Here is a 57,671-nt window from a genome sequence, read left to right as displayed (position 1 = left end):
CATAGAGCGGGTTGTTCATTTTAACCCAGCCACAACGTTTTGGCATAGACTTCTCCTATTTCACCAACATCTTAAGAGCCGACTTGATATAGTTCTCTGCTGTATCGGTCGTCCCTTCGAAGAATTTCTTGATTTTCTTGAGTTCCGTTGCCTTGTAGCCCAAAGCCAACATGGCTTCCATAGCTTCTTCAAGGGCTTGGTTTTCTTCTGCAACTTTGGCTTTGGACTGAGCCGGTGCATCTTCTAGATCAAGATTGATCTTACCTTCCAGGTCCAACACCATCTGTTGGGCAGTTTTCTTGCCGATCTTCGGAAACTTGGTCAAGTAGGTGATGTTCTTGCTTTCGATGGCTTGGACAAGGCCTGCATTGTCATCCGCAGCAATGATGGCTAGAGCTGAGACTGGGCCGATTCCAGAGACTGAGATCAAGTTCAGAAAGAGCTTTTTCTCTTCTTCTGTCACAAAGCCATAGAGAAGGTGAGCGTCTTCACGGACCACTTGGTGCAGATAGACTTGCACCTCTTGATTCATTTTGCCAGAGTAGGCATAGGGATTGGCCACATGCAAGAGATAGCCGATCCCAGCTGTTTCCACCACGATGTATTTGGCGGTGATTTTCGTTAAGATTCCTTTAATGTATTCGTACATAATCTTCCTTTATTGTTTGTTTAATACTTGCCCAATTCCCGTAAACTGGTGTGATTTTCCTGAATGCGTCGGAACATCTTTTCCATATCTGACTTGGTAAAGTTAACCAAAACCGGACGGCCATGAGGGCAGTTATAAGGGTTGTCGCATTGGGATAGTTGGTAGATCAGATCACGCGCGGAGTAATCGTCCAGGGTGTGGTTGGCCTTGATGGAGCGTTTGCAGGACATCATGATGGCCAACTCAGCCCGGTATTTCTTGATGGACACTTCCTTGGTCAAGAGGAGCATGTCACACATCTCATAGATGCCCGACTCGATCTCTTCTTCCTTCATCCAGATAGGGTGCTCCCGCAAGATCAACTGGTTGACCCCGTACTCTTCTAGATAGACGCCCACTTCCTCTAAGAGGTGTTTGCGCTGTTGCAGGCGGATCAGATCATCTGCAGGGAACTCAAAGATATAAGGCACCAGCAGTTGTTGCTGACTACTGTCCACATCCCCGATGCTCTCCCGGTATTCTTCGTATTTGACCCGTTCTTGGGCCGCATGTTGGTCGATGATATAGAGGCCCCCATTGCCTTGGGCAAAGAGATAGGTTCCATGCATCTGACCAAAATATTCCAACTCTGGGAAGGTCGAATGTTCTTCCCCGTCCAACTTGTCATAAGCCTTGTCTAGACTAGCTAGATCCAACTCTGGGTGATCCAGTTCATCATAAACCACAACCTTTCTTTCCGCAAACTTGATCACGCTTGTCGGTTTTTCTGCCGGTTTTTCTTGGCTTGTAGAATCTGTAGCCACCTCATCTGTTAGAGGCAGTTGAGGATCTGCCACCTCTGGACGAAGCTTGAAATCTTGACTCTCTCGGTCATAATAGAGGCGGTTTTCTTTTAAAGGCAAGGTTGTCTGTACCGGCTTTTCTGTTCGGCGAATGGTCGACTTGGCTAGATTTTCTAGAGCATCCGGAATTAGGTCCTGCTCTTTCAGAGCATTCGCAATGGCTTGGGAGATCAAGGCCATCAGTTCTCGTTCTTTGGAGATACGAACCTCTTGCTTGGTCGGGTGAACATTGACATCCGCTAAGTAAGGGTCGATCTGGATATGAATGATCGCGAGCGGGAAGCGACCCACCATGAGTTTACTGCCGTAACCGTCTAAAATAGCCCGATTGAGCAAGAAATTCTTGATGTAACGGCCGTTGATAAAGAGACTGATGTAATTGCGATTGGCACGAGTCAATTCAGGCAAAGACACAAAGCCCGTCACTTCAAAATCTAGGTCGCGATTTTCAATGGCCACCATCTTCTTGGCAGAAGCTAGACCATAGACGCCCGCAATCGCTTGCCGAAGATTGCCAGTCCCTGCTGTTTTAGTCATTTCTTTTCCATCATTGATTAAGGTGAAAGCAATCTCTGGATGGGCCAAGCTCAAGCGATTGAGAATATCCACGATATGGGATAGCTCTGCCTGCTGGCTCTTTAAATACTTGAGACGAGCAGGGGTATTAAAAAAGAGATCTTCTACTGTAATCTTGGTCCCGACAGGGCTGGTCGCTGGCCCCAATTCCTCAATTTCGCCACCCTTTGCGACCAATTTGGTCCCGTGGGCAGCTCCTTCTTGAGCCGTTAGAAGGGTTAGAATACTAACAGAAGCAATGGAAGGCATGGCCTCACCACGAAAACCAAGGGTTCGAATGCGAAAAAGATCCGCTTGATTCTTGATCTTACTGGTCGCATGTCGACGAAGAGCCAGAGCGACCTCATCATGCGCAATTCCTTCCCCATTGTCTGTGATCCGAATCGACTTCAATCCTGCTTCTTCGATTTCAACGACGATCTGGCTAGCTCCAGCATCGATCGAGTTTTCAACCAATTCCTTGACCACACTAGCAGGTCGTTCAATTACTTCACCTGCCGCAATCTGGTTGGCTAGGACTTCTGGCAATTCAATAATCTGTGACATAGCTGCTCCTTTACCTTTTTTCACCGATACATGTAGCTCTATTATACCACAGATCCACAGGACTCCCTTTCTTAAAAAATGGAGGTTGGCCCCATCTTCTTCCCTAAAAACCGCATAGGCAAAGAAAATGACCACATAAACAAATCCCCTTGTCTTCCCTTTGGAAAAAGTGTTTAATAGTAGTGTAAAGAAGGAGCCGGGCTAGCAGGCTAACCGACTTTACCTAAGGAGGGAGAAAATATCTTATGAAAGTAGAAGTACACATTGATTCCCACTTCCAAGAAGAAGCGGTGACGATTACGGCACCTACACTATCTGCGCGTGTAGAGAAAATCCGTGACTTTGTGGAAGAATTGGATCAAAAAGGGCGCTTACGTGCCAAAAAGGATGGGGAGGCTTACCTGATCGAAAGCCAGCTATTCCAACGTTTTTACATAGAAAATCGGCAAGTGATTGGTGAGACCATGTCAGATCAGTTTATTCTAACTGGACCACTCTATCAGCTATCCGAAGACTTACCGACCTTCTTTCTCAAAATTTCCCAATCTGAAATTATTAATACCAAAGAAATCGATCACCTGCATTTTACCGGTAGCGGATCGGTTCAAATCTATCTCAAAAACGGGAATCTGACCTACTCCTCCCGTCGTTATTTAAAAGCTATTAAGGAGAAATTATCATGCTAAAACAATCATTTTCTGACGCCCTGAAAGGGATTCTCATCGGGCTCATCCTATCCATCTTCTTTTCCTACCGCTTCTCACCAGAGTTGTACCTTCCCTTAAGTCCTAATTCTGCTGTTGGCCGCTGGATGTTCTTGCATCATGTTCACGGCTCACTGGTCATGCTTTATTGCGTCCTCGTCTGGGGTGCGATTGGGGTCCTCTTTAGCTTGGGAAGTCTCCTCTTTCAAAAAGACTGGAGCCTCTTGCGTGCCTCTCTGAGCCACTATTTGCTCATGTTACTTGGTTTTATTCCTCTAGCTACCTTGGCCGGCTGGTTCCCAGCACGACTAGGATTTTACCTCTCGCTCATTGTCGAATTCACCCTCGTTTATGTGATCATCTGGTTGGTCTCCCATCATTTTTACAAAAAACAAGTCCAAGAAATCAATCAAAGCATTACTAACCACTAAGCAAAAAGACCCCTAGTGCTACAAGGATCTGAAAGTGGATATAAGCTGTTCTTTTATACAAATCTAATAAATCCTATAAAAATGATACTTGTTATAGTTATTCAATCATCTACTGAAACTTTCCGATGTGAGAAAAGTGCCTGAAACAATTGTGTTTCAGGCACTCGGGAGTTTTGAGACCTCAGGCTCAAAACTAAGTCATGGAACTTCGTAGAAGTTCGCTGACGTCCGGACTCACCTAAGGAAAGTTTCTAAGATGACTTTGTCTTCAATCTGAGATCCTCGCCGTCACGAGGATCTTTTTTTACAATTTCTTTTTCAATTCGGCGACTGCCATCATGACTTCCATGGGAGTCATATTGTAGAGATCCAGATTCTTCAATTCTGTGATCACTGTATTTTCTGTCACTTCCTCAAAGAGGGACATTTGTTCAGCAACCTGTGAAGGTACTTCCTTTTTAGGAGTTGCATCCTCAAGCGGTACTTGCTGGGCTTGTCCTTCGAGCTTGGTCAAAATCGCATCTGCCCGCTTCAACAACTCTTCTGGCAAACCAGCGATCTTTGCTACATGAATCCCATAGGACTTATCCGCTGGGCCGGGTTCAATCTTGTGCAAGAAGGTCACCTGACCATCTCGCTCTATGGTCGCAACATGGACATTTTCCAAGCGGGACAGGCTCTCTGAGAGAGCTGTCAACTCATGGTAATGGGTTGCAAACAAGGTCTTAGCACCGGTACGATCGTGGATGTATTCGATAATGGACTGGGCAAGAGCCATTCCATCATAGGTTGCCGTTCCCCGTCCCAACTCATCAAATAAAATCAAGGACTGGGGCGTTGCCTTGCGAATAGCGTGATTGGCCTCCATCATCTCTACCATAAAGGTAGACTGACCCGATACCAGATCATCCGCAGCTCCGATTCGGGTATAAATGGCATCAAAGATTGGCAACTCAGCCTTTTGCGCTGGAACATAGGAGCCAATTTGGGCAAGAATCACAATGATCGCCAATTGGCGCATATAGGTAGATTTCCCGCTCATATTTGGACCAGTAATCAGCTGAATGTCCCGTTCTTCATCCATAAAGATGCTATTAGGAATATAGGACTGGGCCCCCATCACTTTTTCAACAACCGGATGACGACCTTTGTCGATCGCGATCCGTCTTTCGTCATGGAAGAGCGGACGAATCAATTGTTGCGACTCAGCAACACTGGCTAAACTTTGTAAAACATCAACCGTCGCAATCGCTTGAGCCAACTCTTGCAGGCGCTGGATATACTTGCCAACTTCTTCACGAATCCGCATAAAAATCGTATATTCAAGATTAGCAGACTTCTCACGCGCCTCAAGCATATCTCCTTCGATGCGTGCCAATTCTTCCGTACCAAAGCGTTCTGAATTTTTCAAGGTCGCCTTGCGGAAAAAATGAGCAGGAACGTGGCTCAATTGAGAATTGGTGACATGGAAATAGTAGCCATCCTTCTTGTTGTAATCGATTTTTAAGCCTGTAATACCGCTGGCTTCGCGCTCCTTGGCTTCAATCTCTGCTATCCAACCAGTACCATCCCGAAGAACGACACGGTACTGATCCAATTGCTCGTCAAAACCTGTTCGGATGATATTTCCCTCTGTAATAACAGCAGACGCTTCCGGAGCAATAGCTGATGTAATCAAGCGGTGCAATTCAGGAAGTTCATCCAAGCGTGCAATCAAGACATCCAAGACAGGATCCCCAATACCCAGTAAGATCGACTTGATCGTTGGTACATGACTCAGGGTGTCTCCTAGCTGCAAGAGATCCTTGGGATTGATCTTGCCAAAGGAAACCCGGCTCGCTAAGCGTTCAATATCATAGACCCCTTTGAGGCTGTCGGTCAGGTCGCTTCGTTCAAAGAAATGATCCATAAAGACCTGAATGACATCTTGACGCTCTTGGATCCGTTTCAAATCGACCAAGGGTTTCTGAATCCAGGACCGCAACAAACGGCCTCCCATGGCTGTCCTGGTTTCATCTAAATACCAATACAAGCTACCATGTTTCTTCCCAGTCCGAGCATTCTCCGTCAAATCAAGACTAGCCTTGGTCGCAAAGTCCATCTGCAAGAAATCACAAATCTCATAATGATGAGCTTTCTTAAGGTGGCTCAATTCCCGCATTTGTGTCTGGTGGACATACTGAAGAAGTTTTCCTGCCGTTTTCTTTTCTAACTCACTCAGATGATCTCCTAAGAGTTGGACATCGTCAAACACCATCTCTACATGTGACAGCAAGAGATTCATCTGGCTTACAAAAACACGCTCTTCCTGTTCTGGTAACTCATAACCCAGGACCACCTCACGCGCCCGTAAATTGCGGATTTCTCCACAAACCATAGTGAAGTCATTAAGGGTGGTCACCTGAAATTCCCCTGTTACTAGATCCATATAGGCTAGTCCATAATTAGTCCCTGATTGATCCAGAGCCACCAGAAAGTTATTCTCGCTATCTGGTTTGGTAGAATCCACCACTGTCCCAGGGGTAATCACCTGTACCACTTCCCGCTTGACAACTCCCTTGGCTTCTTTGGGGTCTTCCATTTGTTCGGCAATCGCGACCTTATAGCCCTGTTCGATGAGAACATCAATATACTGCTGGGCCGAGTGGTAGGGAACACCGGCCATGGGGATCGGATGCTCTGCATTTTTATTCCGTGAGGTTAAAGAAATCTCTAAAATTTGGGCCGCATTTACTGCATCTTCATAAAATAATTCGTAAAAATCTCCCATGCGAAACAGCAAAAAAGCATCTGGATAGTCTTTTTTGATATCTAGATACTGTTGCATACCAGGGGATATTTTTTCTACTGTCATACTTTGTTATTCCTTACTGTTGCATTTCCTGATACAAGCTATAGATAAAAACAGGAGTAGATAGCTCCGACCAATGCTAGCCTCTATCTTCCTCCTATTTCATTTGAAAATGAGCTTGATTAATGCATCATTCCTGAAATTTCACCTTGAATCTCAATGGCTGCTTCTTGATCGCGGCAGATAATCAATAGTGTGTTGGCACCCGCTACTGTCCCTAGGATACGCTCATCTGTCATTTCATCCACGCCATTGGCCAATAGAGCTGCTTCTCCGAGCTCTGTTCTTAGTACCAGTGTGAATTCGGCCCGAGAGATGGATTTGGCATGAGTAGCTAACATAATATAAATTTCTGCTACCTCTGGTTCATTTGGCAAAATATAATACAATTGATCTTTTCGTTTCACCTTCACAAGACCAAGATCTCGTAAATCTCGTGAGAGTGTCGTTTGCGTTACTGCAATCCCTTTTGCCTCCAAACGATCCTGAATCTCTTTTTGAGTTGACAATTTTTCATTTCGAATCATCTGTTGAATCAAAAGGTGACGTTCTGTCTTTTTCATTGGACCTCCACTTTTGAATAAATATACTCTAAATTATACCAAAAAAATTGAAATTTAGCTTAAATTTGTGTTAAAATAATAGTTAAAAGGACTAAGGAGAAACTATGAACAATAAAGAACTAATTGCTAGTGAATTGGCCAAAGTGATTGACTCTCTTGATCAAGACGCTATTTTGAATTTACTTGAGCAACCAAAATCTTCAGATCTTGGTGACATTGCCTTTCCAGCCTTCTCACTTGCTAAAGTGGAACGTAAGGCTCCTCAAGCTATTGCTACAGAAATTGCTGAAAAGATCGACCAAAGCGCCTTTGAAAAGGTCGTTGCAACTGGACCTTATGTCAACTTTTTCTTAGACAAATCTAAGATATCTGACCACGTCATCAAATCCGTCATTACAGCCGGTGCAGACTATGGGCAACAAGACGAAGGGCATGGTCAAAACGTTACCATCGACCTTTCTAGTCCAAACATTGCCAAACCTTTCTCTGTTGGGCACTTACGCTCAACCGTTATCGGGGACGCCCTTTCAAACCTCTATCGCAAAATGGGCTACAAAACGATTAAAATCAACCACTTGGGAGACTGGGGTAAACAGTTCGGTCTCTTGATGGTGGCCTATAAAAAGTGGGGAAGCAAAGAAGCTGTTGAAGCCAATCCGATTAATGAATTATTAAAACTTTACGTTCGTATCAACGCCGAAATTGAACAGGATCCAGAACTGGACGAAGAAGGGCGTAAATGGTTCAAAAAATTGGAAGATGGCGATCCCGAAGCGACTCAATTATGGCAATGGTTCCGCGATGAGAGCTTAGAGGAATTCAACCGCATTTACAAACTGCTTGATGTAGAATTTGACAGTCTCAACGGAGAAGCCTTTTACAACGACAAGATGGATGAAGGGGTTCAAATCCTGGAAGACAAAGGTCTGTTAAAAGAATCTAAAGGAGCTAGCATCGTAGACCTTGACGACGTCAACCTGCCACCAGCTATGATCAAAAAATCAGACGGTGCCACTCTTTATATCACTCGTGATATCGCAACAGCTATGTACCGTGCACGGACTTACAACTTTGTCAAGAACATCTACGCCGTTGGGCAAGAACAGTCTAACCACTTCCGTCAGTTGAAAGCTGTGTTGAAGAAAATGGGATTTGACTGGAGCGATGATATGGTGCACGTTGACTTTGGTTTGGTGACAAAGAACCGCCAAAAACTGTCTACTCGTAAAGGAAATATCATCCTGCTTGAACCAACTCTTCAAGAAGCCATCTCTCGTGCCAAAGCGCAAATCGAAGAAAAAAATCCTGAACTTGAAAACAAGGAAGAAGTGGCACATGCAGTCGGTGTTGGTGCAGTTAAATTCTACGACTTGAAGACAGACCGTCGAAACGGATATGACTTTGACCTTGAAGCCATGGTATCCTTTGAAGGGGAAACTGGCCCTTACGTTCAATATGCTTATGCACGGATCCAATCCATCCTTCGCAAAGCCAACTTCACACCATCTGCGGATGCAACATACAGCTTGAACGATCCGGAAAGTTGGGAAATCATTAAGCTTCTCCAGGACTTCTCTCGTATTGTCAAACGGGCTGCTGAAAACTACGATCCATCTTTGATTGCCAAATATGCGATCAGCTTGGCACAAGCCTTCAACAAATACTATGCCCACACTCGTATCTTGGACGAAAGCCCTGAACGCGAAAGCCGTCTAGCCCTCAGCTACTCTACAGCTGTCGTATTAAAAGAAGCCCTTCGCCTACTCGGTGTACAAGCACCAGAGAAGATGTAAGGCGCAACAAGGATCCGGAAAACACCTCCCACCTCCTTGACAATCGTCCTTTGTTCATCAACGACTGAAACAACCCGTCAATTTTAAAAAGGAGACCTCGCGTCTCCTTTTTCTCTTTGAATATAAAGAAAAATCACTGATTCCTCAGCGATTTAGAATGTAGAAAACTTATTTTATCAAGTAAAATAAATTAAGTGCTTCTGCGGAGAATAAAATGAGATCGAATTTTTAGAATGAACCAAGTAAATACCAAAACTTCCCGCTGTGAGAAAAGTGCCTGAAACAATACAGGTTCAGGCACTCGGAATTTTTGAGAGTAAAACAGTTTGGGGAACTGTTTTAGCCTGAGCCCAGAAATTAAAGAGCGAAGGGGCTCAAAACGAATTGAACACGGGCTGCGGATCGTGTCAAAAAGATAAGTTCTCCTAGAATTGAGAGATTCTGCGTCCAACTTCCTATTTTGACTTTATCCGCAGACGCCCTCTGTATCTTGATTTAGTCATGGAACTTCATAGAAGTTCGCTGACGTCCGTACTCACCTAAGGAAAGTTTTTAATATGGCTTTTTCTTCAATCCAAATCGCTGGCCCCTCAGCGATTTTTTTCATTTACAACTGATAAAGTTCTTCCACAATTGCAGCTACTTTTTTGATATCTCCCAACATGCCTCGCATTTCAAAATCTGCCAACACTGGAAAACCAAAACGTTGACTATATTGCTTGGCAGTTAGACAATACTGATTGTTGAAATTCCGATTTCCTGAGCCTACAACGCCCAAACACTTGCTGGCATTGTTCCCATAGGCAATGAAATCTGCGACATCTGTCGTCAAAATCTCCACGTCTCCATTGTCTACACCATTTCCCCCTTCCAAATAAGTCGGTAAAAAGGTGATAAAAGGATTGGTCATTTCAAAGAAAGGGTGCCCCTCTTTGACCAGATCTTTCACATGAACCGTCTCGATTTCAAGACCTGGATGCGCTTCAAGCAAATAGTCGCTTAACCGCCGAACAAAACTCTCTGTATTTCCACTCAGGCTAATATAAACAAAGGATACTTTCATCTTTTTCTCCAATCAAGAAGCTCTCTTAACATTTAAGAGAGCTTCATTCACACTCATTGATTATTTATCTAGAACTTCAACACCTTGAAGTTTTCGAAGACGCAAGGTTTTATACAAAATAATTCCCAAAAATAGAGCTGCTAGTGCTGTCAAGAGCAACAAAGCTAATACTGAGGAGGATTGATAGCGTTGGCGAAGAGTTTCGTTTGAAAAAACGGAAAACAAGGAACTCAATACAAAATAATTATAGCAAGAGAAGATATAGCTAATCACGATTTGTCCAATAAAGGCATAGTGAGCTTTCAACAAATCTCTCTTCACAAATAGGAAATAGATGATCGCAAGTAAGGCAATCGTTATTAAAGAGACCATCAAAAAGGCGAAGGGAGATTGATTGACTTGAACAGATTTTTCCATGTAGGTTACGTAGTCTGCCTTATCTTGAGCAGTTGTTAAGCCCATTTGTTTGGCAAAATCATCTGATAACTCAAAGGCCTTAGAAGAGATAAAGGTTGACGCCAGCGAATTAAAGGTACCAACTGTAGAGAAAAACAGAAGGACATACAAGTAGATCGGATTTTTTTTCATACAAACTCCTTTTTATTTCTTAACCTCTATTATAACACGATACAAACAGAAAGGCAAGCACCTCAAAACCATGGAAGTACTTGCCTTATTACTGATTTGTTCAAATGAAATTCATTTGGAAATAGTGTGCACAAAAGATGAAAAAACGACATGCTAACTGTTTTATTCGGATTATTTAGAGATATAACGGAGTCCTATAACTTTCATTCGAACACCAACAGTATACCGTTATTGCTGACGGTTTTGTAGAAAATTTCTATTCTGCTTTGTTTTCACACCATTTGGTTGAATAAATCTATTTCTTCATCGGAAGCAAAACTATTCGGTCCTTTTTCTTCACCATTTGGTCGTTCTCTATCCATTGAAAAAGTCAGAAGGAGCTGCCTTCTGACTTTCTTTATTTAGATGGACGAAGGAAAGGGATATGAATTAATCCTCTTTTTTCTTGCGAGCAAGGCCCAATCCAAGCAATCCAGCCATCGCACCTGCAAGAACAGCTGCAATTGAGTTTTCTGTACCTGTATTTGGAAGCGCAGGTGTTTGTGGGTTCCCAGGTTGTACAGGCTGTTCCGGAACTTCAGGAGTTGGTTCGCTTGGAACCTCTGGAGTTGGTGGAACAATTGGGGTTGGTGGGTTGTATGGAGTTGGTGGAACTGGCGTTGGTGGGGTTGGAATAGCTGTTTCCGTTACTACTTTATTCTTATGCCATTTCACTTCAGCTTCCGGTTTCACCGGTTTCGTGTTTGGAACGACTTCAGGAGTTGGTGGGGTTGGTTTGGTTGGTGGAGTTGGAGCGGTTGGTTCCTTCACATCAACCGTAATGACAGTATAGTTAGGTTCGGTAGGAGCTGTAGGAGCTGTTGGCGGAGTTGGTTCCGTCGGCTCTGCTGGTAGATTTTCAACTATAATCGTTGGTGGAATTGGAGCCTTTGGTTCGGTTGGTTTTGTTGGCTCTTTCGGTTCTTCACCTGGCTCTTTCGGAAGACCTACATTTGAGTTGATCGCAAACCAGTAAACCGTTGGCTGACCAGCTGCATTGGCACCATTAGCGGTAAAGACTAAGTGACCATCTGTCATCTTCAAACCTGCTCCACCGTAATAGAGATATTTAGAAGATGGATTATCCCAACCTTCAAGAGTTGAAGAGGTTTCCCCGTTAAAGACGGAACCATGTTCAATATATTGGTTATCTTTGAAGGAAGTTACTTCTTTAGTAGCCGCATCATAAGAAACGCTTGAGTTTGGAATTGGAATAAATTTATTACTTCCAACATTTACAGATTCTTGGTGTTTTACTGTTTCGAATTTCTTCTTAGGTGTGAACGTAATTTGACCAGTCGTTGCATCTACTTTGTATGATCCGAGAACGTCATCCTTACCTTCAAAGGTGAATTCTTCCGTTCCAATAGAATGAACACTTCCTGAACCTGAAGCATTCACAGTTAAGGCATCTGTTACTTCTTCCTTCTCAGGAGTTGTACCTGGTGCCCATTTACCTGCCTCGACTTCTACATAACCATAGGTCTGTGTCACGATTTTAAGAGGATTGTTCGCCGAAATGGAAACAGTAGCAGTCCCAAAGTCTGCTTTTCCTGTTTTAACCTTCACTTCATTGTTTTCAATGCTCATTGATGAACCATCTGCATACGGGTCCCATGTCCCCCGTACAGTGTTGCCATTCACATCCTTGGCTTCTACTGTGATCGCACGAGGTTTGTCTCCACTATCTACATAGGAAGCACCTGTCCAGTGGTTAAGGGAGTTCAAAGCGACAATGGCATTGCGTTTTGTCAAATCAAATTTATTGCCATTACCATCATAAAATTCAATATCGACAGCAACTTTAACAGGTTTATCTTGGTCTGTTGAAGCACCAACTGTAAGGGTTACTGTTGGATCTGCGCTGACTGCTGCAATCCCTTTGCCATTGTTTGATGGAAGACTTAAAATCTCATAACGGTAAATCACACGTTTGATTGGATACATATCCGCATCTTCACGCATGCTAGACTGGTTCAAGTTGTCATAGGTCACAACAAATTTGTCGCCCTCTTTCACTTGAATGTATTCCGTCTCATTATTCGCCCAAGGACTGGTTGCTACAATATCTATAGCTTCCAATTTATTGGAATCATATTGTTGCACATTGCTAGTATTCAAACGAGCTTGGGCATCACGAGTAAGGTAGGTGCTGATCCCATCAATGACATGCGTTGCTCCGCCTTCACGTTGGAAGGTCAAATCTTGGACAGTTGACACATTTTTAATATCTGCATACGCATTGTCTGTCATATATTTATCGTATGCTTCTTTAGCATCCGTATATTGTTTTTTGGCAATTTCGTATTCAGCTAATTTCTTTTGATAAGCAATATAGTCATTTTCATACTGTGTTTTTTCAGCATTGTATGTTGCAAGATCCGCTTCGTATCGAGCCTTTGCGGCATCTTCTTCTGCTTTCTTAGCCAGCAACTGATCATAAGCTACTTTGTCTTTATCATATTGGGCTTTCTTAGCTTGGTATTTTTGTAAATCTTTGTCGTATTGCGCTTTAGCTGCATTATAAACAGCCATTTCTGCATCATATTTAGCTTTTGCTTCTGCATTGGCCTTATCCGCTGCTGCTTTTTCAGCTACTTTAACATCATATTCTGCTTTTTTCGTGTTGTATTCAGCTAAGGTTGCTTTATAAGCTTCTTGTTGCGTATTGTAGTCTTCTACTTGCTTCTTATAAGTTGCTTCCGCATCTGCATTTCTCTTTTCCATCAAGGTGATTTCTTGAGATTTTGCTTCATACTCTGCTTTTGCCTTCTTGTAGTTTTCAACGGCTGTATTGATTTTAGCTGTTTGAACTTTATTATCCACTTCTGCTGCTGCAATCGATGGTTGGATTTTTTCAGCCTCTTCTGTTACTGTCGCACCTTCTGTCTTTGCAGTTGCTTTTGCTTTTTCAAGTTCTGGTGACTCTACATAAGTAGTTGTAACGGTTTTGTTCCCTTCTGTCACAGTTGTAGATGTTAATTGAGAGGTTGCATGATCAGTTGCAGTAGCAGCCGTTGTAGCTTCTGCTGCAGGCGTAGTGACTTCATCAGCCTTGACCTCAGCTCCATAGGCATTGACAGTTACCAATCCGGCAACAGCCAATGAAACAACACCGACTGATAACTTACGGATGGAAAATGTTTCTTGCTTGGAAGAATGCTCTCGATAGCTCTTCATATTTTAGTAGTCTCCTTATTGTTTTAATCAAAAAAACTCACTGTAGGGGCAAAAAAATGCTACTACCAGTTAATCATATTCTATCACAATTGACTTTTTTCATAGAATTGTCGAGTTTGTAATTTTTTATTCCTTTAATTAAACACTATTTAATTTTACAGGCAGTTGCGATTTCCTCTTTTGGTTGCTTGCATTTAGTAGGATCAATTATTGAAATTTTCAAGAGTTTTCAACGATTTTCAATGTATGTTTTCTTAATGAACAGGGAAATTTTACCCATTCAAGAAGGCAATTTTTTAATACTTACAAGTTATACTCTTAGTATATACTAAATAGTTATGTAAAATTTTCCCCGATTTTTCACGAAAGTACAAAATAATGATATTGCTTGTCGGATTTTTAAATGGTTCCCTGTTTCCTATGGTAAATTCTTCAATCAGACAACTAGATCGTCATAGACCTCCAATTTCAGTATAGAAAAAGGGAGCAAGAGCTAACAAATGCCATTCGACATTTGTTAGCTCCCACTCCCACGAGGCTAATGAGAAACTGCCCCTTGGTACAGGTAAAAAGCCTAGTTCAAGTGCCAGATATCTTCGTTGTACTGAGCGATGGTACGGTCAGATGAGAAGAATCCTGCTTTGGCAATGTTCACAATGACTTTGTCCAACCATGCATCACGATCTTCGTAGTCTGCCAACATTTTTTCTTTCACTTTGATGTAGTCTTCCAAGTCAAGGAGAGTCATGAACCAGTCTTTGTTAATCAATTCATTGTGAAGACGATTCAAACGCTCTTCATTACCAACTGCAAGAACAGCATCGCTGACGATAAAGTCTACTAATGGTTTGATGGCTTCACGATTGTAGAATTCGGTTGAGTGGTAAGCAGATTTCGCATAAAGGTCAATAACTGTTTCTGAATCTTTACCAAAGATATAGATGTTTTCATTGCCAACCAACTCAGCGATTTCCACATTTGCACCGTCCATAGTACCGAGTGTCAAGGCACCATTCAACATAAATTTCATGTTACCAGTACCTGAAGCTTCTTTAGAAGCAAGAGAGATTTGTTCTGAGATATCACTTGCAGGAATAAGGAAGCTTGCTGCAGTAACATTGTAGTTTTCAACCATGACTACTTGCAAGTATGGTGACACTTCTGGATCGTTTGCAATCACTTCTGACAAGCAAAGAATCAAGTGGATGATGTCTTGAGCGATCGTGTAGGCAGGAGCTGCTTTCCCACCGAAGAATACTGTGATAGGACGAGCTGGAATGTTTCCTGCTTTGATATCAAGATACTTATGAATCACATACAAAGCGTTCATTTGTTGACGTTTGTATTCATGAAGACGTTTGATTTGAGTATCAAAGATAGAGTTTGGATTGATTTCAACACCTTGATGTTCTTTCAAGTGGTGAGCCAATTTACGTTTATTGTGGGCTTTAATATCTTCCAATTTTTCTTTGACAGCAGCTTTATCTTCATAAAACATAAGATTTTGTAGCTCTTCTGCTTGATGATGCCAACCATGTCCAAGAATATAGTCTAGATAATGAGACAAGCTTGGGTTTGCGTGCATGAGCCAACGACGGAAGGTGATACCGTTTGTTTTGTTGTTGAATTTTTCAGGGTAAATGTCGTAGAAGGCTTTCAACTCAGAATTCTTCAAGATCTCAGTGTGAAGAGCGGCAACCCCATTTACACTGAATCCATAGTGGATATCCATGTGAGCCATGTGGACACGACCATTTTCATCGATGATTTGAACTGCTGGATCAGTGTATTCTGCTTTCACGCGACGGTCCAGTTCTTTGATGATTGGTACCAAGTGAGGAACTACTTCTTCCAAGAATTCAAGAGGCCATTTTTCAAGGGCTTCAGCAAGAATTGTGTGGTTTGTGTAAGCAATCATGCTACGAACGATTGAGATTGCTTCATCAAGCTCGATACCACGTTCAGTCAACAGACGGATCAATTCAGGAATCACCATTGATGGGTGAGTATCGTTGATTTGTACAACTGCGTAGTCCGCAAGATCGTGCAAGTTGCTTCCTTTTTCGATTGCTTCATCGATGATCAATTGTGCACCGTTTGAAACCATGAAGTATTGTTGGAAGATACGAAGCAATTCGCCTTGACGGTCGCTATCATCTGGATAAAGGAAAAGTGTCAAGTTACGAGCGATATCTGTCTTATCAAATTGGATTCCATCATGGATGATTGATGAATCAACTGAATCCAAGTCAAATAAACGCAAGCGGTTCTTCGTTGCTATTTTATAACCTGGCACATCGATATCATAAAGAGTTGATGTTAATGTAAAGTGTGCAAATGGTACTTGATAACTACGGCTTGAGCGAACCAACCAGTTTTGATCAGTCAACCACGCATTTGGAATGGTTTCTTGTTGGTTGTTTTTAAGAACTTGTTGGAACAAACCAAAGTGATAGTTCAATCCAACCCCATCTCCGTTTAAACCAAGAGTAGCGATAGAGTCGATAAAGCAGGCAGCCAAACGACCCAATCCACCATTCCCTAGAGATGGTTCCAATTCCACTTCTTCAATTTCAATCAAATCTTTACCAGCATCTGATAATTCTTTTTTCACTTCGTCATAAAGACCGAGGTTGATCAAGTTATTTGACAAAAGTTTCCCAATCAAGAACTCAGCAGAGATGTAGTAAACTTTTTTCTTGCTTGTATTGACTGGTTTTAGGCTACTAACCATTTTACTATAGTTCAATAGGGCAATGTAGAGTTCTTCGTTACTACATTCGGAAATAGATTTATTGTATTGTTTTTGTATAAATTTTGGTAATGGTAACATGATTAAGTATCTCCTGATATTCTCTTTATTTCTTTAATTCTACCAAATTTTCATTAATTCTGCGATAAATCGTTGTCAAATCAAGCAAAGTTTCTTCGACAGCTGGAGTCAATTGATCCGCTGTCATCCGCCATGACCAGTTACCACCAAGAGTTGATGGGAAGTTCATCCGAGCAGAGCCATCTAACTCAAGCAAGTCTTGCATAGTAGCAATCGCCATGAAGCTGACGGAAGCAAAGACGGTGCGAAGCATAGCATGTGGTACAGATTCGTACTCTTTCCGGTTGGTATAACGAGCAAGGTACTCACGAGTTGGATCGTCGATTTCATTGCGGTACCATCCAAGAACTGTGTTGTTATCATGTGTTCCAGTGTACATCACAGAGTTGTTTGGTGCCAAGTGAGGGCTATCGATACTTTCATCGTCAGGATTGAAGGCAAATTGAAGAATCTTCATTCCTGGGAAACCAGTACGTTCGCGAAGCTCAATGACTTCATCCGTCATAAAGCCAAGGTCCTCAGCGATGATGTTCAAATCACCGAGTTCTTCCTTCACGGCTGCAAAGAGTTTGTAGCCAGGACCTTTGACCCATTTACCAGGTGCTGCAGTTTCAGAACCAGCTGGGATTTCCCAGTATGATTCGAAACCACGGAAGTGGTCGATCCGAACGATGTCGTAGATCTTGAAACTTTCACGCAAGCGTTCAATCCACCATTGGTAGCCATCTTTGTCCATTGCTTCCCAGTCATAGATTGGGTTACCCCAAAGTTGACCAGTTGCTGAGAACTCATCTGGCGGGCATCCTGCAATACAAGTTGCTTTCCCGTTTTCATCTGTTTTGAAGAGATGAGGATTAGCCCACATGTCGCTTGAATCTTCTGCTACATAGATTGGCATATCTCCCACAATTTCAATGTGGTGGTCGTTGGCATAAGCTTTCAATGTCAACCATTGTTGGAAGAAGAAGAATTGAGTCACACGGTGGTAAGTCAATTGATCCACCAATTCTTCACGGTATTGAGCCAAAGCTTTTGGTTCACGTGCACGAATAGCTGCATCTGGCCATTCTGTCCATGCTTTCAAATCAAAGTGTTCTTTGATAGCCATGTATTCTGCAAATAGCTCCAACCAAGAAGTATTGGCTTCGCAAAAGGCTTGGAATCCTTTTTGATCTCCTGATTTCAAGAAGTTCGCAACAGCTTTTTCAAGTAGCGGACGACGTTGTTCGAAAACCTTTGCATAATCCACTTGAGTAGGATCTTGACCAAAGTCCACTCCTTTAAGGTCTGCTTCTGTCAACAAACCTTGCTCGATCAAAAGATCGAAATCAATAAAATGAGTGTTCCCAGCAAAAGCTGAGAAAGACTGATATGGAGAATCTCCATAACTAGTTGTACCAAGCGGCAAGATTTGCCAGTAACGCTGCTTGGTCCGAACGAGAAAATCAACAAAATCATAAGCTGATTGTCCGAATGATCCGATTCCGTATTGTCCAGGAAGGGAAGAAATGTGCATCAAAACACCACTTTGACGTTTTTTCATAGGTTACCACCTCTTTTTATTTCTTTGAAGCCTGCGATTCGGTGCACGGTATGGGTATCGTTGCAGAGTCGTATCCAGCTCTCAAGCGGCTCTACTCTTTGTTAAAATCGAACAGGCGCAACTCAGTTTACGCATTTTTTGCGAAAACGTTTGCGTACCATGCCATTATAAACTTTTTCCATATTTTCTGCAAGGGGTTTCTTAAAAAACTTTTTATCTTTTTTAAAAAGCCCCGTACCACTAGTTTAGTATTTATTATTAGCAATGTCAATGAATTAGCGGTTTTTATAGAAGAAAGTTCGGAATTAAAATATTTTTTAAAAAATTTTTAAAATCTACTTGCAAACGTTTTCTTCTTGTGATATACTTAAGTCGTTTTAGGAAAACGTTTGTCTAAAACGCTTTCTAATTATTATCTTTTTTTATTCTTTAGGAGGAATAAATCATGAAACGTACAATTTTACGTAGTGCTGCTGTACTTGGTACAGTTGGTTTTGCCGGATTCTTACTTGCTGCTTGTAGCAATAGCTCATCAAGCTCTTCAGATTCAAGTAAAGAAATCAACGTTTATGTAGATAAAGGCTACAAATCTTATATTGAAGAAGCTGCAAAAGCTTTCGAAAAAGAAAATGGTATCAAAGTAAAAGTGAAGACTGGTGATGCTCTTGGTGGATTGGATAACCTTTCTCTTGATAACCAATCTAAAAAAGCTCCAGACGTAATGATGGCACCATACGACCGTGTAGGTGGTCTTGGTAACGATGGCCAATTGGCTGAAGTGAAATTGAGCAAAGACAGCCACACAGACAAAACTACAGAAGCTCTTGTAACAAACGGTGGTAAAGTATACGGTGCACCTGCTGTTATCGAAACATTGGTTCTCTACTATAACAAAGATCTCTTGAGCGAAGCTCCAAAAACTTTCTCTGATCTTGAAAACCTTTCAAAAGACAGCAAGTATGATTTTGCTAGCGAACCTGGTAAAAACACTGCTTTCTTAGCTGACTGGACAAACTTCTACTACGCTTACGGACTTCTTTCTGGTAACGGTGGATATGTCTTTGGTAAAAATGGTACAGATCCAAAAGATATTGGTTTGAACAATAAAGGTGCTATCGATGGTATCGAATATGCGAAAACTTGGTATGCAAAATGGCCAAAAGGATTGCAAGATACCAAAGGTGCTGCTAACTTCATCCAAACTCAATTCCAAGAAGGTAAAACTGCTGCCATCATTGATGGTCCTTGGAAAGCCGCTTCATTGAAAGAAGCTAAAGTCAACTATGGTGTTGCAACGATTCCAACCCTTCCAAACGGAAAACAATATTCTGCCTTTGGTGGTGGTAAAGCTTGGGTTATCCCTGCAGGTGCGAAAAACCTTGATGGCGCTCAAAAATTCATCGACTACTTGACAAACACTGACCAACAAAAAGCTTTGTTTGACAAGACAAACGAAGTTCCTGCTAACACAGAAGCTCGTAAATATGCAGTTGGTAAAAATGATGAATTGACAACTGCCGTTGTTGAACAATTCAAGAACGCTCAACCAATGCCTAACATCTCAGAAATGAGTACTGTTTGGGATCCAGCTGCTACCATGCTCTTCGATGCTGTAAGCGGTAAGAAATCTGCTAAAGACGCTGCTGACGATGCTGTTAAATTGATTAAAGAAACTATTGAACAAAAATTCGGTAGCAAATAAGACAGTTTTTAGGTTTGAGTAAGAGGTTGGAGACTAGGTCCCAACCTCTTATCTTGAATTATCAGGCCAATCCTCAACTGTCGAACTCGTCTTCTTGCTTGCTAGCAAGGATATTTATAAGGAGATCTGAATGACTACAGAACAAAACCCTAAAAAGGCGATGGGGCTATCTTTGATCCCAGGTCTTGGGCAAATTTATAACAAACAGAAAGCTAAAGGGGCTATCTTCCTTGCCGTTACCGCTCTCTTTCTCGTTTACTTCCTTGGAAGTGGGGCTGGGGAACTGGCTAAGTTGGTCACACTTGGAACCGTTCGTGGACAAGATAATTCCCTCTTTATCTTGATTCGTGGCGCTTTTCACTTGATCATCACCGTTGTCTACTTCCTCTTTTATGCTTTAAACATCAGAGATGCAGGAACCGTTGCGAAACGGATCAACAATGGTATTGCCGTTCCAAAAACGTTGAAGGAGATGGTTCATGCGATCTATGAGAATGGATTCCCTTATTTATTGATTATCCCTTCTTATATTGCTATGACCTTTGCGATTATCTTCCCAGTTTTGGTAACCTTGATGATCGCCTTTACCAACTACGACTTCAAGCACACGGCGCCAACTACCTTACTGGACTGGATTGGCTTCCAAAACTTCACAAACATGTGGACCTTGAGCACCTTCCGTTCAGCTTTCACCTCTGTTCTTGGTTGGACCTTGATTTGGGCTCTTGCAGCATCTACTCTTCAAATCGTACTTGGAATCTTGACAGCTATTATCGCCAACCAACCATTCGTAAAAGGAAAACGAATCTTTGGAGTTATCTTCTTGCTTCCATGGGCGGTGCCAGCCTTTATCACTATCCTAACCTTCTCAAATATGTTTAATGATAGTGTTGGGGCCATCAATGCGCAAGTTCTTCCTTTATTTGCGAAAATCTTCCCATTCTTAGATGGGGTCTTGATTCCTTGGAAGACTGATCCTACTTGGACTAAAATCGCTTTGATTATGATGCAAGGTTGGCTTGGTTTCCCTTACATCTATGTCTTGACTTTGGGGATCCTTCAATCAATTCCAAACGATCTTTACGAAGCTGCTTATATTGACGGCGCCAACGGTTGGCAAAAATTCCGCAACATCACTTTCCCAATGATCCTTGCGGTTGCAGCACCAACCTTGATTAGTCAATACACCTTCAACTTTAACAACTTCTCCATCATTTACTTGTTTAACGATGGGGGACCTGGTTCTGTCGGAGGAAATGCTGGATCTACAGATATCTTGATCTCTTGGATTTATAAGTTGACAACCAATACCTCTCCTCAATATTCAATGGCCGCAGCGGTTACCTTGATTATTTCTGTGATCGTGATCTCTATCTCTATGATCGCATTCAAGAAACTACATGCATTTGATATGGAGGATGTATAAAATGAAAAATTCAGTTCAATTTAAACGCCGCCTCAATCATTTCTTGACTTACCTGTACATGGTGGTTCTTTCAATCGTTATCATTTATCCATTGTTGATTACGGTTCTATCAGCCTTCAAATCGGGGAATGTCAGTGCCTTTACACTTGATTTTAGTGGCAAGCTTAGTCTAGATAACTTCTCAAAACTTTTCTCTGAAACTCATTATGGCACTTGGTATATGAACACCTTGGTGATCGCCATTATCACCATGATTGTACAAACAAGTATCGTTACCTTCGCAGGTTACGCATACAGCCGTTACAATTTCTTGGCTCGTAAACAAAGTTTGGTCTTCTTCTTGATTATTCAAATGGTCCCAACCATGGCAGCCCTCACAGCCTTCTTCGTTATGGCTTTGATGCTGAATGCCTTGAACCAACCTTGGTTCTTGATCTTCCTTTATGTTGGTGGTGGGATTCCAATGAATGCCTGGTTGATGAAGGGATACTTCGATACTGTTCCAATTTCCCTCGATGAATCTGCGAAATTGGATGGAGCTGGACACTTCCGTCGCTTCTGGCAAATCGTCCTTCCTCTCGTTCGTCCAATGATTGCCGTTCAAGCACTTTGGGCTTTCATGGGACCTTTCGGAGACTATATCTTGTCTAAATTCTTGCTTCGTGACGAAGTGAACTATACGGTAGCCGTTGGTCTTCAAACCTTTATCAGTGACCAAAAAAATCAAAAAATCGCCTTCTTTGCAGCCGGTGCTATTTTGATCGCAGTTCCAATCTGTATTCTATTCTTCTTCCTACAAAAGAACTTTGTTTCAGGCTTGACAGCTGGTGGGGACAAAGGATAAAATAGTATTTTGGTACATACATATTTTATTTTTAAGTTAAGGGTAGTATGGCTTTTGGTCCTTACTACCTTTCGTTAAGGATAAAATCCAAATAAGAGGCCCCTTTTATTGCCCTCGTTCTTCATGCTTAGAAAGGTTTTGTTATGCCCTATCCTTTTAATTATTTTGCTAGTATCTTTGGTTTCCGCTCTTCATTTGCCAACCGCAAAAAACTCAGCTGGTTTCAAATGATCTTTACTTCTTTCTTTTTGATTTCTATTACGCTAGTCCCTGTGGCTCTGCAAAACGCCCAACGTAATACCTATCCATTGACAACCTTTGTTAGCGATGTGTTTGATCCTTTAACGGAGGATGTTATGAAAGACTTGAAAGAAAGTGTCCGTATTGACCAGCATGAACTAGTCTATAACAGTCATTTTGGAGTTCATAAGAACAAAGCTGGCCATGTTATCATCGGTCATCACGAAGGAACTTCATTAGGTGAAAAATTAACCCTCTATTTCGATAAGACTCAACTAGTAATTAGCAGAGAAAATAAAGAACTTGCAAGCATTCCTTATCAGGCAATCAATCAAAAGAGTCTTGAAAATAAAGATGCTTTAAGCCAAGCCATTTCCAAAGATTGGTTCCAAGCCAATCGATTGGCCGTTAGCCTCTTCCTCGTCCTCTTCTCAGGTTTCTTATCTGCTGTGAATTTTGCAATTTTAGTATTTGGAGCCTCTTTCTTCCTCTACCTGACTCGAAAATCTCGACTCTTTTCACTCCAAACCTTCAAGGAATGTTTCAACTGTATTCTGAATTGCTTGGGACTCCCTATTTTACTAAGTGTCCTCGTCAGTTTGCTCTTCCACCAAGTATTTACCACAACGATTATGATCCAGAACGTCTTATTTGTACTCTATCTTGCCATGGTATTTTATAAGACCCACTTCCGTGATCCAGACTATCGCCGTTAGGAGGTTTTCTTATGCGTGTTACCATCAAAGATGTTGCAAAACTCGCTGGCGTCGCGCCTTCTACTGTCACGCGCGTCATTCAAAATAAATCCACGATTAGTGACCAAACAAAAAAACGGGTCCGAGCGGCTATGGTCGAGCTGGACTACCATCCCAACCTCAATGCTCGTAGCCTTGTCAGCCAATCGAGTCAAGTCATTGCTTTGGTCCTTCCAATCGATAGTGATGTTTTCTACCAAAACCCGTTCTTCCCAACAGTTTTAAGAGGAATTACCCAGATCGCTTCAGACAATGACTATGCCATCCAAATTTGTACTGGGCAAAACGAAGAAAAACGTCTCGAGAATCTCAAACAACTGATCTACGGTAATCGTGTAGATGGTTTGATTTTCCTTTATTCAAACCCAAATGATCCACTTGTCGAATTTGCAATCAATGACAAATTCCCGTTCCTCATCCTTGGAAAGGCCGCTTCACCTTTTGTATCGCTGGTGGATAACGACAACATCAAGGCTGCGTTTGATGCGACGGATTATTTGATTCAGCAAAACTATCGAAAAATTGCTTTTATCGGAGGAAACAAGGAGCTATTCGTTTCTCAAGACCGCTACGAAGGATACAAAGAAGCCCTTCAACAGGCTGGCATCCCTCTAGATGAAAAATTAGTGAAGTTTTCATTTGGTTTTATGCTGGAAGACAATTCCTATCAAATTATGGAAACTCTCCCTTTGACCGATCTGGATGCAATTTTGACAACAGATATTCTGGTAGCTGAAGGGGTTCGCAAATACCTTTCTGAACAACAGTTAACCATTCCAATTGTTTCTTTTGATTCCATCAAACCGCGGCTGGATATTGAAGCCTATATCGATATCAATGCTGTCGAATTAGGGCGTGAATCTGTCCGAACAATTCTTCAGATCATCAAGGACCACAAAGAAGGAAAAACTGTTTGCTACCGTCAATTAATTGACCACTCGATTACGAAACTATAGGAGTCTTTATGTCTACATTTACTGCTTATTTAGATGATCAAGACTTGATTCGTATCCAAAAAGGAGAGGAGAGCATCCTTCCTTTTTATTTGGAAACAAATCAAGGTCCCCTTGCTATACTGCCTGTAAAACTTTCCAGTGCAGCCCACGAAAAAGAAGATTATTTCCTAAGTCCTATTCCACTAGAACTTGGAAAAGAATATCGTATTTGTGATGAAACTGGATCTTCTTCTCTTCTTTACTACGGAGAAATCGTTCGTAAACCGATCTTTGATCAAACCTTCACCTATGATGGTGATGATCTTGGAAGTTTCTACACACCCAGCCAGACTCAGTTTAAATTCTGGGCTCCGATTTCGCAAGACGTGACCCTCCATATTCAGGGGCAGGTACATTCCATGACTCGAACTGAGAACGGGGTCTGGGAACTCTTGCTCAAGGGAGACTGGGAAGGGGCTAGCTACCACTATGAATTCCGTGTCAACGGTATCGAACGTCGGATCCATGATCCTTATGCCTTATCTTCATTAGCTAACTCTGGCGATAGCTTGGTCATTGACCGCAAAAAAATAACGCATCCCATCACACGTGCTACGAATCAACTAGACCCGACAGATGCGATCCTCTATGAGATGAGCGTCCGTGATTTCTCCGTCCAAAAAGAGGCTGGATTTAAACACCCTGGGAAGTTTACGGCTCTGACAGAATCTCCTCAACTGAATGGGGAGAAGCTTGGATTTGACTACATTCGCCATCTTGGCATCACTCATGTTCAGCTACTACCCGTCTATGATTTTGGCAGTGTCGACGAAGAGGATCAATTCAAGGCCTACAACTGGGGCTATGACCCTGTTCAATACAATGTCCCTGAGGGAAGCTATACCAGCGACCCAAACGATCCTTATGCGCGAATCCTAGAACTTCAAGAGACTATTGCGACTTATCACAAGGCCAACCTCAGTGTCATTATGGATGTGGTCTACAATCATGTCTACAAGGCAGATGAATATGCTTTTGAACAAATTGTTCCAGGTTATTTCTATCGCTACGATACAAATGGCGAACGAACCAACGGGACTTTTTGTGGGAATGATGTAGCAAGTGAACGCGCCATGGTTCGTCGTTACATCAAACAGTCTCTCAAGCAATGGGTTGAGCTATACGGCTTTGATGGTTTTCGATTTGACCTGATGGGAATCCTGGATATCCAAACCATGACAGAGATCGCAGAAGAGCTCCGTACTATCTATCCAAACATCTACCTCTATGGGGAAGGGTGGAAGATGGATACAGGTCTCTCAGAAGAACGGCTAGCCCATCAATACAAAGCTAGCGAATTACCAGCCTATGGCTTTTTCAGTGACAATTTCCGTGATACGATTAAGCGAACACTCTTAGCTGGCCACCGTCGCGACAGCCGGTACCTTGAAAACGACTTTGCCAATATCCTGACAGCAAATGTCGGAAAAATTGCCCCAGCTCATTTCATGCAACCCCAACAAGCTATCCAGTATGTAGAATGTCATGACAATGCGACTGTATTTGACTATTTCCAAATTGAGAAGGGACAAGTCTCTCTAGAAGAAAGAAAAGCTTTATCCCGCCTCGCTCTTCACTTGGTATTACTAGCTCAAGGTGTTCCCTTTATCCATGCCGGCCAAGAATTTTACCGTTCAAAAGATCTGGAAGAGAATACTTACAACCTCCCGGATAGCCTGAACCAACTAGATTGGACTTCTCTGGCAAATTGTCAGGAAGAAATTTCTTTCGTGAAAGAGTTGATGGCCTACCGTAAATCACAACCTCTCCTCCATTTGAAGAGAGGACAAGAGATCCGGGACTATTGTGATGTCAACTGGTTGTCAGACCATCATTTTGCTTACACTATTGAAAAGAATCGTGAGAAAATAACGATTATCGTGAATATAGGGAATCACGAAATGAACTACCAACATCCAAGAGATAGTCAATTGCTGTTTGCCTACCCGCAGGCCAACCTCCAATTGCCGATTGCAAAAGGTCAGGAGCTCACCCTTTCTGCCCATAGTTGGCTTCTTCTCCACGAAACTTATTAAGTACAAAAACAAGGCCACCACAGGAAATGTGGGGCCTTGTTTTTAATCTTCTGTTTCCACAAAACGTCCAATGATATGAACGTTGTCTGAAATCGTAATAAAAGCCTGTGGATCAGCCTTTCTCATAATGTATTTGAATTCATTAAACTCTGCACGGGTAATAACCGTCAATAAAACTGCTTTGGCCTGATGGTTATATGTCCCTTCTGCATTGTGGATGATCGTTGCTCCACGATGCAATTTTTTATGGATCTTTTCAATAATAGCATCTGGCTGGCTCGTTACAATCATGGCCTGCATCCGTTTTTGTTTGGTAAAGACAGCATCGGTTACTCGGCTCGACACAAAGATGGTAATCATCGAATAAAGAGCATATTTCCAACCAAAAGTCAGACCTGCAATCAGCATGATGGTCCCATTGACCAAAAAGGAAATGCTCCCGACATTCTTTCCAGTCCGCTTTCGAATGGTCAAACTGACAATGTCCGTCCCCCCACTGGAAATGTTATTCCGAAGGGCAAAACCAATCCCTGTCCCCATGACCACTCCTCCAAAGAGGGCATTCATAATGGGATCGTTTGTCAAGGTAACTACAGGGACAAACTGAATAAAGAAGGAACTCATCGAGACTGTGATAAAGGTAAAAATGGTAAATTTATGACCAATTTGATACCAAGCTACAATCATCAAGGGAATATTAATGGCATAAAAAGTCAAAGAAACCGGAATCGTAAAACCGATAAAACGATGGCTCAAAACAGATAATATCTGAGCCAACCCTGTTGCACCACTAGAATACACATGTCCTGGTTGGAAGAAGAAGTTGACGGCAATAGCTGATAAAAATCCATACAACAGAGATGCCGACACTTTTTCATCGTATTTCTCACGGGAGATACTCTTCATGACGCGCAATAATTTGATATTATAAGCTAGTCTTCGCACATGGTAGCGAAGGAGCTTACTAAAATGAGTTTTATTCATATTCAATCCATTGATCAAACGAAACGGGAACTTTGAGCAAAACGAATTGCTAAACTTCCCGTTCGCTATTTTGTCCTATTCTTGATCTGCTCCCTCTACTTGAAGACTTAATTCATCCAATTGTTTATCTGAAACAAGAGATGGGGCTTGTGTCATTGGATCTGTTGCCTTATTGTTCTTAGGGAAAGCAATAACTTCACGGATATTGTCTTCACCCGCAAGAAGCATCACGAAGCGGTCCAAACCAATGGCCAAACCACCATGTGGAGGGAAACCGTAATCCATAGCTTCAAGCAAGAAACCGAATTGCTCATTCGCAGCTTCTGTTGTAAATCCGAGAGCTTTAAACATCCGTTCTTGTAGTTCTTTATGATTAATCCGAAGGCTTCCTCCACCCAATTCATAACCATTGAGGACAATATCATAGGCAACTGCCCGAACTTTCGAAAGATCACCTTCCAATTCATGCTCTGTTTCTTCTTGTGGCAATGTAAACGGATGGTGGGCAGACATGTAACGGCCTTCTTCTTCAGACCATTCAAACATTGGCCAATCCACTACCCAAAGGAAATTGTATTGATTGTTGTCAACTAAGTCAAGCTCTTTTGCCAAACGAACACGCAAGGCACCTAGCGTTGTATTTGCCACTTCAAGACTATCAGCTACAAAGAGGACCAGATCCTTGTCTTCCAAGTGTAAAGCTGTTGTCAAGTCACTTGTCACATCTGTCAAGAACTTAGCAACTGGACCATTTAAGGTACCATCCGCATATTTGACCCAAGCAAGACCCTTGGCACCGTATTGCTTAGCTACTTCTGTCAACTTATCAATGTCTTTTCGAGAATAGTGATCCGCTGCACCTTTGACAACAATTGCCTTAACAGCAGGTGCTTCAGAGAAGACTTTGAAGTCTACACCCTTGACAAGCTCTGTCAAGTCTTGTAGCAACATATCAAAACGTGTATCTGGCTTATCTGAACCATATAAGCTCATAGCGTCATCATACTTCATCCGTGGGAATGGAAGTGTCACTTCAATTCCTTTGGTTTCTTTCATGACACGTGCGATTAATCCCTCTGTAATTTCCTGAATTTCTTGTTCACTTAAGAAAGACGTTTCCATATCGACCTGTGTAAACTCAGGTTGACGGTCTCCTCGTAAATCCTCATCACGGAAACACTTCACGATTTGATAATAGCGATCAAATCCAGCATTCATCAACAATTGTTTTGTAATCTGAGGACTTTGTGGGAGCGCATAAAAGTGGCCTTTGTTGACACGAGAAGGAACCAAGTAGTCCCGTGCTCCTTCTGGGGTTGACTTCGTAAGAAATGGTGTTTCGACATCGATAAACTCTAATTCATCCAAGTAATTGCGGATCGAATGGGTCACTTTTGCACGCAGTTTGAGGTTGGCCAACATCTCAGGGCGACGTAGATCCAAATAACGGTAACGAAGACGAGTATCGTCATTGGCTTCAATGCCATCCTTAATTTCAAATGGAGTTGTTTTTGCAGTATTGAGAACCGTAATCGCTTCTACCTTAAGTTCTACTGCACCTGTAGGTAAGTTAGGGTTTGCTTGTTCCCGCGCTTCTACAAGACCTGTAACTTCAACCACGTATTCACTACGGATGCTTTCTGCAGTTGCCATCACTTCTTTTGAGGCTGTATCAGGATTTATGACCAATTGCATGACCCCTTCACGGTCACGTAAATCAATAAAGATTAAGCCCCCTAAATCACGACGACGGCCAACCCATCCTTTCAAAGTGATATGAGTTCCAATGTGTTCTTCACGAACACGTCCAGCATACATTGAACGTTTCATTTCTTCATTATCTCCAAACTAATATTCTTGCTTCTATTTTACCACAAAGACCGGCAGAAATGGCCTTTAGACCTATTTTTTCAAGCCCACTTATGGTTTGTCAACATCTTCTTCCTTTTTAGGATCATCATAAAGGGTCGGTAGGAATACTTTCATTAAATTCGCTGTTCCAAATCTTAGCACCGCCGCTGCTATCCCAAAAATAGGGGATAAGTAGCGAAAAAAGAAATCCCCTCTAAACACATAGGTCAGCATCCCCACAATAAAAAAGATGATCACCCCTTGAAACACTGCATACCTGTATATTTTTTTCACACTGACTCTCCTTTTTCTAGTTTTCTCACAATTTTTTAACTTATCCACCATTTTCTCTTTGTTATCCACAAAACTGTGGATAACTGTTGATGGATCCTTCTTAAAACGAGAGTAAATCCATCGCATCAAGACTTGTTTTCATGATTTTACAAGATCTTTTTCCACATCCTGTGGATAACTTTCCTTGTAAGTCTCATTCCCAGCTTCACTTTTTTCACAAATCAAGGAGCTAGAATCACCTCTAGCCCCCTTAATCAAATACTATTTAAACTCTTCTGGCGCTCCTGTATATTGAGACCAATCATTTGTAAAGAAACGATCATTCAGATGGTAAGTCGGTGCCTTTTCAGCTTTGGTGACAAATGGATTAACCGCTTTGTCAAAGGCAATCCACCCATTCCAGCCCATGTGAATCGTATCTTCCATAAAGTAAGACTTATCTCCATCTTTAGAGAAGTCTGCAATATTGGTAAAGCCTTGACTTTCCAGTTGATAACGAATCTTGTCAACTGCTCGATCGTACATATCTTGACTCAGACCTGTATATTTCATCCATTTGGCATTGACAGGAGGAATCACAAAGATCACATTTGTGTGTGATTTCGCAAACTGATCTAGGACCAATTGTAAGTCATTGTACTCAGGAGATTGTATATAGGATTCGTTCTTTTGGAAGCCCTTCAGTTTTTTCAGCTTCATTTTTAAGCGCGTATTATAAAAATGATTGCTGATCCCAAGGTCATTGTTATTGGTTTTAACTTTTGCTTCTGCTGTTGCAATTTCTTCTAACTTTTCATACGAAAATTCATCCGGTAAGTCTTGTAGACGTTTTTTAACTTTCTGATCGTAATTCCCATTTGTTCGGGTAGCAAGATTGCTAAACAAGGCATCCTCCCGTTGAACGAGATGTGAAACCAACTGATTCAACTGACGATCAAATGTTGAAATTTTCTTCCCTTGAGAAATTTTCGTCACAACACTTTGAAACGCAACGTTTGGAAACTGTTGTAAAAGACGTTTTGCAGCATACTCAGAAGCAGCACCATCTTGATGGTTGGCAATGAAGCTATTCAACTGGTCGCTATTAAAGAATTGTTGAAAGGCCGACGAATCATAACCCGTTTTGGTAAACCATTGCGGAGAAACCACATAAACAGCCGTATTATCTTTGAGTTCTGGTAGGATCTGTTGCATACCAAAATACTGGTTTAAGGATGCAGCACCACGTTCCCCTAAAAAGTAGGGTCTGTAATTGCGATCATATTTTTCAGCCAAAACTGCTGGATGCACCACGTCAAAACGCAACCATTCGCTCGATCCGAAGTAAGGGACAAACCGATGGTGAGGATCTGAAAGGGCTTCTTGTTTTTTTGAGCGACTCTTGAATCCTTCAGCATTGAGACTGACGGCAGCTTTTTTTTCTTCGGTATAGTTGTGTTTATGATTGACCGGGTATAAAGCTAGTAAGGTCACCACCATAAGAAGGGCACAGAAAACCGGCCCTAAAATCAACCATAAACGCTTAAGCATTCTGAAGCTCCATCACACCTTCTACGATTTTGTTTGCAGTGTTCCAGTCATCGCGTCCAAATTCAGACACAGGAACACGGATTCCAAATCGACTTTCCAACTCAACAATCAATTCAACTGTTCCCATGCTATCAAGGACACCCGCATCAAAAAGATCCTCATCCATCATGTCTGAGACATCTTCCATAAACAATTCGTCAATAATTTCAATTACTTGTGATTTTACATCCATTTTTTATTCTCCTTTTATTTCACTTTTGGGAACCATTGCTGATCCAAGAATCCTGAGAAGATCAGGAAGGACAGCATCACTGTATTAAAGGTGATAAAGATCCCCAAAGCCTTGGTCCAACGATTGTCCGGTATCGGATCCAATCCTTTTGCTTTTCTTTCTTTATTAATAGATTTTTTCTTTCGAATCCAGGCATCATTGATAACCATTCCAATCCCATGGAAGAGCCCATAAGCGATATAGTACCAAGTCACTCCATGCCAGAAGCCCATGACCAACATATTGATAATGTAGGCAACATTTGAGGTCGTGATCCGACTCTTGAAGACTTTATTACGCATCAAGACCATGACGAGACGCATAAAGACAAAATCACGGAACCAAAAAGAAAGACTAATATGCCAACGATTCCAGAACTCCTTCAAATCACGAGAAATGAAGGGGCGATTAAAGTTGATTGGACTCTTAATCCCCATCAGATTAGAAGCTGCTAAGGCAAACATCGAATATCCCGCAAAGTCAAAGAAAAGATCTAAACCGTAGACATACATGACTCCCAGTGTTCCGATGTTGAAGAATCCACCTTGAGATAAGGCATAGGTCTGCACATGACCTAACAATAAGTGGCCAAAAATATGAGCTAGGATAAATTTATAGAGGAAGCCATACATGATATACTTAACAGCTTGCTCCAACATATCCAACAATTCATCACGCTCTGGGATTTTTTTGTAATCCTCATCAAAACGCTTGAAACGGTCGATCGGGCCACTTGAAAAGGTTGGCATAAAAAGCATAAAGCGCAAGAATTCCCAGAGAGTGAATTCTTTCAAAACACCGTCCCGCATTTCAATAATCATCCCGACAGCCCGGAAAGTCAAATAGGAAATCCCTAAAAATCCTAGTAAAGATTGATGCCCGTGCTTGATGGCAGGTTCAACCTTTACAAAGATCAATGGTAAGACGGATAAGAAGGAATGCAGATAGAAAATCCACTTATTATCCGCCTTCTGACGATAAAACTTGTAGGAATACACAATCAAGATTTGCCATACCACATAAAATAGTAAGGCATAAATTTGCTTGAGATCCGTCCCCGTCAGCATCAAAATAATAAAGGCAAAACTGACGACTCCTTCATAGATTGGAAATCTCTTCTTGTAAAAGAGTCCAACAAAGATTGGCAAGAAAGCTACAATGAGGTAGACGAAGTAGACCGGCGTTCCATAGTGTTCTAAATGAGGGAGCTGTTTCAAAAACTCGATCATCGGTTGTTAACCTCGCTAATCAACCCCTTGATGTCGATTTTCCCATTTGGTGTTAACGGCAAACTATCACGGTAAAGGAATTTCGATGGCATCATATAAGACATCATGATATCTTCCAAATCTTCCTTGATGGCTTTCGTAATATCAATTTCCCGTTCAAATTGCCCTTTGACACCATCTTTTAGGATGACATAAGCCAAGAGGTTTTGAACTTTATGATCTTTGTTGTAGCGCGGTACAGCAACAGCCGACTCAATATACTTGGATTTGTTCAAGTTTTGAGAGACATCTTCTAGCTCGATGCGGTAACCGTTAAACTTAATTTGGAAGTCCATTCGACCACCGTAGAGAAGAAGTCCTTCATCTGTCATGGTTCCAACATCTCCTGTGTGGTAGGCTGGAAGACCTTCAAACTCAAAGAAAGCTTCAGCCGTTTTTTCAGGATTGTTCATATAACCTTTGGAAACCGCAGGCCCAGACACGATGATTTCTCCCTGTTCCCCGTTTGGCAATTTATTTCCATCTTCATCGATCACGAAGGTTGGAGAATCTGCCTTTGTATAGCCAATTGGCAGACGTTTCAAAGTAGCCAACATCTCATCGGTCACAGCTACAGCTGAAAGAGCTACAGTCGCTTCCGTTGGACCATAGGCATTGATGATGCGCGCATGTGGGAACCGTTCACGCAATTTTTGAGCGGTCTTGACGGTCAACTCTTCCCCATCAAAATAGAAATGAGTGATTGCTGGCATCTTTTCAGCATTGAAATCCTCAGACAACATGGCCATATCCGCAAAAGATGGTGTTGAAGTCCAGATAGCAATTGGAAGAGAAAAAATGGTCGCAAAGAGTTGTTTAAAGTCTTGGGTGATGGCTGATGGAAGAGCATAAAGTGTGCCTCCAAGAGCTAAGGTTGGTGCCCAATACATGACAGACAAGTCAAAAGAATAGGGTGGCTGTGCTAGCATTTGCGGACGCTCTGGCGTTGCAAATTCCTTGTCCGTAATCATCCAGTTGGTGAAGCTGAGCAAATTATCATGCGAAATTTGCACCCCTTTTGGTTTCCCAGTTGTCCCTGAGGTAAAGATAATGTAGTAGTTATCATCTCCCTTAACTGGATGCTGCAAGTCATAAGCATTCTGAGCTGCATAGGCCGCACGAACCTCGTCCAGGCTCAAAATAGGAGTGGCTCCACTTTCTAGTGGAAATTCATGAATGGCAATAATCAAACTTGGTTCTGCCACTTCGACAATGGCTGACACGCGCTCCAAGGCCGAATGACTATCAATTGGAATGTAGGCATGGCCTGATTTGGTCAAGGCAACAAAGGTTGCCAACATTTCATATTCTTGTCCACCAAATACTACAACTGGAGATTTTTCAGGAAGGCCTAATTGGTCAATGTGGGCCGCTAAACTATCCGAATCTGCCTTGAGCTGACCATAAGTATGCTCTTCTCCAAGGACATTGTAGACAGGATAGTCTGGTTGCAACTGAGCATAGCGTTCAATCGTATCGATCATATCGTGAATGGGTTGGTTTGACACAGGTAAGAGTCTCCTTTTCTAAAATTCATTGTAAATAAAGCCACCTTGACCTTGACCAAGGTAACTAAAGAAATAAAGCAGGGCTAAGAAAATGGCGAAATACAAGACCGTCTGCCCGATAAATTTATAAAGTGTTTTATGTTTCATAAGGTTCACTCTTCATTTTGATTGTTATTGTCTATTTTACCATTTTTTATACCAAGTAAGCAATTTTAAACATAGCAAGTAGGTCTTGGAAAACGTTATCATTTGTCGCTTGCTATTTTTTCATTGCAAGTTGCCTAGATCCCTCCTTGATGAAGCCATTTCAAGGCCAACTCTAGGTCTACATCATTCTCCAAGTGGCGGGGCGACCATGGGACCAAAATGTCCGGTTGGACCCCTTTATCCGTCATACTCTTGCCATGATCTATCGCTAACGACCTAGAAGTTGGGAAAAAGAACTGGTATTCTCCATAATCTACCTCACAGCAATTTGAATAATCTAAAATTCCCAGTGTCGGACGCCCCAGTACTGTCACTTTCTGAAAATTCTTCATCATGCGGACGAAATTATCTCCGGATGAACCACAATAAACATCTGACAAGAGAACAATTGATTCTGGATAGGCTTTTCCTTTGATATCTGGGAAAAATTCTGAATCATCTTCACCGTAGGTCAGATAGCCTTTCCCACGATTTTTTAACAGCTCCTCTTTCATTTCTTGAATCAATTGCTTGGTTTCTTGGCTAAGGTATTCCTGTTGCAGCAAATCCTCAAAATCCTTCAAACGTATATCTGCATTTCGATTGGTGTAAAGAATCTCCATACCCTCATCTTGCCACTCTATCGCGTCATAGCCTTGACCTTCTGACAAAGCAAGATGCAATAGTGGAAAATACAAGGAGTCGGTCCCTCCGCTATTTTTCCGAACATCTATCACTAGATATTTCGTCTCCCGAAGGAGGGGCAAACACTCTTGGTATAAGTGGCTAATCGCTTGTTCTTCCATAAAATTATCCAAGCGAAGATAGACGGTCTCCTCATCCAATTGTTTCCAAAATATATGATCCTGAATCGGCTCTCGGCTGGGGACTACTTCAATGGTCTTTTCTACCCCTTCTCGAAGCAGGGTAACCTTTGTCGACTGAGAGACCAAATCCGCCCATTCTCTATAGTGTCTTTCGGGGGTCTTACTGATAAAATAGTCCTTATGAAGAGACGCTACTTGCTTCAAGCCACTTCCATCCAGACCTAGGATTTGATCTCCTACTTGAAGACCCGTATCTTCATTTGCCACTTCTACATAGAGACCATCTTCTGTCGAGCGCAACAAAAAACCTTTATTGGGGGCCTTTTTCTTTCCAAAGGAAACATGACCAATCACCCCAAAACTAGCTAGGTATGTCTTAACTTGGTAGAGAAAGGCATCATCCGTCATATCATCTGTAATTTTTTCTCGAAAACAATCTGGATCACATCCTTTTTGATCTCTGATGGTAGATGAATCATGAGTCATAATAGAGACGACATCTTCAAAAATAGCAGTCTTTTTCATAAAGGATTCCTTCAATTTTTTAGAAACAGTATACCACTTTTTCTTAAAAAGTTCTTAAAATCCTAAAAAACTATCCTAAAGTAGGATAGCCGTTATAGATTCTTTCTTTTTTTGGCTTTCTTTGTCAGAGCAACATCACAATTTTCAATCTTGCTAATCAATAGATTGGCAAGAGCAAAATCATCGATGTTCGATTTCATATTCACCTCATAGTTCAAGGTCAATTGTTCTCCAGCTTGGGCCGTTGTGACAGAAATAAAGTCAATTTCTGAACAACTTTGTTCCAACAACTGAGCGATTTGTTCTGCAACAGCATCTTGTTTTGAGACTGTAATGGTCAAATGACGGCGCCGTTGATGATCTGCCTTACTCTGTTTGTTCTCCAATACAAGCCAAACCCCTAGTAAAGAGAGGGTTGATAAAATGGCCAATAAAAGATAGCCCGATCCTGCTGCTAGTCCTATAATCATGGCTAGAAAAATTGCAATCAACTCTCTCGAACCACTCGTAGCTGACCGGAAACGAATCAAACTAAAGGTCCCTGCCACTGCAATCGAGGTTCCCAAACTTCCATTGACCAAAAAGATCACTAAGGTCATCATACAAGGAAGCAAGGTCAAACTAATGACAAACTCTCGAGTGTAAAGTGTCCGGTATTTATAGGTCCAAGATAGGGCCATCCCTAAAAAGAGGCTGACTAAAAGGGCCAACAGTAAGCGCAAGGGATCCACCGTTGCTGTAGCATTATTAAAAATAGAATCAAATAGATTAGACATAGGCAGCACCTACCGTTTCTTCCACTGGTCTTGGGGCATAATCTAAGCCTTGTGATTTATGATAAGCGCAGCTATATTTTGAAAATTTCTGCTTGACCAAACCATACTTCTCTAAAATATCCTTTAACCATTGAGGTTCTTGTCCGGGAGCCTTAATTTCCATGATCACGAAGTCATCCTCTAACAAAGATTCTCCTTTCTTTCCACGAAAAAGACTAACAGCTTGATCACGAAAGACTAAGTTTTGATCGATTGTCACGCGAATTTTCTGATAAGGGTAACCCTGAATGGATTTCTTTTCTTTGAGAGACAAGCGATCGTAGTAAATGAACATCCGTGGTTCCAATCGATGACCATAGCGTTTACGCAATCTCTGAATCTCTTGCACTAAGTCTGGATCTTGTATCTGATGATCTACTTTCCCATCTGTCATCAAGTTGATAATGGCTTGTGAAGTAGCGACTAGACGGAATTTATGGCCAATTCCTTCTTCATCTTTTGACTTCACCTCTAGAAATACCGGACTGTCTGCTTGAGGTTTTTCTATATAAGTCCGCATCCGAATTTTTTCACGGCGGTGTTGTTTGGCAAGAGCATCTTGAATGACCTCAAAATTTTCCGTATCAAAATAAATGTTTGAAATAGTTGAAGTTGGATAATCATCTTCTACAACATATTCTTTTAAGTCTTTGATCAAGTCCTTTACATCATCTTTTGCGACGATATATTTTGTTTCGATTCGCTTGAAACTTGTTTCAATTGTTTTTTTCATGTTTCTACTCCTTTAAGGGGGGATATTGCTTCTAATCTTCAGTAAGTATGGATACGACTTACGTGTTTTCTAGTTTAATGGGACTTTCTTAACTGGTCATTAAGCCAAACTTAAAGAAAACTAAAGTTAAGATTCCTTTCAGAAAAACTTTAGGAAACTTTCAGCTAGCAACTTTAGACTAGGAGCATATCAATTGAACGAGAGGAAAAGCTCATGAAATCAAACAAATGGAAATTTTTATTAACGGGGGCCGCAACCCTCGCCCTACTAACAGCGTGTAGCCAAGCATCATCTCAATCAGCTACAACAAGCGCAACAACAACTGCTTCTAGTGTCTTAAAGAAAACGACTAAAACCAAGCAATCTGACTATTTTACCGAAAAAGATTCAGACACCTCATATGATGAAAGTAAAGCATCTACTGTCAAACTATCTGGTTCGTCTGCAACTGTTTCAGGGGATGGAGTAGCTGTTTCTGGATCAACTGTGACCATCTCGAAGGCCGGAACTTATGTCATCTCTGGTGAATCCGATGGGGTTCAAATCAAAGTCGAAGCAGGTGACTCAGATGATGTTCATATCGTCTTAAAAGGTGTTACTATGTCCAATACCAACGCACCAATTTCTGCTACGAAAGCGGGGCATGTCTACCTGACTCTAGCAAATGGCACGACCAATACCTTGTCTGATTCAAGTTCAAACAGTGATGAAGATGCCGATGCGGTCATCTTCTCTAAAGGCGACCTTACCATCAATGGTTCAGGTACGCTCAACATCGATGCCAAGAAGAACAACGGTATCAAAGCTAATGACACTCTTCACATTACGGGTGGAACCTATAAAATCACGGCTGTAGGAGATGCCTTCAATGTCAATGACGAACTCAATATCACTGGCACGACCATGACCATTGACGCAGATGAAGATGCAGTCAAGGTGGATAATGATGAGGATACTTCGGTCGGAACCATGTACCTTTCAGATAACAAAATGACCATCACAGCAGGAGACGATGGCATCCATGCTTCTGGTGATCTGATCATCGATAGCGGAACCTATAAGGTAACCGAGTCTGTCGAAGGTCTCGAAGGAAAATCGATCACCATTAACGGTGGAGATATCACCATCTATGCAACCGATGACGGGGTCAATGCGGCTAATGCCAATGCCAACCAAGATGAAATTTTCTTCACCATGAACGGTGGAACCCTCAACGTTGAAGTCGGCCAAGGGGATACCGATCCAATCGACTCAAACGGTAATATCACTGTTACCGGAGGAACCATTAAATTAACAGGTCAATCTGGATTCGACTTTGATGGTACTGCTACCTACACCGGTGGAGACATCTATATCAACGGTGAAAAACAAACGGAAATTGTCAACTCCATGCCTGGAGGCGGTGGCGCTCCCGGAGGTGGCGGACCTCAAGGTGGTGGACCTGGAGGCGGGCATCAATAATCAATCACAAAAGTGGGAATCCTCTTCCTGCTTTTTTGTCGCCTTTTTTATGATAGAATGGGAAATCAGTTAAGCTATCGAAAGGAATATCATGAACAAACGAACCCTTCCCCTTCTCTTAACACTGACAGGGTGCCTCATTACCTTGTCTGCCTGCATTCCTGATTTCAAGACTCATCTCAAAAATGAACCGACTTCTTCTACGACAAAAAAGAAAAATTCAAAAAGAAGTAGCACGACCAGTTCTAAAAGCATCCCTAGCTCGGCATCACCAAGTACAGAGCCTTCCTCTAAATCCCTCACAACTGATGGGCTCCCTAAAAATGCCCAAGAAGCCCCCAAAGATAAGATTTATGCGACTGGTAATTTAAAAGTAGTCTACTCTAAAAATAAGGACGAAATTATCGTACAAACACCGGATTATGAAGGGTATACAACGACTCTTGTACGAACAATACTTGGAGAGCCTGAGGAACAACGAACCGACCCTAGCTATATGTCCAAATCTTTTGTAAATACAGAATTAGAAAATATTAAAAAACTTAAGCAAGAGAGCAAACTCACAAAGGAACAGGCCCAAGCCTTTTTGACGGGGGCAGCTGATCTCAAACAGGCTTCTCAAATGGGAGCTAACTACACCATCTACACCTATCAAAACAAGTCTATCCAACTCGTTTTTGAAAAGGACAAACTCCTCTACATCACACCAAATCCTGACGTCGTTTTCTTTAAGTAATTAAAAAAGTGGAAACAAGTAAATGGCCTGTATCATTCACTTGCTTCCACTCTTTTTGTTTCACGTGAAACAAAAAGAGCCCCCAACTACAGATGAGTTAGGAGCACTTAAGGATTAGTCCTCTTCATATTTTTTAGGATTATAGAACCACATTCCGAGACCTACAAAAAGAGCGATAGTCATCAGAAGGAAAGCAACTTGATTCCCAATTTCTCCCGTCATGGAGATCGTTTGACGAAGGCCAGAAACGGTATAGCTCATTGGCAAGAAAGGATTGATCGCTTGGAAAAATCCATTTGTCAAGGCCAAAGGATAGGTTCCTGCACTCGAAGCCAATTGCAAGAGCAAGAGAATCAAGGAAAGGAAAGCACCGACTTTACTTTGCCATGTGGTTAAGGCTGTCACGATAGACATAAATGAAAGACTACCAATCACACAAAGGAATAGTGTAGCACCTTCATGGTTTGCGGAAAGACCAATCATGTGAACTGCTCCATAGACCAGCAGTCCAGCGATTATAGCAATCGTTCCATTAATCTCAAACCGTGATTTAAACCAAGCCCAGCGACTTTCAGGGTGTCGACCGGATGGCAATTTTGCAAAAATCATGTTGGTTGACAAGGCACAAACAAAGAGAGCTACCGAGATCATATACGGAGCCATCCCGACCCCATTTACAGGGACATTGTCATGGTCTGTTTTCGATGTCGTGATAGGATTTGCCAAGGTGTTAGCATTTTCTTTTTCAGTTGTGGCAGCGCTCAATTGTCCTTTGGCTCCCTGTAAACCTTGACTCAAGTTTTGACTTCCTGTTGCTAATTCACCCAAACCGTTTGTCAAAGTTTGGCCACCAGCAGCCAATTTACTAGACCCATCAGAAATCTGATTTGCACCGTCTGCCAATTTGCCAGCACCAGTAACCAATTGACCGGATTTGTCTGTCAACTGATTGACACCTGTGACAAGTTTGTTGACCCCACCGGCCAATTCAGGGGTCTTACTATTCAATTGCCCAACACCATCTGCTAATTTGCCAGCTCCAGCAACCAATTCACCAGACTTGTCTGTTAATTGGGTTGTACCTGACACCAGCTGGTTCATACCAGATGTCAAAGCAGGCATCTTCCTATTTAGCTCACCCAAGCCAGAAGCTAATTTGTTACTTCCTGCAAGGAGTTCAGAGGATTTACCATCTAATTGTCCAACTCCTGTTGCCAACTGATTGACACCTGACGTCAAGGTATTACTATGGGTCTGAAGTTGGCTTGCCCCACTTGCAATTTTATCGACACCAGCTGTATAAGCATTGATCCCTTGACCGATGGTTTGACTAGCTGGCAACAATTGTCCACTAACTGCGGATTGGATCTTAGACAAACCACTTGACAAGTCTGTCAAGGTAGAAGAAGCTGTCGGCAACACTTGATTGGCTGCAGTTTGCAGCTGTGTCAAGCTATTTCCTGTATTCAAACTACTTTGGATCGTTTGGATCGTTGTCAAGATGCCTTGAGCTGCTGTTTCACTCGAGCTTGGGCTCGATGAGATCGCCGCACTGATTTCCGCTTGTTGCTCAGCTGTCATTGCTTGGTAGGCTGCTGTTCCTTGAACACTTGCAAGCGTGTTGGCACGATCTGCTTGTACTGAAGCAATTATGGATTGAGCCGTATTTGCAATATTCGTCAAGCCAGATGATAGCTGACTAGTGTCTACTGAAGCATTTTGAATTGCTGCATTTAATTGGTTCAAACCTGCTGTCAATTGATCGAGCTGAGCAGATTGACTTGTCGAGGTTTGTAGTTGACTGGACAAGGTTTGAATACCCGATTCTAATTGAGAGACACCGTTTCGAAGACTTGCAGATTGACTACTCAATTGGCCTGCCCCTTCAGACAAGGAAGCAACCCCATTCGTATAGGTCACTAAACCATTTGAAAAGTTTGATAGTCCTAAGTTCAATTGACGAACGCCATTGGTATAATTCCCAAGACCATCATTAAGCGTTCCCATACCGGTTGTTAATTGACCGACTCCCGAAGCCAGCTGAGGTGTTTGACTGGCCATTTGGTTAACGCCACTTCCCAATTGAGCTACCCCTGTAGCATAAGCCATTAAACCTGTATTAAAACTTCCAAACCCATTGTTTAATTGCTGAACACCAGATACCAACGTTGGCATTTGACCAGCCATTTGATTGAGACCATTTCCCAATTGCCCCACACCATCTGTATAGGCTACTAGACCTGTACGAAGACTTGTTGCACCATCTGAAAATGTTAAACTGGAACTAGCTAAGGTATTCAAATTAGTGGTCAATGTTTTCCCACCGTTTTCCAACTTTGTTGCACCATCTGCTAATTTAGCACTACCATCTGCCGCAGTCCCCATACCGGTTTTCAGTGAACCCATTTTGGAAAACAAGGCAGTTGTATAGGTATTGGTTACTTTTTCAGCTACTGACTGCTTTATTTTTGTCATTGCAGTTTCGCTCATTTTTCCTGCAATAAAGCTATGCCCACTGGAAGTTTCGTAGTCAATCGTCATCTGTTCCGGATGGTTGGTTAAAATCGAACTAGCTTTTTTTGAAAGATCTTCCGGAAGCGTCACAATCATATAATAATCGCCATTTTTCAGACCATCTTTCGCATCTTTTTCATCTACAAAGTGAAAATCAAGGGCGTCATTATCCTTTAAATTGGACACCATGTCTTTCCCAATTTCCATCTTTTGTCCATTATAGGTAGCGGTTTGATCTTTATTGACGACCGCTACAGGTAGATCTGACACTTGACCATACGGATCCCACATAGACGAGAGAAAGATGATATTATAAAGAGCTGGAATCATCGCAACCCCAATCATGACAATAATAAATGTCGGCTTTTTAAGAATCGCCTTCCATTCTTTCATCATATTTTTTGTCTCCTTTTTATACACATTGTCTAAATTTCTGATATAATAGATTATACAGTTTCTAGAAATTTTCACAAGTAGAAACTCTCGTTTTTAGACACTGTGTTTAATTTTGTACAAAAAGGAATAACAGATGACTGAAAGTAATAAACGCTTAAAAACCAAACGTATCATTGAAGAAGCCATGGTACACCTACTCGAAAAAGAACCATTCGACCAAATCACAACCGTTGAGTTGGCAAAAGAGTCCGGTATCAGCCGTTCAAGTTTTTATACCCACTATCGAGACAAATACGACATGATTGAACGCTACCAACAGGCGCTCTTTCATAAACTCGAATACATCTTTGATAAGCACCAAGAAGACAAACGCCAAGCCATTACAGAAGTATTCGAATTTCTAACCAAGGAGCCTCTCTTTGCTGTCTTACTGACAGAAAATGGTAGCAAGGAAATTCAGGCCTTCCTACGCCATAAATTGCAGATCTTACTCGTTGATAGTCTCCAAGAACGATACAGTCACAAATCATTGACAGATATTGAAAGAGATTATAGCTCAGTCTATTTGACCAATGCCTTTTTTGGCGTCTGTCAAATGTGGGTTTCTCGCGGACAGAAAGAAAGCCCCCAACAGATGGCAGACTTTTTAATGAAAATGTTACAGTAACATTTCCTCCTTATCTAAATAGGTTGGGAGTTTTTTATTGGAATATTTCGGTATCAAGAAAACAAAAACCGTCTCATTTTATGAAACAGCTTTAGAGAATTTGTAACTGAGTAAATAGGGGAGCAAACCCAATAATCAACCGTTTAAGACAAAACAAAAAGCCCACTGTTGTAGGCTTTTCGTAAGATATATCTTAAAATTAAAGCATTTTGTTGTAGAATTCAACGACAAGTGCTTCGTTGATTTCTGGGTTGATTTCATCGCGTTCTGGAAGGCGAGTCAATGAACCTTCAAGTTTATCAGCATCGAATGATACGAATGCTGGGCGTCCAACTGTAGCTTCAACAGCTTCAAGGATAGCTGGAACTTTAGCTGATTTTTCGCGAACTGAGATCACTTGACCTGGAGTTACACGGTATGAAGGGATATCAACACGTTTTCCGTCAACAAGGATGTGACCATGGTTAACGAATTGACGTGCTTGACGGCGAGTAGTCGCTAAACCAAGACGGTAAACAACGTTATCCAAACGACGTTCCAAAAGAAGCATGAAGTTGAAACCAAGAGTTCCTTCTTTGATCTTAGTAGCTTGTACGAACAAGTTACGGAATTGTTTTTCACCAAGTCCGTATGAGAAACGAAGTTTTTGTTTTTCAGCTAATTGCAAACCGTATTCTGACAATTTTGTACGGTTGTTTGGTCCATGTTGACCTGGTACGTAGTTACGACGTGCCAATTCTTTACCTGTACCTGTAAGTGACAAGCCAAGACGGCGAGATTGTTTCCAAGATGGTCCTGTATAACGTGACATAAAATATGTCCTCCTAAAAAATAATTTTTGTAGGAAATAACGTTTTAGACAAACCTGATTCGTTCAGAAAGCCTTCTCCCAAACAGCAAAGGTTACTTTTCTAGCTGACTTTCTGTTGACGAGCTTCATTTTGTCCTGCTGTCATTTCACACAATCTTTATTCTACCACGGAATAGCCACTTTGTAAAGCACTTCAAAAGGATTTCAATGAAAATCAGCCAATAATTCCAAAATTTTCTTTTTATACTGCATTTTCTGCCAATCTTTATCCGTTTCACCATCCCACTCCAAAGGGATATTGGCGACAATTTCTCCGGGACAATTGTTTAAAATATAGATCCGATCGCTCAAGGTCAGAGCTTCTTCAATGCTGTGGGTAATCACAAGTGTTGTGAGGCCCAGACGCTCCTTACTTTCTAGGTACCATTCATAGAGATCCTGCCTTGTTAACTCATCTAAGGCACTAAACGCTTCATCCAGCAGGAAAACAGAATGCCCTAAAAGATAGGTTCTCAAAAGAGCGATTCGTTGGCGCATACCGCCACTAAGAGCATTTGGATAGTGGTCAGCAACACTTGACAACTTAAACTCTTCCAACAACTTCATCGCAGTTTGTGTTGCTTCTTCCTTAGGAATTTTTTTCAATTGAAGAGGGAGAAGGATATTCCCTAAAACTGTTTTGTGCTCCAGTAAGAGATCTTTTTGGAGCATATAGCTGACTTTTCCAAAAGTGATCGGGCTATGATCCACTTCGATTTTCCCCTCTTGCAAGGGCAGAATACCTGCAATTAAATTAAACAAAGTTGATTTTCCAACCCCGCTAGGACCTAGAATAGAAACAATTTCCCCTTTTGGCACTTCCAAGGAAACCCTATTTAAAACCGCTTTATCACCGTAAGAGAAACTTACATCTTTTACTGTTAAAATATCAGTCACCTACCAATTCATTTGTGAAACCTTTGTCTCTTAAATCATTTGAGACCAAGCCTTGCTCTTTAGCCCAAGCATAGAAAGCATTCCATCTCTTGGCATCAAATTGTCCCCACTTATCCTTATCAGAAGCATATTGACTTGAGAGATATTTTTGAGAAGCCAAGACAAAGTCGCGTTGGTTGGCTAAAGCTGGAGCCTGTTTAATCAGAATGTCTGCTGCTTCTTCAGGATGTTCCATCGCATATTGGTATCCCTTCTTGACAGCTTGAATAAACTTCTTGGCTTCTGCTTTATGCTCTTTCAAATAATCATTATTGGCAATAATAACCGGCGAATAATAGTCGAACTCTGGAACAAAATCTTTCATATAGAAGAAATTGGTCTTCATTCCTTTTTGTTCTGCCAAAATTCCATCCCAACCATGATAAATCCAAGCAGCGTCAAAGGCATTGTTTTCGATTGGAGTGATCGAATTGGAGTCACTATTTGGTACTAACTTGACTTGATCAAACGAAGCTCCTTCCTTTTTCATCAAGGATTTGATCATTCCCAATTCAATAGGATCATTCCAAGTCCCATAACGCTTTCCAGCTAAATCTTTTGGACTATTAATAGCTGCATCTTTTCGTGAAATAATTCCTGATGTATTATGCTCAACGATAGCCGCAACAGCTGTAATCCCAGCTCCTTTATCTAACTTCTTAGCCATAGAATCTTGGAAATAAATACCAAACGGCGCTTTCCCATTAATAATGAGATCTGAACTACTGTCTTCAGGTGGAAGTTTTAAGTCAACATCCAAGCCCGCTTCTTTAAAGTAACCTTTTTCTTTTGCAACATAAAGCCCTGTATGGTTGGTATTGGGAGTCCAGTCAAGGATAAAATCAATCTTTTTCAACCCACTTGACGAATCTTTGACAGATTTTTGACAAGCAGATAAAACAAATACACTAAATAAAAGTGTGAATACAATACTTATATACTTTTTCATAGAGAACACCTCGTTTACATTATTGTCAATCTATTTTTACAACATTTACAGCTTTGTCAATTCTATTTCCATTTTAGAATTCTCCTTTCTAGTCGATCAACAAGGAACATACCCAATAAGCTAATCGCAGAAATTAACACTATAATCGCAAACATTGTATCGTACTGAAACAACTTCTTCGACTGAATCATATAGACTCCTAATCCATCAAATCCCCCTAGCCATTCTGACACAACTGTACTGATAAAAGCATAGGAAACACTCACCCGTAAACCTGCAAAAAAGTATGGGAGTGTTGCGGGAATCTTGTAGTGAAATAAGGTTTGGAATCGATTGGCTTGCATAATCTGAAATAGGCGCAAAATATCTTGATCACAATGTCGAAATCCGTCTAGAAGACTCACAACAATGGGAAACACCACCGTAATAATGATCAAGACAAGTTTTGGAAATACTCCGTAACCGAACCAAAGAACCAGAATTGGAGCTAGGGCAATCGTCGGTATGGTCTGAATGACCACCATAAAAGGATACAACAGATCATTCAACCATCCAAAACTATCCATCAGAATTGCCAAGATAGCAGCCAACACAATCCCCAATACAAGACCGATCAAGGCAACTTGAAGGGTAGATAGGCTATGATGAAGTAGCAAAGCACGATCTCGAACAAAGGCTGCCACAATTTCAAGCGGGGTTGGCAATACGAATTTTGGCAAGATACTTAAAAAACCGGCGACTTGCCAAAAAACAATTAAGCCAACAAAGCCAGATGCGCCAATCAACTGCTTTGAATATCTTTTTGCAAAGGACATATAACCCTCCTTTCTTTTCAAATAAAAAACGCCTCCAAACTAGGAGACGGATTGCACAAAGTCACACATAAAGAAACATACATTTCCTGTATTCCCTACGCTGGCATTACCCAGATCAGGTGCGGTCGAAGCTTACACTTCCTCTCAGACTGTACACAGACTCCCATATATATTTATTATAATAACCGATTTTAATCTAAAATGCAAGAACTTTGTTGCATTAATCCAAATAACGAATCAAATTCTTTTCTGTTAAAATATCTGAATAGGTGTATGACTCCACATAAGTATTTGCCGGTTCACCTGGTAGGCTATTGTCATTTGTATACTCAATGATAAACAAGGACGGATAGACCTCAATCAAGCGTCCAAATTTATTTTTTTGACGTTTCCGTCCATTTTCAAGCGTCATTTCAACCACTTGTCCTTCATGGGCCTTAATTTCTTCTTTAATTTTTTTCATTTTTGCAACATCTGTAAATGCATCACTCATCTTATTGCTCCTCTCTCTTTGAAATGCTTGAGAATTTATTGTATTCCTTTTGGAAAATTAATTCTACTGTCCCACGCGCACCTGAACGGTTCTTCTCGATAATAACCTCTACCGTGTTGTTGGGCATCCCTTCTTCTTTCTCGTCTCCAGAACGATCATAATAATCGTCACGATACAAGAAGGCTACAATATCTGCATCCTGCTCGATTGATCCTGATTCACGAATGTCTGAAAGAACAGGTCGCTTGTCTTGACGTTGCTCCACACCACGAGAAAGCTGGCTCAATGCAATAACAGGAACCTTCAATTCCTTAGCCAAAATCTTTAATTGACGAGAAATCTCGGAAACTTCTTGTTGACGATTTTCTCTTCCAGTCCCTGTAATCAGCTGCAGGTAGTCAATCAGAATAAGACCGAGATTCCCTGTTTCCTGTGATAATTTTCTTGCTCTCGAACGAATCTCAGTGATCCGAATTCCTGGGGTATCATCGATGTAAATACTCGCATTGGCCAAATTCCCCTGTGCGATCGCATATTTTCGCCATTCTTCATCTGTCAATTGACCTGTCCGAATCGAATGGGACTCAATCAAACCTTCTGCCGCTAACATCCGGTCAACCAAACTTTCAGCACCCATTTCGAGTGAAAATATAGCGACTGTTTTGTCCAATTTAGTTCCGATATTCTGAGCAATATTCAAGGCGAAGGCCGTTTTCCCGACTGCTGGCCGAGCCGCCACAATGATTAATTCCTCTTCATGGAGACCCGTTGTCATATGATCCAAATCACGATAACCTGTCGCAATCCCAGTGATATCAGTCGTTTGAAGAGAACGTGCTTCCAAGCTTCCAAAGTTGGTGTTCAAGACATCTCGAATATTTCTAAACCCACTGCGATTGGCATTTTCGCTGACATCCAGCAAGGATTTTTCAGCACCTGCAATGATCTCATCTGAAGGATTTGCCCCATCATACGCTTGATTGATACTCTCTGTCAAGCGGGAGATTAAACGACGCAGGACGGCTTTTTCAGCTACAATTTTTGCATAATACTCTGCATTAGCCGACGTTGGTACCGAATTAATCACTTCTACCAAATAGGAGAGCCCACCTATATTTTGCAGATCTCCTTGGCTATCTAAAATATTTCGGACAGTCGTTGCATCAATCGCATCTCCACGGTCAGCCAGGTCAATCATGGCTTTAAAAATCAAACGGTGCGAATACTTAAAGAAATCCCCAGGCTCGATATATTCACGAACAAAGATCAATTTTCCCTCATCAATAAAGATAGCACCCAACACAGATTGTTCAGCCTGAATATCCTGAGGTTGTGTTCTTAATTCCTCTATCTCAGCCATAAAAACCCTTTCTAACGATCGTATTTACCCTTCGTTAACACGAATATTTATGATAGCTGTAATATCTTGGTAGATTTTTACAGGAACATCAATTAAACCAGTTGATCGGATTGGAGAAGCAACTTGGATATGACGTTTATCAATTTTAATGCCAAATTGTTTCTCAAGTTCTTCTGCAATTTTTTTATTGGTAATAGAGCCGAAAGTACGGCCATCTGGTCCAATCTTTTCCGTAAACTGAACAACAGTTGCTTCGTTCTCTAATTTTGCCTTAATACTTTGCGCCTCTGCTACTAATTCAGCATGCGCTTTTTCTTCGGACTTTTGCTTTCCACGAAGTTCCCCAATTGCTTGGGCGTTGGCTTCTTTTGCTAGGTTCTTCTTGATCAAAAAATTTTGAGCATACCCGGTAGGCACTTCTTTGATTTCACCTTTTTTACCTTTACCTTTGACATCCGCTAAAAAAATTACTTTCATTCTACATTCTCCTTTTCAATCGTAACTTCATTTCCAATGATTTCAATCAGCTGCTGACGGACACAAGCCAAGTCTTGTCCTTCAATTTGAGAAGCGGCAGAGTTGAAATGCCCTCCTCCGCCTAGTTGTTCCATAATTCGTTGGACATTGATCTTGCTCCGACTTCGAGCTGAAATGGAGATCGTTCCATTTTGATTATGAGCAATCACAAATGAGGCTTCTATCTCTGACATAGCCAGCATGCTATCTGCCGCCTTACTAATCGTTACCGAATCATAGGGCTTGGTCGAGTGGGCGCAGGCCACAATGATATGTGGAAAGACCTTCTCACCAGTCAGAATCAGCTCATTGACCTCACGGTATTCATCAAACTGAATCGCAGAGATTTCTTGAATGGTTACACTATCACTACCTCTTGAGCGAAGATAACTAGCGACATCAAAGGTCCGACTTGTTACACGAGCAGAGAAGTTCTTTGTATCTAGCATAATTCCAGCCATCAAGACACTAGCTTGAATCTTGGTTAACCGATTTTTCTTAGATTTCTGGAACTGAATAAGCTCACTCACCAATTCACTTGCACTACTTGCACCACTCTCAATATAGGTGATCAAGACATTTTCTGGGAAATCATCATCTCGACGATGATGGTCAATTACAATAATCTGTTGAAACTCTTTATAAAAATCCTTTGATAAGGTCAACGCCGTTTTCGAATGATCCACCATAATCAGTAAAGACCGATCCGTTACCATACGCATGGCATCTTCTACGGTAAGAAGCTTCGTGACCTGCTCATCTTCTAATTTCGTAATGGCCCTTGAAATATCACTAGCCATAGCACTTGGATCATAGACCACATAGGAAGGCTTCAAAATATTACTTGAGAAAAATTGCATCCCCACAGATGCACCCAAGGCATCCATATCGAGATTTTTATGTCCAACTATAAAGACTTGATCAACTGATTTAATCTTATCCGAAATAGCTGTCATCATGGCGCGTGTCCGAGTTCGGGTCCGTTTCACAGCTGAAGCAGTTCCACCCCCGAAGAAAATTGGGTTTTTTTGTTCATCATTTTCCTTGACAACAGCCTGGTCCCCACCTCGAACTTCAGCCAAGTTCAAATTTAGAAGGGCGATTTTCCCTATTTGATCATGTCCACCATCTCCATAAGAGAATCCCATACTCAAAGTAATGGGGAGTTCTCTTTTCTGAGCATCTTCACGAAACTGATCAATAACAGAGAATTTAGACTCCATCAATTGCTCTAAAACCGTGTAATCTGTAAACAAATAGAAACGATCCATTCCTACACGTCTATAAAACATATGATATTGAGCTGTAAACTCCTCAACGAAATTAGCGATAAAAGTATTAATATGGCTAATATCAGAGTCTGAAATAACATCTTCCAAATCATCGTAATTATCAACAGAGATAATACCGATTACAGGACGCGTTGTCACCAGACCCACAGTTGCCTCATATTCACTGGAAACATCAAAAAAATAAACAACACTTGCTGTTTGGTCAAAATAAACAGAATATTTTTTATCCGCAACAGTAACATAATGTCCTTTATCCTCAAACAAGCTATTGAGGAGTTTTTTTAATAAATCAACGTCAAAATCGCCATCATCTGTTGAAAAAATCAATTCAGCATAAGGGTTAAACCACTCCACTTCATTTGATTCAGCATTCATCTTGATGACTCCAACTGGCATTTTGTCAAGGAGAGAAGCTAGTCCACTTTCTGCCTGATGGTTCACGTATTGTATTTGTTCTAATTCATCCAACTCTGAAATCTGTAACTGGTATTCAAAGAGAGCAATTAAGCCGGTTATGACCAGAAAAATAGCGGCTAGAGTAACATACCCTTTACCGAAAATTCTTAAAAAGATTGCTAAAATTGCAAACGAGATACAGCCAATTAAGACATAATGGATGAAGGATAAGCGAATTTTTTTCATCATAAACCTCTTCTCGAAATTATACCACAAATAGCCCTAAAATGCGAGGTTTCTCTCTATTTCTAACAAGATAAGCCAGCAAAAATAATGAGGTACTCCTTCACACAGCTGTATACTTCGTTGACAACAATGTCAATAAAATAACAAACACGATCATTAAAAGCGGAACAGAGCAACTGTTCCTCTACAATTGTTCCGTCCCGCTCCCACTTACTGATTTTCCTTGTTTTTAGAAATACTTCGATTTTTACCTTCTAGATACACCATAAGAATGGAGATATCTGCTGGATTGACACCTGAGATCCGACTTGCCTGACCAATTGTTTCTGGATTGATGAGCTTAAACTTCTGGCGCGCTTCAGTCGCAATCGAGTCAATATCATCCCAATCGATGTTGGCTGGAATGCGTTTTTCTTCCATACGTTTCATCTTGGCAACCTGATCCATGGCTTTTGAGATATAACCTTCGTACTTGATTTCTGTTTCAATCAATTCGATAATCTTGTCATCCAAATCCTCAGCAGCTGGTCCGATGAAGGCCACCACATCTTGGTAAGAAACTTCCGGACGGCGAAGGAATTCCTTGGCTGTCACCGCATCTGTCAATGGTTTGAAGCCCATTGCAGCAACTTTATCATTCGTTTCCTTTACAGGTTTTAACTTAATGCTGTCCAAGCGCTTCATTTCATTTTCAAATTGATTTTTCTTGATTTCAAAGCGAGTCCAGCGTTCATCATCCACAAGGCCAATCTCACGTCCCATCTCTGTCAAGCGCATATCTGCATTGTCATGACGGAGAATGAGACGGTATTCAGCACGACTGGTCAAGAGACGATAGGGTTCAACAGTTCCCTTGGTTACCAAGTCATCAATCATAACCCCAATATAACCGTCACTTCGCTTCAAAATCAACTCAGGTTTCCCTTGAATTTTCAAAGCCGCATTGATTCCAGCAATAATTCCCTGACCAGCAGCTTCCTCGTAACCTGATGTCCCGTTTGTCTGACCAGCTGTGAAAAGTCCTGAGATTTTCTTGGTTTCAAGTGTTGCGCGTAACTGATGAGGCAAGACCATGTCGTACTCGATAGCATAACCAGTACGCATCATCTCAGCATTTTCCAAGCCTTTGATGGAATGCACCAAGTCACGTTGTACATCTTCAGGAAGACTCGTTGACAAGCCTTGAACGTAAACTTCTTCAGTATCTCGACCTTCCGGCTCAAGGAAGAGTTGGTGACGTTCTTTGTCCGCAAAACGCACAATCTTGTCTTCAATAGATGGGCAATAGCGAGGACCTACTCCCTTTACAACCCCTGTAAACATCGGCGCACGGTAAAGATTATTTTGAATAATTTCATGGCTATGACCATTCGTATAGGTCAACCAACACGGCACTTGATCTTTTAGATAATCTTCATCACGTGATGTGTAGGAGAAGTGATTTGGTGTCTCATCTCCTGGTTGAATTTCCGTTTCGTCATAGTTGATAGAAGAAGCCTTGACACGAGGGGGTGTCCCCGTTTTGAAACGCCCAATTTCTAAGCCTAATTCTTTCAGATTATCAGCTAAATTAACAGATGCTAGACTGTGATTTGGACCTGACGAATACTTGAGGTCTCCGATAATGATTTCCCCACGAAGAGCAGTCCCTGTAGTTACGATAACAGCCTTTGCACCGTATTCTTGATGAGTCGCTGTTCGAGCACCGACAACCTTGCCATCTTCTACCAAAATCTCGTCAATCATGGTTTGACGGAGAGTGAGATTTTCTTGATTTTCAACCGTTTTGCGCATTTCCTTAGAGTAAAGCTCCTTGTCAGCTTGCGCACGAAGGGCACGAACAGCAGGACCTTTCCCAGTATTAAGCATTTTCATCTGAATATAGGTCTTATCGATATTTTTAGCCATTTCTCCGCCAAGAGCGTCTACCTCACGGACAACAATCCCCTTAGCAGAACCACCAATGGATGGATTACAAGGCATAAAGGCCAGCATCTCAATATTAATGGTCGCAAGTAATACCTTACAGCCCATACGACTAGCAGCAAGTGAAGCCTCAACTCCCGCATGCCCAGCACCAATGACAATGATATCGTATTCTTCAATAAAATGATAAGTCATGTTTCTCTCCTATTTTTCAAGATGAATGTGTTGTAATTGTCCGTCCCATTCTGGTAAGGCGGTTTTTAAAAATGCTGGTTTCAGGTCAACAGTCTGCAAATCATCTAAAGCAATCCAACGACAAGGTAATTGCTTTGCATCTTCCTGCATCGTCAATGGAGCTCTTTCTAACAAATCAACCAAATAATGAAACTCAATATTATGATAGTGGACACCTGCTTGTTCAAAGCGATTTTCTACAATGAAAGCTAACTGTCCGACCTGAGCTTTAACACCCAGCTCTTCTTTCACTTCACGAATTACAGCCTCTTCCGTTCTTTCGCCGACTTGAATAGCCCCACCAATCGTGTAAAAGCCATCCGCGTCTTCTACCACTAACAACTTGTCCTCTTCTACAATCAGAGCAGTGGCCCTAACTCCATAAACCGTATTCTCTAATTTGGTACGAAAGTCTTGTTGAATCATCTTTTCCCTTTCCCTGAAAACGACACAAAAACAGTCAAAACTCGCAAGAAGTGCAGGACAAAAAAGCCTGCAACATCCATGAGCTTTGACCATCATTTCTATTGCTTATTTCATTGTAGCAAATTGAGAAAATTTGTCAATTAAATATACTGACAAACTTTACCATCCCGGTAGGCATTGTCAATCAAGCCACCACCGAGACACTCTTCACCATCGTAAAAGACAACTGCCTGACCTGGTGTAATGGCCCGTTGAGGTTCTGCAAAAATCACCTCTGCCTTGTCACCCTTGACATGAACCGTCACTTTGGAATCTGGCTGGCGATAACGGAACTTGGATGTACATTCTAGTGTAAACTCTTCTGGCATCTCTCGTGTAAAGTGAACTTGACTAGCTTGTAAACTTGTTGACATAAGGGCCTCATGATAGAAGCCTTGACCGACATACAGAATATTTTGACTCAGATCTTTACCAACTACAAACCACGGGGCATTGTCTCCACCTTGTTGGCCACCAATTCCAAGTCCACCCCGTTGACCGATTGTGTAATACATCAAACCGGCATGTTCGCCCATATCTCGTCCATCGACGGTCATCATTCGACCTGGTTGGGCAGGAAGGTAGTTACCTAGAAATTCTTTGAAATTCTTTTCTCCAATAAAGCAGATTCCAGTGGAATCTTTCTTTTTAGCCGTTGCTAGTCCAGCCTCTTCGGCCAACCGGCGAACCTCAGGCTTTTCTAAATGTCCCAACGGGAACATGGTTTTTTGAAGTTGCTCTTGTGACAGCTGGCTTAAGAAATAAGTTTGATCCTTTCCATTGTCAACGCCTCGTAACATATGGACAATGCCATCCGCATCACGCGCCACACGCGCATAGTGCCCTGTTGCTACATAATCTGCACCGATGGTCATGGCATAATTTAAAAAGGCCTTAAATTTGATTTCCTTATTACACATGACATCCGGATTTGGTGTCCGTCCTGCACGGTATTCTGCAAGGAAGTATTCAAAGACACGATCCCAATATTCTTTCTCAAAGTTGACAGAATAGTAAGGAATGCCAATTTGGTCTGCAACCGCTGCTACATCTTTGTAATCTTCTGTAGCTGTACAAACACCATTTTCGTCTGTGTCGTCCCAATTTTTCATGAAAATGCCAATCACATCGTAGCCTTGTTGCTTTAACAGCAAAGCCGTTACAGATGAGTCGACACCGCCACTCATTCCAACAACAACACGTGTTTTCGAGTTATCACTCATAGATTTCTCCCATCTTTTCGTTTCTCACGATTGAAGGTCGTGGTTTGCTTCAACGATTGAAGGTCGTTTTGAGCATTATCAATTGTAACACGCTTTATAGTAGAAAACAAGCATCTTGCTATTCTTCCTGTTGGTTATTGTAGATTAGTTTACAGTGCTGTAAAGCAAAAAGAGTCCTCGTAAAGAACTCTTCTAAATAATTTTAATACCAACCATTTGCCAACCAAAAGTTTTTAGCTGCCGACCATGATCCATATCGGTTGACAACATATTGATTGGCTACTTTTTCCTGGTTTTCTGGTGACAAATCACCGTTTAAATAAGAAAGTGACAACTGGTAACGACCATAATATTGACCGTTTTGTGCTGTATAACTACCACTTGATTCTTTTTGGGCAATCCATACCTTGGCCGCTGCATCTTCTGCACTCAAGCCATCTGAAGCAGACACACTAGTTGTTGCTTGTGTAGTGTCAGTTTTACTAGTGGTAGCTTGCTCTGAAGTTTTATTCGTTGCATTCACATCTTCAATCTCAAGAACTTGTCCAACTGTGATAAGATTCACATTACTAATCTTATTTTTCTTAGCAATTGCATCAACCGTTGTATTTTTTTCTTTTGCAATAGCTGATAAAGTATCACCTGATTTTACAGTATAAGAATCAGCATTAGCGACAATTGGAAAGAAAAATCCTGCAAGTAAACCTAGTCCAATCACATGTTTCATCATTTGTTTTTTATTCATTATTATGTACTCCTTTATTGGTATACATCTATACTACACAAGAAATATTTCATCTTTATTGAAATTATGTATCAAATATTTCAATTAGATGTTAGAAATGCTAAAGTTCTAGGCTAATATAAATGCTTTAAGGCTCTTTTAAGATTTCTGCTCGTTTTCAGAAAAAATAAAAGCATTCAGAAGTCATATTTGATATAATGAAGTAAATTGATTGTAAAGGAGCAGAGGTATGAACTCTTTAAAATTCCAATCTGTTTTTGATATTATCGGCCCTGTCATGATTGGACCATCCAGTAGCCACACAGCAGGTGCTGTAAGAATTGGTAAAATCGTTTCTTCTATTTTCGGAGAGGAACCAAAAGAAGTCGAATTTCAATTATTTAATTCCTTTGCAAAAACCTACCGCGGCCACGGAACAGATTTAGCTTTGGTTGCAGGTATACTGGGCATGGATACAGATGATCCAAGAATCCCTAATAGCCTTGAAATTGCCCATAAACGTGGCATTCGCATCGTTTGGTCCATCCAAAAAGAAAGCAATGCTCCGCACCCAAATACAACGACTATTACGGTCAAAAATGACCACAAAACAATTTCCGTAACAGGAATTTCCATCGGTGGTGGAAATATTCAGGTCACTGAGTTAAACGGCTTTGCTATTTCTTTAAATATGAACACACCAACCATTATCATCGTTCACCAAGATGTTCCTGGTATGATTGCTCATGTGACAGATGCTCTTTCTCGTTACGATATTAATATCGCTCAAATGAACGTAACACGGGAAAAAGCAGGGGAAAAAGCAATTATGATTATTGAGGTTGACTCAAGAAGTTGCGAGGAAGCTCTTAAAGATATTCGTAAAATTCCTCACCTCCATAATGTCAACTTTTTCAAATAAGGAGTCGGTATGTTTTATTCAATTGTAGACCTCGTAGAACAAGCAAACTCACAATATGCAGGAAACGTTGCTGAATTAATGATTGCAACCGAATACGAATTAACCGGTCGAGAACGTGAGGAAGTCTTACGATTAATGACACGAAATCTCGAAGTAATGATTGATTCTGTTCGATTGGGTTTAGATGAAAACCATTCACGTAGTGGATTAACCGGAGGAGATGCTGCAAAATTAGATCGCTATATCCAAGCAGGAAAAACCTTGTCGGATGTAACTGTCTTAACGGCTGCTAAGAACGCTATTGCTGTCAACGAACACAATGCCAAGATGGGGCTTGTCTGTGCGACACCCACTGCAGGATCTGCTGGTTGTCTGCCTGCTGTCCTCACAGCTGCAACCCAAAAATTAGGGTTAACCCATCAACAACAATTAGAATTTCTATTAGCTGCAGGGGCTTTTGGTTTAGTCATCGCCAATAATGCTTCTATTTCAGGTGCAGAAGGTGGTTGTCAAGCCGAAGTTGGATCGGCTTCAGCCATGAGTGCAGCCGCCCTGACACTTGCTGCTGGAGGAACTCCATATCAGGCTAGTCAAGCGATCTGTTTCGTGATCAAAAATATGCTCGGACTCATTTGCGATCCTGTAGCAGGACTGGTTGAAGTTCCGTGTGTCAAACGAAATGCAATGGGAGCTAGTTATGCCTTTATTGCTGCTGATATGGCCTTGGCAGGTATCGAATCAAAAATCCCTGTCGATGAAGTGATTGATGCTATGTACCAAGTTGGGTCTAGTCTGCCAACCGCCTTTAGAGAAACTGCAGAAGGTGGTTTAGCTGCAACACCAACCGGTCGTAAATTGCAAAAAGAAATATTTGGAGAATAAGATGCAAGCATTATTATTTGACTTAGATGGAACATTAGTCGACAGTTCAAAAGGCATAGCAAACAGTTTTCAACACACGTTTGACGTATTAAAAGTTCCAGAACCCGATGCCAAAACCATTCGAAGTTTTATGGGGCCACCTTTGATTTCTAGTTTTGAAGCTACTCTTCCTGAAGATTTGGTAGATCAAGCAGTCACTATCTATCGCCAGTATTATCATGAAAAAGGGCAGTATGAATCAACCCTATTTTCTCATATTACTGAAGCTTTGACAGCTTTGAAAAATGAAGGTTTACAGCTTTACGTCACAACTTCAAAATATGAACCAGTAGCTTTACAAATGTGTCAAGATTTAGAAATTGCAACCTACTTTAATGGGATTTATGGTTCAAGCCTCGACCGTGTTCACAAGGCTGATGTTATCCAATATGCCTTGTCAAGCAATAGCATTCCAAGAGATCAAGCACTAATCATTGGAGATACAAAATTTGACCTCATTGGAGGTCAAACAGTTGGCATTAAAACAATGGCAGTTACCTGGGGATTTGGAGATCTAGATGACCTGCTTCTTTATTCACCAGATTATATTTGCCACACCCCTCTTGAAATTCTTTCAACATTAAAAAAATGAGAGTGGGACAGAAATCGGTAATTCTTTAGAATTCGATTTCGTCGTC

The 57,671-nt window shown here is 41.5% G+C and carries 49 protein-coding genes and 1 riboswitch (1 of these 50 cut by a window edge); of the genes, 15 read left to right on the top strand and 34 right to left on the bottom strand.

Going from position 1 to position 57,671, the window contains the following annotated elements:
• The 3 genes in view from BTU61_RS03785 to mutL are tightly spaced (at most 20 nt apart) and all read right to left on the bottom strand, a layout consistent with a single transcriptional unit that may run on beyond the window.
• Positions 1-46, bottom strand: the beginning of a protein-coding gene (locus tag BTU61_RS03785) for a DNA-3-methyladenine glycosylase I (protein ID WP_200772394.1). 521 nt of this gene lie to the left of the window's left edge; the window shows 46 of its 567 coding nt (coding positions 1-46); its start codon is at positions 44-46; its stop codon lies off the left edge, out of view.
• A gap of 9 nt (positions 47-55) precedes the next feature.
• Positions 56-649 (bottom strand): Holliday junction branch migration protein RuvA, encoded by a 594-nt coding sequence (gene ruvA, locus BTU61_RS03780; RefSeq protein ID WP_200772393.1) that lies wholly within the window; start codon positions 647-649, stop codon positions 56-58.
• A 20-nt stretch (positions 650-669) separates the two neighbouring features.
• Positions 670-2,613, bottom strand: coding sequence for a DNA mismatch repair endonuclease MutL (mutL, locus tag BTU61_RS03775; RefSeq protein ID WP_200772392.1), 1,944 nt, complete (start codon positions 2,611-2,613; stop codon positions 670-672).
• Between the two features lie 245 nt (positions 2,614-2,858).
• Between mutL and BTU61_RS03770 the strand changes: the two genes are divergently transcribed.
• Positions 2,859-3,299 carry a LytTR family DNA-binding domain-containing protein gene (locus BTU61_RS03770; protein WP_200772391.1) on the top strand — a complete coding sequence of 147 codons (441 nt, stop codon included), beginning with the start codon at positions 2,859-2,861 and terminating at the stop codon, positions 3,297-3,299.
• Positions 3,293-3,748 carry a DUF3021 domain-containing protein gene (locus BTU61_RS03765; RefSeq protein ID WP_200772390.1) on the top strand — a complete coding sequence of 152 codons (456 nt, stop codon included), beginning with the start codon at positions 3,293-3,295 and terminating at the stop codon, positions 3,746-3,748. Before BTU61_RS03770 ends, BTU61_RS03765 begins: the two co-directional genes overlap by 7 nt.
• A gap of 304 nt (positions 3,749-4,052) precedes the next feature.
• Here BTU61_RS03765 and mutS read toward each other — a convergent pair whose 3' ends face one another.
• Entirely contained in the window at positions 4,053-6,602 is a 2,550-nt protein-coding gene (mutS, locus tag BTU61_RS03760) for a DNA mismatch repair protein MutS (protein ID WP_200772389.1), read from the bottom strand.
• Positions 6,603-6,721: 119 nt separating this feature from the next.
• A complete protein-coding gene (gene argR, locus BTU61_RS03755) occupies positions 6,722-7,162 on the bottom strand; it encodes an arginine repressor (protein ID WP_187538432.1) in 441 nt (146 codons plus the stop codon).
• A 104-nt stretch (positions 7,163-7,266) separates the two neighbouring features.
• On the opposite strand from argR, the gene argS reads away from it, so the two are divergent.
• Positions 7,267-8,955, top strand: a complete 1,689-nt coding sequence (argS, locus tag BTU61_RS03750; protein ID WP_200772388.1) for an arginine--tRNA ligase — start codon at positions 7,267-7,269, stop codon at positions 8,953-8,955.
• A gap of 607 nt (positions 8,956-9,562) precedes the next feature.
• On the opposite strand, the gene nrdI is transcribed toward argS, so the two are convergent.
• The 5 genes from nrdI to malQ all read right to left on the bottom strand — a co-directional run bounded on the left by nrdI (position 9,563) and on the right by malQ (position 18,201).
• Complete coding sequence (nrdI, locus tag BTU61_RS03745) at positions 9,563-10,030, bottom strand: class Ib ribonucleoside-diphosphate reductase assembly flavoprotein NrdI (RefSeq protein WP_187538436.1); 468 nt, start codon at positions 10,028-10,030, stop codon at positions 9,563-9,565.
• 48 nt (positions 10,031-10,078) lie between these two features.
• Positions 10,079-10,606: an ABC transporter permease gene (locus BTU61_RS03740; protein WP_187538438.1), complete on the bottom strand. Its 528-nt coding sequence runs from the start codon at positions 10,604-10,606 to the stop codon at positions 10,079-10,081.
• A 429-nt stretch (positions 10,607-11,035) separates the two neighbouring features.
• A complete protein-coding gene (locus BTU61_RS03735; RefSeq protein ID WP_200772387.1) occupies positions 11,036-13,825 on the bottom strand; it encodes a GbpC/Spa domain-containing protein in 2,790 nt (929 codons plus the stop codon).
• A 574-nt stretch (positions 13,826-14,399) separates the two neighbouring features.
• Complete coding sequence (glgP, locus tag BTU61_RS03730; protein WP_200772386.1) at positions 14,400-16,658, bottom strand: glycogen/starch/alpha-glucan family phosphorylase; 2,259 nt, start codon at positions 16,656-16,658, stop codon at positions 14,400-14,402.
• Between the two features lie 25 nt (positions 16,659-16,683).
• Positions 16,684-18,201 (bottom strand): 4-alpha-glucanotransferase, encoded by a 1,518-nt coding sequence (gene malQ, locus BTU61_RS03725; protein WP_200772385.1) that lies wholly within the window; start codon positions 18,199-18,201, stop codon positions 16,684-16,686.
• Between the two features lie 445 nt (positions 18,202-18,646).
• On the opposite strand from malQ, the gene BTU61_RS03720 reads away from it, so the two are divergent.
• The 6 genes from BTU61_RS03720 (at position 18,647) to pulA (ending at position 26,199) form a co-directional block, all read left to right on the top strand.
• On the top strand, positions 18,647-19,903 hold the full coding sequence (locus tag BTU61_RS03720; RefSeq protein ID WP_187538446.1) for an extracellular solute-binding protein: 1,257 nt from the start codon (positions 18,647-18,649) through the stop codon (positions 19,901-19,903).
• 130 nt (positions 19,904-20,033) lie between these two features.
• Positions 20,034-21,329 carry a sugar ABC transporter permease gene (locus BTU61_RS03715; RefSeq protein ID WP_200772384.1) on the top strand — a complete coding sequence of 432 codons (1,296 nt, stop codon included), beginning with the start codon at positions 20,034-20,036 and terminating at the stop codon, positions 21,327-21,329.
• A 1-nt stretch (position 21,330) separates the two neighbouring features.
• Positions 21,331-22,173 carry a sugar ABC transporter permease gene (locus BTU61_RS03710; protein ID WP_200772383.1) on the top strand — a complete coding sequence of 281 codons (843 nt, stop codon included), beginning with the start codon at positions 21,331-21,333 and terminating at the stop codon, positions 22,171-22,173.
• Between the two features lie 143 nt (positions 22,174-22,316).
• The gene (locus tag BTU61_RS03705; RefSeq protein ID WP_200772382.1) at positions 22,317-23,129 is read left to right on the top strand and encodes a DUF1189 family protein; all 813 of its coding nucleotides are present in this window, start codon (positions 22,317-22,319) and stop codon (positions 23,127-23,129) included.
• 11 nt (positions 23,130-23,140) lie between these two features.
• Positions 23,141-24,124, top strand: coding sequence for a LacI family DNA-binding transcriptional regulator (locus BTU61_RS03700; RefSeq protein ID WP_200772381.1), 984 nt, complete (start codon positions 23,141-23,143; stop codon positions 24,122-24,124).
• Between the two features lie 8 nt (positions 24,125-24,132).
• On the top strand, positions 24,133-26,199 hold the full coding sequence (pulA, locus tag BTU61_RS03695; protein ID WP_200772380.1) for a type I pullulanase: 2,067 nt from the start codon (positions 24,133-24,135) through the stop codon (positions 26,197-26,199).
• Positions 26,200-26,241: 42 nt separating this feature from the next.
• On the opposite strand, the gene BTU61_RS03690 is transcribed toward pulA, so the two are convergent.
• The 11 genes from BTU61_RS03690 to BTU61_RS03640 all read right to left on the bottom strand — a co-directional run bounded on the left by BTU61_RS03690 (position 26,242) and on the right by BTU61_RS03640 (position 36,991).
• Positions 26,242-27,183: a YitT family protein gene (locus BTU61_RS03690; protein WP_187538458.1), complete on the bottom strand. Its 942-nt coding sequence runs from the start codon at positions 27,181-27,183 to the stop codon at positions 26,242-26,244.
• 75 nt (positions 27,184-27,258) lie between these two features.
• Positions 27,259-29,013: an aspartate--tRNA ligase gene (aspS, locus tag BTU61_RS03685; RefSeq protein ID WP_200772379.1), complete on the bottom strand. Its 1,755-nt coding sequence runs from the start codon at positions 29,011-29,013 to the stop codon at positions 27,259-27,261.
• A 90-nt stretch (positions 29,014-29,103) separates the two neighbouring features.
• Positions 29,104-29,328, bottom strand: coding sequence for a hypothetical protein (locus BTU61_RS03680; protein WP_244967035.1), 225 nt, complete (start codon positions 29,326-29,328; stop codon positions 29,104-29,106).
• Positions 29,329-29,589: 261 nt separating this feature from the next.
• Positions 29,590-30,858, bottom strand: a complete 1,269-nt coding sequence (gene dltD, locus BTU61_RS03675; protein ID WP_200772378.1) for a D-alanyl-lipoteichoic acid biosynthesis protein DltD — start codon at positions 30,856-30,858, stop codon at positions 29,590-29,592.
• Positions 30,851-31,090, bottom strand: a complete 240-nt coding sequence (dltC, locus tag BTU61_RS03670) for a D-alanine--poly(phosphoribitol) ligase subunit DltC (RefSeq protein ID WP_187538465.1) — start codon at positions 31,088-31,090, stop codon at positions 30,851-30,853. The genes dltD and dltC overlap by 8 nt, the downstream gene beginning before the upstream one ends.
• A gap of 14 nt (positions 31,091-31,104) precedes the next feature.
• Positions 31,105-32,358, bottom strand: coding sequence for a D-alanyl-lipoteichoic acid biosynthesis protein DltB (dltB, locus tag BTU61_RS03665; RefSeq protein ID WP_200772377.1), 1,254 nt, complete (start codon positions 32,356-32,358; stop codon positions 31,105-31,107).
• On the bottom strand, positions 32,355-33,905 hold the full coding sequence (dltA, locus tag BTU61_RS03660; protein WP_200772376.1) for a D-alanine--poly(phosphoribitol) ligase subunit DltA: 1,551 nt from the start codon (positions 33,903-33,905) through the stop codon (positions 32,355-32,357). The genes dltB and dltA overlap by 4 nt, the downstream gene beginning before the upstream one ends.
• 18 nt (positions 33,906-33,923) lie before the next feature.
• Positions 33,924-34,052, bottom strand: coding sequence for a teichoic acid D-Ala incorporation-associated protein DltX (locus BTU61_RS03655; RefSeq protein ID WP_003002102.1), 129 nt, complete (start codon positions 34,050-34,052; stop codon positions 33,924-33,926).
• Positions 34,053-34,186: 134 nt separating this feature from the next.
• A complete protein-coding gene (locus BTU61_RS03650; protein ID WP_200772375.1) occupies positions 34,187-35,443 on the bottom strand; it encodes a S41 family peptidase in 1,257 nt (418 codons plus the stop codon).
• A gap of 92 nt (positions 35,444-35,535) precedes the next feature.
• Complete coding sequence (locus BTU61_RS03645; protein WP_200772374.1) at positions 35,536-36,219, bottom strand: DUF4956 domain-containing protein; 684 nt, start codon at positions 36,217-36,219, stop codon at positions 35,536-35,538.
• The gene (locus tag BTU61_RS03640; RefSeq protein WP_200772373.1) at positions 36,212-36,991 is read right to left on the bottom strand and encodes a polyphosphate polymerase domain-containing protein; all 780 of its coding nucleotides are present in this window, start codon (positions 36,989-36,991) and stop codon (positions 36,212-36,214) included. Before BTU61_RS03640 ends, BTU61_RS03645 begins: the two co-directional genes overlap by 8 nt.
• A gap of 213 nt (positions 36,992-37,204) precedes the next feature.
• Here BTU61_RS03640 and BTU61_RS03635 point away from each other — a divergent pair, with 213 nt between their 5' ends.
• On the top strand, positions 37,205-38,452 hold the full coding sequence (locus BTU61_RS03635; RefSeq protein ID WP_200772372.1) for a carbohydrate-binding domain-containing protein: 1,248 nt from the start codon (positions 37,205-37,207) through the stop codon (positions 38,450-38,452).
• Positions 38,453-38,543: 91 nt separating this feature from the next.
• Positions 38,544-39,188 carry a DUF4947 domain-containing protein gene (locus BTU61_RS03630; RefSeq protein ID WP_200772371.1) on the top strand — a complete coding sequence of 215 codons (645 nt, stop codon included), beginning with the start codon at positions 38,544-38,546 and terminating at the stop codon, positions 39,186-39,188.
• 114 nt (positions 39,189-39,302) lie between these two features.
• On the opposite strand, the gene BTU61_RS03625 is transcribed toward BTU61_RS03630, so the two are convergent.
• Positions 39,303-42,098 carry a YhgE/Pip domain-containing protein gene (locus tag BTU61_RS03625; RefSeq protein WP_200772370.1) on the bottom strand — a complete coding sequence of 932 codons (2,796 nt, stop codon included), beginning with the start codon at positions 42,096-42,098 and terminating at the stop codon, positions 39,303-39,305.
• Positions 42,099-42,231: 133 nt separating this feature from the next.
• On the opposite strand from BTU61_RS03625, the gene BTU61_RS03620 reads away from it, so the two are divergent.
• Positions 42,232-42,765, top strand: coding sequence for a TetR/AcrR family transcriptional regulator (locus tag BTU61_RS03620; RefSeq protein ID WP_200772369.1), 534 nt, complete (start codon positions 42,232-42,234; stop codon positions 42,763-42,765).
• 199 nt (positions 42,766-42,964) lie between these two features.
• On the opposite strand, the gene rpsD is transcribed toward BTU61_RS03620, so the two are convergent.
• The 12 genes from rpsD to apf form a co-directional block, all read right to left on the bottom strand.
• On the bottom strand, positions 42,965-43,576 hold the full coding sequence (rpsD, locus tag BTU61_RS03615) for a 30S ribosomal protein S4 (RefSeq protein WP_187538485.1): 612 nt from the start codon (positions 43,574-43,576) through the stop codon (positions 42,965-42,967).
• Between the two features lie 204 nt (positions 43,577-43,780).
• Positions 43,781-44,512, bottom strand: a complete 732-nt coding sequence (locus BTU61_RS03610) for an ABC transporter ATP-binding protein (protein ID WP_200772368.1) — start codon at positions 44,510-44,512, stop codon at positions 43,781-43,783.
• Positions 44,505-45,500 carry an ABC transporter substrate-binding protein gene (locus BTU61_RS03605; protein WP_200772367.1) on the bottom strand — a complete coding sequence of 332 codons (996 nt, stop codon included), beginning with the start codon at positions 45,498-45,500 and terminating at the stop codon, positions 44,505-44,507. Before BTU61_RS03605 ends, BTU61_RS03610 begins: the two co-directional genes overlap by 8 nt.
• 62 nt (positions 45,501-45,562) lie before the next feature.
• Positions 45,563-46,315, bottom strand: coding sequence for an ABC transporter permease (locus BTU61_RS03600; protein WP_200772366.1), 753 nt, complete (start codon positions 46,313-46,315; stop codon positions 45,563-45,565).
• Between the two features lie 75 nt (positions 46,316-46,390).
• Positions 46,391-46,492: riboswitch (TPP riboswitch) on the bottom strand.
• 43 nt (positions 46,493-46,535) lie between these two features.
• Positions 46,536-46,808: a Veg family protein gene (locus tag BTU61_RS03595; RefSeq protein WP_003009183.1), complete on the bottom strand. Its 273-nt coding sequence runs from the start codon at positions 46,806-46,808 to the stop codon at positions 46,536-46,538.
• A 1-nt stretch (position 46,809) separates the two neighbouring features.
• On the bottom strand, positions 46,810-48,168 hold the full coding sequence (gene dnaB / locus BTU61_RS03590) for a replicative DNA helicase (protein WP_200772365.1): 1,359 nt from the start codon (positions 48,166-48,168) through the stop codon (positions 46,810-46,812).
• 24 nt (positions 48,169-48,192) lie between these two features.
• Positions 48,193-48,645, bottom strand: coding sequence for a 50S ribosomal protein L9 (gene rplI / locus BTU61_RS03585; RefSeq protein ID WP_187538495.1), 453 nt, complete (start codon positions 48,643-48,645; stop codon positions 48,193-48,195).
• Positions 48,642-50,618 carry a GGDEF domain-containing protein gene (locus tag BTU61_RS03580; RefSeq protein ID WP_476756095.1) on the bottom strand — a complete coding sequence of 659 codons (1,977 nt, stop codon included), beginning with the start codon at positions 50,616-50,618 and terminating at the stop codon, positions 48,642-48,644. The genes rplI and BTU61_RS03580 overlap by 4 nt, the downstream gene beginning before the upstream one ends.
• A gap of 210 nt (positions 50,619-50,828) precedes the next feature.
• Positions 50,829-52,739 (bottom strand): tRNA uridine-5-carboxymethylaminomethyl(34) synthesis enzyme MnmG, encoded by a 1,911-nt coding sequence (gene mnmG, locus BTU61_RS03575; protein ID WP_200772363.1) that lies wholly within the window; start codon positions 52,737-52,739, stop codon positions 50,829-50,831.
• Between the two features lie 9 nt (positions 52,740-52,748).
• Positions 52,749-53,204, bottom strand: a complete 456-nt coding sequence (locus tag BTU61_RS03570) for an NUDIX hydrolase (protein ID WP_200772362.1) — start codon at positions 53,202-53,204, stop codon at positions 52,749-52,751.
• Positions 53,205-53,344: 140 nt separating this feature from the next.
• Positions 53,345-54,466 carry a tRNA 2-thiouridine(34) synthase MnmA gene (mnmA, locus tag BTU61_RS03565; RefSeq protein WP_200772361.1) on the bottom strand — a complete coding sequence of 374 codons (1,122 nt, stop codon included), beginning with the start codon at positions 54,464-54,466 and terminating at the stop codon, positions 53,345-53,347.
• Positions 54,467-54,668: 202 nt separating this feature from the next.
• The gene (gene apf, locus BTU61_RS03560; RefSeq protein ID WP_200772360.1) at positions 54,669-55,211 is read right to left on the bottom strand and encodes an aggregation-promoting factor; all 543 of its coding nucleotides are present in this window, start codon (positions 55,209-55,211) and stop codon (positions 54,669-54,671) included.
• A 229-nt stretch (positions 55,212-55,440) separates the two neighbouring features.
• On the opposite strand from apf, the gene sdaAB reads away from it, so the two are divergent.
• The 3 genes from sdaAB to BTU61_RS03545 are packed head-to-tail and all read left to right on the top strand — an operon-like array spanning position 55,441 to position 57,625.
• Complete coding sequence (sdaAB, locus tag BTU61_RS03555) at positions 55,441-56,112, top strand: L-serine ammonia-lyase, iron-sulfur-dependent subunit beta (RefSeq protein WP_200772359.1); 672 nt, start codon at positions 55,441-55,443, stop codon at positions 56,110-56,112.
• A 9-nt stretch (positions 56,113-56,121) separates the two neighbouring features.
• Complete coding sequence (gene sdaAA / locus BTU61_RS03550) at positions 56,122-56,994, top strand: L-serine ammonia-lyase, iron-sulfur-dependent, subunit alpha (protein WP_200772358.1); 873 nt, start codon at positions 56,122-56,124, stop codon at positions 56,992-56,994.
• Position 56,995: 1 nt separating this feature from the next.
• Positions 56,996-57,625: an HAD hydrolase-like protein gene (locus BTU61_RS03545; RefSeq protein WP_200772357.1), complete on the top strand. Its 630-nt coding sequence runs from the start codon at positions 56,996-56,998 to the stop codon at positions 57,623-57,625.
• The last annotated feature ends 46 nt before the right edge of the window (positions 57,626-57,671 follow it).

Origin of the sequence: Streptococcus lactarius (assembly GCF_016642265.1) — a bacterium.
GTDB classification, from domain to species: domain Bacteria; phylum Bacillota; class Bacilli; order Lactobacillales; family Streptococcaceae; genus Streptococcus; species Streptococcus lactarius.
Note: the sequence above shows the minus strand (reverse complement) of the source record. Positions and strands in the feature narration are given on the sequence as shown.

What these genes read in the sequence shown, in the direction of transcription:
- BTU61_RS03605 (WP_200772367.1), bottom strand. Translation starts at nt 45,500, where the DNA reads ATGAAAAAGTATATAAGTATTGTATTCACACTTTTATTTAGTGTATTT.
- BTU61_RS03770 (WP_200772391.1), top strand. Translation starts at nt 2,859, where the DNA reads ATGAAAGTAGAAGTACACATTGATTCCCACTTCCAAGAAGAAGCGGTG.
- dltD (WP_200772378.1), bottom strand. Translation starts at nt 30,858, where the DNA reads ATGCTTAAGCGTTTATGGTTGATTTTAGGGCCGGTTTTCTGTGCCCTT.
- BTU61_RS03655 (WP_003002102.1), bottom strand. Translation starts at nt 34,052, where the DNA reads ATGAAACATAAAACACTTTATAAATTTATCGGGCAGACGGTCTTGTAT.
- argR (WP_187538432.1), bottom strand. Translation starts at nt 7,162, where the DNA reads ATGAAAAAGACAGAACGTCACCTTTTGATTCAACAGATGATTCGAAAT.
- malQ (WP_200772385.1), bottom strand. Translation starts at nt 18,201, where the DNA reads ATGAAAAAACGTCAAAGTGGTGTTTTGATGCACATTTCTTCCCTTCCT.
- aspS (WP_200772379.1), bottom strand. Translation starts at nt 29,013, where the DNA reads ATGAAACGTTCAATGTATGCTGGACGTGTTCGTGAAGAACACATTGGA.
- BTU61_RS03705 (WP_200772382.1), top strand. Translation starts at nt 22,317, where the DNA reads ATGCCCTATCCTTTTAATTATTTTGCTAGTATCTTTGGTTTCCGCTCT.
- mnmA (WP_200772361.1), bottom strand. Translation starts at nt 54,466, where the DNA reads ATGAGTGATAACTCGAAAACACGTGTTGTTGTTGGAATGAGTGGCGGT.
- BTU61_RS03620 (WP_200772369.1), top strand. Translation starts at nt 42,232, where the DNA reads ATGACTGAAAGTAATAAACGCTTAAAAACCAAACGTATCATTGAAGAA.
- BTU61_RS03765 (WP_200772390.1), top strand. Translation starts at nt 3,293, where the DNA reads ATGCTAAAACAATCATTTTCTGACGCCCTGAAAGGGATTCTCATCGGG.
- BTU61_RS03580 (WP_476756095.1), bottom strand. Translation starts at nt 50,618, where the DNA reads ATGAAAAAAATTCGCTTATCCTTCATCCATTATGTCTTAATTGGCTGT.
- BTU61_RS03570 (WP_200772362.1), bottom strand. Translation starts at nt 53,204, where the DNA reads ATGATTCAACAAGACTTTCGTACCAAATTAGAGAATACGGTTTATGGA.
- BTU61_RS03635 (WP_200772372.1), top strand. Translation starts at nt 37,205, where the DNA reads ATGAAATCAAACAAATGGAAATTTTTATTAACGGGGGCCGCAACCCTC.
- BTU61_RS03715 (WP_200772384.1), top strand. Translation starts at nt 20,034, where the DNA reads ATGACTACAGAACAAAACCCTAAAAAGGCGATGGGGCTATCTTTGATC.
- BTU61_RS03645 (WP_200772374.1), bottom strand. Translation starts at nt 36,219, where the DNA reads ATGTCTAATCTATTTGATTCTATTTTTAATAATGCTACAGCAACGGTG.
- mutS (WP_200772389.1), bottom strand. Translation starts at nt 6,602, where the DNA reads ATGACAGTAGAAAAAATATCCCCTGGTATGCAACAGTATCTAGATATC.
- dltB (WP_200772377.1), bottom strand. Translation starts at nt 32,358, where the DNA reads ATGATCGAGTTTTTGAAACAGCTCCCTCATTTAGAACACTATGGAACG.
- ruvA (WP_200772393.1), bottom strand. Translation starts at nt 649, where the DNA reads ATGTACGAATACATTAAAGGAATCTTAACGAAAATCACCGCCAAATAC.
- BTU61_RS03595 (WP_003009183.1), bottom strand. Translation starts at nt 46,808, where the DNA reads ATGAGTGATGCATTTACAGATGTTGCAAAAATGAAAAAAATTAAAGAA.
- BTU61_RS03720 (WP_187538446.1), top strand. Translation starts at nt 18,647, where the DNA reads ATGAAACGTACAATTTTACGTAGTGCTGCTGTACTTGGTACAGTTGGT.
- BTU61_RS03690 (WP_187538458.1), bottom strand. Translation starts at nt 27,183, where the DNA reads ATGAATAAAACTCATTTTAGTAAGCTCCTTCGCTACCATGTGCGAAGA.
- mutL (WP_200772392.1), bottom strand. Translation starts at nt 2,613, where the DNA reads ATGTCACAGATTATTGAATTGCCAGAAGTCCTAGCCAACCAGATTGCG.
- BTU61_RS03600 (WP_200772366.1), bottom strand. Translation starts at nt 46,315, where the DNA reads ATGTCCTTTGCAAAAAGATATTCAAAGCAGTTGATTGGCGCATCTGGC.
- glgP (WP_200772386.1), bottom strand. Translation starts at nt 16,658, where the DNA reads ATGTTACCATTACCAAAATTTATACAAAAACAATACAATAAATCTATT.
- BTU61_RS03640 (WP_200772373.1), bottom strand. Translation starts at nt 36,991, where the DNA reads ATGAAAAAAACAATTGAAACAAGTTTCAAGCGAATCGAAACAAAATAT.
- sdaAB (WP_200772359.1), top strand. Translation starts at nt 55,441, where the DNA reads ATGAACTCTTTAAAATTCCAATCTGTTTTTGATATTATCGGCCCTGTC.
- BTU61_RS03735 (WP_200772387.1), bottom strand. Translation starts at nt 13,825, where the DNA reads ATGAAGAGCTATCGAGAGCATTCTTCCAAGCAAGAAACATTTTCCATC.
- mnmG (WP_200772363.1), bottom strand. Translation starts at nt 52,739, where the DNA reads ATGACTTATCATTTTATTGAAGAATACGATATCATTGTCATTGGTGCT.
- rpsD (WP_187538485.1), bottom strand. Translation starts at nt 43,576, where the DNA reads ATGTCACGTTATACAGGACCATCTTGGAAACAATCTCGCCGTCTTGGC.
- rplI (WP_187538495.1), bottom strand. Translation starts at nt 48,645, where the DNA reads ATGAAAGTAATTTTTTTAGCGGATGTCAAAGGTAAAGGTAAAAAAGGT.
- BTU61_RS03710 (WP_200772383.1), top strand. Translation starts at nt 21,331, where the DNA reads ATGAAAAATTCAGTTCAATTTAAACGCCGCCTCAATCATTTCTTGACT.
- BTU61_RS03740 (WP_187538438.1), bottom strand. Translation starts at nt 10,606, where the DNA reads ATGAAAAAAAATCCGATCTACTTGTATGTCCTTCTGTTTTTCTCTACA.
- BTU61_RS03545 (WP_200772357.1), top strand. Translation starts at nt 56,996, where the DNA reads ATGCAAGCATTATTATTTGACTTAGATGGAACATTAGTCGACAGTTCA.
- apf (WP_200772360.1), bottom strand. Translation starts at nt 55,211, where the DNA reads ATGAATAAAAAACAAATGATGAAACATGTGATTGGACTAGGTTTACTT.
- BTU61_RS03650 (WP_200772375.1), bottom strand. Translation starts at nt 35,443, where the DNA reads ATGAAAAAGACTGCTATTTTTGAAGATGTCGTCTCTATTATGACTCAT.
- sdaAA (WP_200772358.1), top strand. Translation starts at nt 56,122, where the DNA reads ATGTTTTATTCAATTGTAGACCTCGTAGAACAAGCAAACTCACAATAT.
- BTU61_RS03630 (WP_200772371.1), top strand. Translation starts at nt 38,544, where the DNA reads ATGAACAAACGAACCCTTCCCCTTCTCTTAACACTGACAGGGTGCCTC.
- dnaB (WP_200772365.1), bottom strand. Translation starts at nt 48,168, where the DNA reads ATGGCTGAGATAGAGGAATTAAGAACACAACCTCAGGATATTCAGGCT.
- dltC (WP_187538465.1), bottom strand. Translation starts at nt 31,090, where the DNA reads ATGGATGTAAAATCACAAGTAATTGAAATTATTGACGAATTGTTTATG.
- argS (WP_200772388.1), top strand. Translation starts at nt 7,267, where the DNA reads ATGAACAATAAAGAACTAATTGCTAGTGAATTGGCCAAAGTGATTGAC.
- BTU61_RS03625 (WP_200772370.1), bottom strand. Translation starts at nt 42,098, where the DNA reads ATGATGAAAGAATGGAAGGCGATTCTTAAAAAGCCGACATTTATTATT.
- BTU61_RS03700 (WP_200772381.1), top strand. Translation starts at nt 23,141, where the DNA reads ATGCGTGTTACCATCAAAGATGTTGCAAAACTCGCTGGCGTCGCGCCT.
- pulA (WP_200772380.1), top strand. Translation starts at nt 24,133, where the DNA reads ATGTCTACATTTACTGCTTATTTAGATGATCAAGACTTGATTCGTATC.